We start from the raw sequence: 55,091 nt of genomic DNA on the forward strand, positions 1-55,091 counted from the left end.
GGGAGCTGGCGACCACTCTGGTGACGCTCTTCGAGGCCCGTGGCTATCCCGACCTGTGGCAGCGCACACATCAAGTAGCGCTGACCGCGGTACAAGAAGCCGGCAACGAACGGGGCCAGGCGGCCGTACTCGGCTCCTTGGGGACCCTGCACCTGTACCGGGGCGAGCATGAAGCAGCAGGCCCCTACCTCAGCACCGCTCTGGAAATGTTCGAGCGGGTCGGTGAGGTGCGTGGCCAGGCACTGTGTCTGCGTGACCTGGCGCGCATCGAGCGGCACCAGGGCGACGACGATCGGGCACTGGCCCTCTACGAGAGCGCCGAGCACCATTTCGTGCGGGTGCACGACATCATCGGCCGGGCGTACGTGCTCGGAGAGATGGCGCACATCACGATGCGGCGAGCAGACTTCACGCGAAGCCGTTCGTATCTCGACGAGGCTCTCGGGATCTGCCGGTCGGCCGGCTTCGACCGGGGCCAAGCCCTCGTGCTGCGGCGGCTGGGCCAGATGCTGATGTACCAGCAGCAGTACGAGAGGGCCGAACGGACCCTGCTTGAGGTCCTCGCCATGGTCAGGGCGCGCGGCGACCTGGTCGGAGAAGGCTACGTGCTGCACGACCTCGGCCGGGTCAATGTCGATCTGCGTCGCCTGGAACAAGCTCTCCAGTACTACTCGCAAGCAGCCAGAATTCGGGAACGGATCCTCGACCACAGCGGAGCCGCCGCAGTACGGGCCGACATCGTTGCCATCCTGGGCAGGCCCGTAACATCGGTCAGCTGACACCAGGAGACATGCTGGCCCGTCACGTCCACGGCGTGTTGTCGGCGGGTGTTTCGCCGGCCGGCGTCATGGCGACCGGGCCCTGCTCCACGCCGTGCTGATGTCCTACAGCGCCCAGGACCAGCACGACGACGGTCTCCGCGGCAGTCGGCAACTTCTTGATGGCCATTCAGTTCTCCGCCCTTCGCAACCCGTTACACAATCCGTCCGGGCGTTGCTGAAACCAGCGTCAACCAGGTGCCCATCGCGACCGCATGCTCGCGCTATCACCGCCTTATCACGGCCCCGTCCCGTCGTAGATGCGCCGTGATGCCGGGCCGATAGGGCGACACCGGAGATTGGGTCCTGCCGACCTCGGCGCCCCTTCAGGGGACGGCCTCAAGGAGTGGTCCGAATGACCGTAGTGACCCGGGACGCGGTGACGCCCGCCGCGTTCGGCGTCCCGGAAACCGAATCGCAGCGCAGCACAAAGACCCCCTCGACAGCAGCGGTAGACCCTGTCAGGGAGTTCCCATGGAAGAGGAAGGAACCGGTGCGTGCGCACCAGGGCCTCTCTTTGACCGTGGCTCAGGGGAAGGTGCACGGCCGATGACGATGGACGCGGAGTTCTACTCCCGGGTGGCCGAGCGGTTCGGCGGCTACAGGAGCGATGCGCAGAGCACCGACGTATTCCCCGACGGCCGCCCGGACGCCGTCTTCGATGAACTGGCGACTGCACTGGGAGCGCCGCACGCCCGACTGCTGGATGTCGGCTGCGCCGACGGGCGTAGCTTGTTGCGCATCTCTCGTACGTACGGCGCCGTAACCGGGATAGATCTGTCGACGTCGATGCTGGAATGCGCCGCGCGGTATCGAGCGGAGGCAGGTCTGTCGCACGTCACGTTTGAGCTGTGCGACGCGGCACACACGGGGCTGCCCGATGGGTACGCCGATGTGGTCACTTCCCGCCGCGGTCCGCTGATGGCCCGTGAATTCGAGCGGGTGCTGCGCCCCGGTGGGGTCGTGATGTACATGGGGATCGGGGAGCAGGACGCACGCGAGCTGAAGGAAGCGTTCGGCCGCGGCCAGGACTTCGACAGCTGGAACGGCAGGCCCTTGTCGGAGGGGATTGCTCAAGAACTGTCCGACTCAGGCTTCGTTGTGACAAGAAACCAGGAGTTCCGGTTCGAGGAGTTCTACCACTCGGCGGGCGATCTGGATACTTTTCTGCACCAAGTGCCGATCGTCGAAAATTACGATTCCGCGGCGGACAAAGAGGTGTTCGATCGATATGTCGCCGCGGTGACCGTCGATCAGGGCGTCCGGCTGAGTCGGCATTGGTTCATAGTGCAGGCGCAGAAGCCGGCGGCCGTCGAGCCGTCCCACTCATAGGAAACGGTGCGCCATGGAGCAGGATCTCGTAGTTAACGAAATCTTCGGTCCGACCGTCCAGGGCGAGGGTCGGTCCCTGGGACGCAGGTGCGCGTTTCTGCGACTCGGCGGGTGCAACCTGTCGTGCTCGTGGTGCGATACGCCATACACGTGGGACTGGACCGGAGCCGGTGAGAGCGGGGTCGCCCACGATCCGCGTAAGGAGCTGCACCGCCGCCCGGTCGAAGAGGTCGTCGCGGAATTGCTCGGATTCGAAACCGAGCTGATCGTGATCTCCGGCGGTGAGCCCCTGGGTCAGCAAGAGCGACTGATTCCTCTGGTGGCAGAACTGACCGGACGCGGTAAAGAGATCGAGATCGAGACCAATGGGACGCACGCCGCGCACCCCGAACTCATCGCCGCCGGCGTCAGGTTCAACGTCTCGCCGAAGCTGTCGCACTCGGGCGACCCCCTGCAGCGCAGGATCGTCCCTGCCGCACTCACCAGCCTTTCGGCACTTCCGGGAAGCACGTTCAAGTTCGTCTGCCAGAACACCGGCGATCTCGACGAAGTGGCCCAGCTGGTTGCCACCTTCGACCTGCCCTCGGTATGGATCATGCCGATCGGCCGTACCGCCGACGATGTCACAAAACACATGAGTGAGTTGGCCGACGCGGTGGTGAAGCGCGGCTGGAACCTGACGACCAGACTGCACACCTTGTTGTGGGACGAAAAACGCGGCGTGTGAGCAACGGCACACGCAAAGGAGAAGGGAACTCGGATCGATGGCTTTTCGAATCACGAAGAAATTTGAATTCTCGGCCAGTCATCAGCTCGCCGGCCTTGCTCCTGAACACCAGTGTGCCCGGATGCACGGGCACAACTATGTGATCGAGTTGGAGCTCGGAGCCGACGATACGGATCTGTTGCCCGTGGGCTTCGTTCGAGACTACGGAGAACTGTCCGCATTCAAGGTCTGGCTCGACAATCATCTTGATCATCGGCATCTGAACGATGTGATGGACGAAAATCCGACGGCAGAGAATATGGCAGCCTGGGTTTACAAGACATGGTCAGTGGAGTTTCCCGAGTTGACCTGCGTGCGTATCTCAGAAACCCCCAAGACTTGGGCCGAGTACCGGCCGTGAGGTCAGTAACGCCGAAGCCCGAACGAAAGGTGACCGCATGTCGGTGACAGAATTGGACCTCGATGGTGACCCGTCAGCGCCGAGGACGACCGAGGACCCACTGGTCGAGATCGCCCGCCGACTGCTGGAGGAGATCGGCGAGGACCCGAATCGCGACGGACTGCGCGACACGCCTGCGCGGTTCGCCCGCTGGTGGCGAGAGTTCATCAACTACGACCCGGGTTCGCTGGGCACTCTTTTCGAGTCCATCGGCACGAGCCAGCTCGTAGTCGTCTCGGACATTCAGGTCTGGTCGCTGTGCGAGCACCACCTCCTGCCGTTCAACTGCTCCGTGACGATCGCGTACCGCCCGACGGGGCAACTGCTCGGTCTGTCGAAGTTTGCCAGGGTCGCCCATCAGTACGCGCACAAGCTGCAGGTCCAGGAGCGCCTCGTGGACCAGATCGCGCTTGAGATCAGCACCCTGAGCGGCACCCCGGACGTCGCGGTCATAGCCAAGGGCGAGCACCTTTGCATGTCGATGCGCGGCATCAAGGCTGCCGCGCAGATGACATCGACCGCATATCGCGGGGAGTTCAGCACGGACCCCGGGCTCCGGGGCGAGCTGTTCGACTTGCTCCGGGCGTGACGAGCATCCGACTCCGAAAGTGAAAGCAGTGAGCGATCCAGGTGGTGCGGCGACGGGATCGCACGGCTCGGGAGCGCTGCAGGGCTATCGCGAACTGATGGCCCTGCCAGGTGTCCGCGGGACCGTCGTGGTCTCACTGCTGTCGAAGTACCCCGCGGCGATGTTCTCGATCGCGGTCCTCCTGTTCGCGTCGCGCGAGTACGCCGCGTCCGGCGCGGCGCTCGGGGACGGACGCGATGCTGCTCATGAGCGCGGTCTCCGGACCGCTGCGGGGCGGACTGGTGGATCGCGGCCGGCGGGGTCCAGTCCCCGTCGGCTTCGCCATCGGGACATCCTCCGGCGCGTCGATCGCCTCCGCACCGGGCCCACCTGCATTCGTCTTGCTCGCCCAGCCGGTGAGCGTGACAGCTATTGGCTGCATCCGCATCGGAGAGCTACGAACCGAGGCCGTTCTCTTCGGCACACCTGCGAATCCGGTCCGGTCGACATGAAAGGACAACGATGAACGAAAATGGCTCTTCGACGCCTGCGGGAGCGGCTCGCCTGCTCCCCGAGCTGGACGCCGACCGGCTGGTGGCCGACCTCATGACTGCGCGCGACCACCTGTGGGATGAGCAGAGCTCGTACGAGAACGGGCGAGTGTCCAGGTGGGCCGAGCAGGACTGGCGCTGCCTCCCGGTGCGCAGCCCCGGTGGTGACAAGACACGTACCGACGCAGGGGGCGCCGGCAGCGTGGAGTTCGCCGACACCGAGTGGCTGGACCACATGCCGTACGTGCGGGAGGTCCTGCGCTCGATTCCCGGACCCCTCTACGCAGCCCGATTCTTGGATCTTGGACCTGGCGTCGTCGGATACCTCCATTGCGATTCCAAGTTCGCCCCGGACTGGGGGGTGGCCCGGCTGCACATCCCGGTCATCACCCACGAGGAAGCCTCGCTGGACCTAGACGGAGAGATCTATCGCTGGCAGCCCGGTGAGTTCTGGTTCGGCGACTTCAGCCGCAAGCACCAGATCCAGAACCTCGGTCCCGAGCATCGGGTGCATCTCGTCGTGGACGTGCTCGTCACACCGGAGCTTGCACAGCTGTTCCCGGCTGACTGGGCCGACTACTTCAACGGCTCGGATGTGCTCTACAACCGTCCGGCCGTGGCCACGACCGACCGAGAGCGGGAAGCTGCGCGGTGTTCGTTCGACGCGCCGGCGCACCTGCTGGAGGTGGAGGAGTTCGGGTCGCTCACCGGCTCGCAGCCGCAGGCCACCTTCAGCATCGTCGACACCGGCACGGGCCTTGCCATTCGATCTCCCCAGGACCACCTCTTCCCGCTGGTGGCCCTCGGCGGACACGAGTACCGCTTGGTCGGGTGGAGCGAGGAGCGAACCGTCACCACGAGGCTGGACGGTCCGCGGCCCGAAGTCGAACTGACCTACCGCAGAGGCAACCAAGCGACCCGGCTGCTCGTCCCGGCCACGCCGGCGCCGTGACGGACGCCCGCACGTCCGCCGCTGTTTCGGTGCACAGCACACCGCTGCTCTGATCCTTACGTACTGACCCTCCCTCCATTTCCGTCTGCCGGAAGGCGACGCATGCCGAAAACTGTCGCAATCGTGTCCGGCGGCCTGGACTCGGTCACCATGGCCTACCACCTCCAGGCGCAAGGACACACACTCCACCTGCTGTCCGTGAACTACGGCCAGCGTCATCTCGTCGAGCACGAGTTCGCGGCGAAGGCGGCTCGATCGCTCGGGGTGCCGCACAACGTGGTCGATCTCAGCCCCGTCGGCAAGCTCCTGAGCGGCTCCTCGCTCACCGATCCGACCGTCGACGTGCCGGATCACAAGAGTGGGTCGTCCGGCGGGAGCCCGAACGTCGTACCCAACCGCAATGCCCTTCTGCTGTCCGTCGCCTTCGCGGTCGCCGTCGCCGAGAAGGCGGAAGCGGTGGCCGTCGGGGTGGTCGACGACCTGCAGGCGGCGCCCGACAGCAATTCCGCGTTCATCGATTCCTTCCTCGCCATGGAGCGGATCGCGACCCGCGGATACGCGCACCCTGACCTGACCCTGACGGCGCCGCTGGTCAGGCTGCGCAAGAGCGACGTGGTGTCGCTCGGTGAGGAACTCGGCGTCCCCTGGACCGAGACCTGGAGCTGCTTCCGTGGCGACGCGCTGCAGTGCGGACGGTGCGCCGCCTGCAGGGAGCGGCAGGAAGCGTTCCGGGACGCCGGCGTGACCGACCCGACGACCTACCAGACCAGCCATTCGAAGGAGCTGCCATGACCGACCCCGTTCCCGTGCTCGACCTGCGTGACGCCGCCGGTTCGGAAGAAGCCCGGGCAGAGTTCCTGAACCGGTTGCGCGAGGCCATCCACGAGGTCGGCTTCTTCCAGCTTGTCGGTCACGGTGTCGAGGACGCCGACGACATGCTGGAGCTGTCCCGCCGGTTCTTCGCCCTGCCCGAGGCCGATCGGCTCGCGCTGAACATCCTCGACTCGCCGCTGTTCCGCGGCTACTCCGAACTCGGCCGCGAACACACCAAGGGTATTCCCGACCAGCGCCAGCAGCTGGACATCGGGCCGGAGCAGCCCGCGAGGACGTCCGCGCCCGGCGATCCCGCCTACCAGTGCCTGATCGGCCCGAACGAGTGGCCCGAGGCGATGCCCCAGCTGCGACCGGCCATCGAGTCATGGATCGCCCGGCTGACCGATCTGTCACATCAACTGCTACGGCTGATGCTCGAGTCGCTCGACGCCCCCGCCGGGTTCCTGGACGATGTGGTCGATCCGGATCCGCAGATCCACCTCAAACTCCTGCACTACCCCGGTCCCGCGCAGGCGGACGAGAACGCGGGCTCCGGCCAGGGGACCGGCATCCACAACGACCTCGGGCTGCTCACCCTGCTCGTCCAGGACGGCAACGGCGGCCTCCAGGTCGCGGTCGAGGAGGACCAGTTCGTCGACGTGCCGGTGATCCCGGGGGCGTTCGTGGTCAACCTGGGAGAGCTGCTGGAGGTGGCGACGAGGGGCTATGTGCGTGCCACCCTCCACCGGGTGATCCGGCCCGCCCCGGGCGTCAACCGCTACTCCATTCCCTTCTTCTACAACCCTCGGCTGGACGCCACGATGCAGCCACTGCCCAGCCCCTATGTCGAGGGCGCCGGCGGAGTCATCGACGTCGCCGGCAACCCGTTGTTCGCCCTCTACGGCGACAACGTCATGAAGGGGCTGATCCGCTCCTTCCCCGACATCGTTGCCCGACACCACCCGACCCTGGCCGCGGTAGCCGGGTCCAGGAGTTCCTGACACCGGGCGGCCGAGCACATCCTCACCGCCCGGCCCGAGTGGTCGGGCCTGGCGGTGGCGTCGCCGGCCGGTCCGACGGGGACCGAACGAACATGAGGCAGGGCGAATTTCATGAGAATCAACCTTCTCGGGCCGCTCCAGGCCTACGGGGACGATGACCGCGTCGACATGGCGCCGGCCGCCCAGAAAGTACGTCAGACACTGGCAATGCTCGTGCTGAACGCGGGCCGGGTGGTGCCCTTCGAGCAACTCATGGACGAGCTGTGGAACGACAACCCGCCGGCCAGCGCGCACACCGCGCTGCAGACGTATGTGTACCAGCTCAGGAAGCGGTTCTCCCTCGGCAACCCGAGGAGCGGCGGCGCGGTACGGGCGGCCGGGCCGCTGCTGGGCACGGTCGACGGCGGCTACCAGCTGTCGCTGCCCGCCGACCACGTGGACGTCTTCCGGTGCGAGCCGTTGCTCGCCCGTGCCCGAGCGGAGTTCGGTGACGAGGACTTCGCCCGGGCCCGTGACACGGCCGCCGCGGCGCTGCAGCTGTGGCGGGACGATGCCCTGGTGGACGTACGCAAGGGGCCCACGCTGAAGGCCGAGGCGGTCCGCCTGAGGGAGTTGCGTACCAGCGCACACCACCTGCGGATCGAATCCGATCTGCACCTCGGCCGGCACCACGAGGTGCTCGGCGAACTCACCTCGATGGCCGGGCGGGAACCGACGGACGAGCGGGCCCAGGGCAATCTGATGACGGCTCTCTACCGCATGGACCGGCGGGCGGAAGCGCTCCAGGTCTACCGGCGGGCCCGCGAGCGGATCGCCACCGAGCTGGGTCTCGACCCTTCGCCCCAACTCCAGGCCCTGCACACGGCCGTGCTCGCGTCGGACGAGGCGCTGCTGCGTCCCGCCGGGCGGCTTACGGCCGTGACCGCCGCCACCCGGGCGCCCTGCCATCTGCCCGCCCCGCGCGAGCGTCTGACCGGACGCGCCGACCAGCTGGCGCGCCTCACCGCGGTGCTGGCTGGCCGGGCGCGGGAGGACCGGCCGCTCGTGGTCGTGGGGGGCGCCCCCGGCACGGGGAAGAGCGAGCTGTGCCTGCACGCCGCCCATCAGGTGAGCGGTCACTACCCGGACGGACGGCTCTACGCGCGTCTCCGTGACGGCGCCGGCCGGCGGGTGCGGCCCGCCGAGATCCTCCGCTCGTTCCTGCGTGGACTCGGCGCGACGGAGGAGCAGTTGCGACTGGGCACGACCGATCTGAGCCTGCTGTTCCGTACCTGGACCGCGGACCTCCGCGTCCTGGTGGTGCTCGACGACGTGTGCGACGTACGGGACTTGACGCCGCTGCTGCCGTCCGGCGTCGGCTGCGGCGTGGTGATCGGCAGCCGTCGGCGGCTGTTCGTGTCCTCGTCGGCGGTCCACGTCGAACTGGACGGGCTGCCCTTCGACGACTGTCTGCACCTGCTGGCATCCTCCGTGCCGAGACACCGGATCACCATGGACCCGGAGGGGCTGCGACGGCTGGCCCGGTTGTGCCGGGGGCTGCCGGGCGTGCTCTTCGCGATCGCTTCGCAGTTGCGCCGCCGCCCGCACTGGACGGCCCGGCAGGCCACTGCCTGGGTCCTCGCGTCCGGGGGCGCCGACAGCGATCTGCCGGAGGTGCGGGCCGGATTCGACCGTACGCTCGCGACGCTGCCCGCCGAGTTACTGCCCCTGGCGTACGCGCTGTTGTCTCCCGGCATCCCCGATCGGCTCACGCCGGCGCTTGTTGCAGCGGCCCTGGGGATCAGCGACCAGCAGGCCGAGGACCTGCTGGAGGAGCTGACGGAGAGCTACCTGCTGCGCGCGCAGCACCCGTGCGTGAACGGCCGGTTCTCCTACGAATGGGAGCCCGGGATACGCCCGTTCGCGGCGCGGCCGAGCAGCGCGCCGGTCATGTGCTCCGCCTGACGGCCACGGCTCCAGTACCACCTTGCCCGTCGTAACCCGCGTCTCCAGCGCGTGGTGCGCGGCGGCCGCTTCAGCGAATCGAGGCCGAATGTATGCCGGGCTCAGAAGCGAAGCTTTCAGCAGTGGAATCACCGTAGCGTGAGGATCTTTGTCAGCAGCGTCCGCAAAGGCTTGGAAGAGGAGCGTGACTCTCTTTCCGCGGGCTGATCAGCGCGCTGGGCCACACCCCGGTGCAGTTCGAGGAATGCACACGAAGCGTGGAGACGTACGCCACCGGTGCGTTCCGCGGCTCCGTTGCCCGGACCCGCCCACGCAGCCGAACCTTGGAGAACCGCCATGTCAAAACGCCCGAAGCTCGTCCTCGTCGGTCAGCTGTCCATGTACCCCTGGGTGTTCGAAGCCGCCAAGCGCGCCGACATCGACTTGATCCTCGTCCCCAGGGGGGACGACACGGAGGAGTCCGCCGGGCGGGCCGCCGCGGTGGTCGAATTGCTGCCGCTGGACATCGAAGGAAACCCGGAAGCCGCGCTGTCCGCGCTCGCCGACCGTTACCGGCGGGAGCCCTTCGACGGGATCATGGCGGGCAACGAGCAGGCCGTGCCGTTCGTGGCGCGCGCCGCCGGGGAGTTGGGCCTCACCGGCCTGACCGAGGAGGCGGCGACCGTGGTGCGCGACAAGCGCAGCATGCGCCATCACCTGCTGGAGGCGGGTCTGAGCGCGCCCGGCTTCGTGGTCATCGAGGATCCGGACGGCTGGACCGACGCGCTGACCTTGCGCTTCCCCGTCGTGATCAAGCCAGTGAACGGCCACTCCAGCTTCGGTGTGATCCGTGTGGATGACAAGGACAGCCTCGAGCAGGCCGTGGCCCGCACCTGGAAGCTCGTCGAAGACCACCTGGGCGCCGACGACGGATTGGCCGCGGAAGCAGGCGTGTTGGTCGAGGAGTACCTGGACGGTCCGGAGATCTCCGCCGAATCCCTCGTGTACCACGGGCAGGTACGGGTCTGTGCCATCAGCTGGAAGGGAGAGCTGACGGGGCCCTACTTCCAGGAGACCACGTTGCGGGCCCCCGCCCAACTGCCCGCCGAGATACTCGCCGCGGTCGAGGCGGAGGTGATCGGTGCCCACCACGCCTTCGGTGTCACGGAAGGCACCACGCACACCGAACTGCGGCTGGTCGGCGGGGTGCGCCCGGTACTGCTGGAGATGGGCGCGCGCATCGGCGGCGGGGGCTACATGGCCCACCTCGCCCACGTCAGCAGCGGGATCGACCTGGCCGCCGACGCGCTGCGCATCCACCTCGGCCGGGAACCGCTGTGCTGGCGTGCGGAGCCGGTGCCGGCCGGTCACGTGGCGGCCTATCAAGTGCCGGTCGGAAGCGGCGGACGGATCAAGCACATACACGGCGTGGACTCGGTGCGTACCGACCCGCGGGTGGACTACGTGGTTGAGACCATGGGCCCCGGCGCGCTGTTGAACCCCTACCCGGACTTCTCGGGATATCCGGTGATCGTGCTCTCCCGCCACGGGTCGGACGCCGAGGCCGAGTCGTACCGCGACCACCTCGCCCGGACGCTGTACGTCGAGTATGAGGAGCAGGGTTGAGCACGCGCCACGGCGCGCCACACCGTGGCGGACGACGTCTCGTGACCCTCCTCTGGAGCACCGCAAGTTCCGCTCTTTTCCCCGACAGGCTTTCTTGCATCGCACTTGAGTCGCGGTTGAGCCGCCTCGACCGATCCCGTGCCACACTCGGCGCATGCTTCACAGGCATGCTGATAAATCCCTGCTCGGGGCAAAGGGAATCCGCAAGGGCCTCTCGGGAACCCCACTGATTACCCTGGCGGACGAGCAGTGCGACATCGTCGCCGAGCTGGAATTCCGCAATCCCGCCGGAAGCAGCAAAGACCGCTCGGCACTGTGGACTCTGGAACAGGCGATCGGTCGCGGGGCGGTGGCGCACGACACCACGGTGGTCGAGTCGTGGTCCGGCAATTTCGCGTTGGCCCTGGCTTTCCACGGTGAAGAATCGACCGTCCCGAATGCAGAAACTGCTGGTCGAGCTCGACTCGGTCCATCAGCCCGACCAGTACGCCAATCCGGACGCCCGGGACGCGCATTACCGCTTCACAGCGGGCGAGTTGAGCGCGCGGGCCGGCCCGCTGTGCCGTACTCCGCTGAACTACTCGGGCCGTGACCTTATCTACCGCACCAGCCGCCTCATCCGCCACGGCGAGCAGCATGACCTGAACGGTTACGTGGTGGGGGTGACCTTCGTGACCCGGCGGGTCCGGGGGCTTTTGAGCCGCTGGCTTTCTCCCAACCCCGGCTCCGTGAGAGCAGTGGTGTACAAGTGAAAGAGAGAGAACAGATGCAGCAGAGCAAGATGCGGCTGAGCGGACAGCAGGCCGATCCGGAATTCTTCCGCTTCGAGGAGCGCGGCGAACTCGACTACGAGCTCGTTCTGGACGTCCTTCACGGCCGCAGGCTGGGAGTGATCTTCCGGGACGTCATACCACCGGCGGCGCGCAAGGACCTGACCGAACGATTCTGGGCCAGCCCCGCCCGGCAGCATCGCGAGGGCGAGCCCTCGCACTTCGTCGGCGCCTACCACTGGAACAAGGATGTCGACACCTATCTCGACGAGTCCGCCGAGGTCGCCGAGCACGTCGGGCGGGTGATCGACGCCCCGGACTCGCCCTGGCACGTATTCCGCCAAGGCGTGGACGAGGCCCTGCGGCACGAGGGCGCGTCCCTGCGGGTGGCGCAGATGAACGGCCGCTCGGCGTGCGCCGCGCTGATCCGCGCGTGGGACAAGGAGGGCGACTTCTCCCTCGACCCGCACGAGGACGAAGCGCAGTGCAAGGACCCGCGACAAGACGGCTTCGAGATCCAACGGGTCCTGGACCACCAGATCTGCGCGGTAAACATGTGCACCGAACACACCGCCGGAGGACGGCTGGTGATGTGGAACATCCGCCCCGACGACGCGACCCGGCGCTCGCTCGGCATCGAGCTGACGGGGCTGCCCTACCAGGCCGAGGCCCTGGCGGACTTCGAGGAACTGCGCCTGGACATCCGGGAGGGTGACGTCTACGCCTTCAACGGTGCTTTTGTGCACGCGGTGGACGCCAACGCCGGCAACCGCACGACGGTGTCCTTCATCATGGGGTTCACCGATCCCCGGACGGTCGTGAGCTGGACCTGAAGCCGACCGGGCCGGCGGGGTGACCGACCGCCGCAGACGTCCAGGGCCCGCCTCTCCCCGAGCGTTCGCCGACCCCGTGCGAGCCCGTCGATGCCCCGACGCGGGAGGCGGGCCCTGGCAACGTGCCCGGTTCCAGGAGTGGGGTCTCGGGCGAGCCTGGACACCCTCATGGCGAAGCAGCACATTGCCCATCTCGCCTTCGCGTGCGTCATCGAGGGCGAGTTCCCGGCCATGATGGGTGGGTCGGCTCTGGAGGCTTCGCTCGCCCAGGCCATGGTGGACGAGCCGCACCACACGCTGATGCACCTCAACGGCAACGCGATGCCCGGCATCTCGCTGACCGACACCGTGCTGCCGCGCCCGTATCGCGCAGTGGCACGAGGAACTGCGGGCCGCCTGTCAACGCCGCCACCGAAGCGCTCCCGGACGCGGTGACAGTCATGGATCCGTTCCACGTCGTCGCCACGGCAGGCCACAAGCTGGACCTCTGACGCCAACGCGTCCAGCACGACGCCCTCGGCCACCGCGGCCGCAGCGGTGACCCGGTCTACGGGGTGCGCCGGGCGCTGCGCACCCGCGACGGGCCGCTCATCGCCCGCCAGTGGGCGTGGATCGGGGCGGTGTTCGCCGACGACGCCCACGCCGCAGCGTGATCAACTACCGGATCAGACATCTGCTGGACTGCGGGCAGCTCGCACTCCAGATTCGGAAGAGTCGGCCAACTCCTCTTACCGCGACGGTAGTTGGCCTTAGCAGTACGGCTCCCAGAGCTCGCAATCCAGGGCGTCGGAAATCGCGGGCGAGGAGTCGCGCAGGCCGGCGAGCAGGGCGCGGTTGTGCTCGCGGATCTCCTCGTCGTACCCGGCCAGCGGGCTGTCCTCGGAGAGGTCCAGCAGCCACAGCGGCCGGAGCGTCGCGCCGCGCAGTGCCTTTCCTTCCGCGGTCCCGGCGCCCGCGTGCAGCCAGCGCACTCCCGGGAGCCGCGCCGCCATGTAGTAGGTGATGTTGAAGTACTCGGCGGCCGAGGCGAGTTGGTCGTGGTCGAGGCCGTGCGCCCGCAGGTACACGATGTCACCACAACGGTAGTACAGGCAGAAGCCGACGGGCGGTTCGCCGGGGCGCGAACACAGCGCCACTTCGGCGCGCGAACCGGCGAGTTCACCCTGCTTGCGGAAGGACTCGGCCATCGGGGCCACGTCGACAGTTCTGCCGTAGCGCAGTAGCGAACGGGCCAGCAGCCGGGCGACGTCCTGCCAGGACTCGGCGAGCGTCCGGTGCTCCACCTCGTATCCGGCCTTCTCGAACTTCCGTATCTCGCCGCGGATACTGCGGGCCCGGCGCGACGACAGCGATTCCAGCCAGGCGGGGTAGCCGCCGGGCGGGATCTCGATCCAGGCGTCGGTCGTCAGCGCGACCGGGGCGGTCCGCACCCCCGCCGCGCGCAGCGCCCCCACGTCCTCGGTGGTCAGGTACATCGCCACGCGGGCGATCTTTGACTCCTCGTGCAGGGGTGAGCGCAGCGCGCGGATCGCGTCGAGCACCTCGGCGGCGGCCTCGGTCCGATCGGTTCCCTCACCGGTCAGCAGGTGCGCCAGGTAGCCGCGGCGCTGGCCGATGAGCAGGCCGCCCGGCTCGGGCGCCGGCAGGCCGCGCGCGGCAAGCAGGTCGTGCCACCGCAGGTCTGGGGTGGGCTCGTCGGTCACCGCCGCCACGGGGATCGCGGCCCGGCCGCCGCCCGGGGTCTCCACGTGTAGTCCGCCGGAGACCGCCCCGGGGTCGAGGGCGCACACCCGCAGCCACATCGCCGACGAGTAGAACCGGCCGTCGGCGAGCCGGTCCCACTCGGTGTCCCCGAGCCCGCCGATGGCGTCGCTGAAAGTGTCCGTCGTGGCGGTCATGGCGCCTCCCATAGTCTCGGCCTGACCGTGCCCGCGAGTTCGCTGCGCGATCGGACGCTGAGTGTGCCGAACATCTTGCGTAGGTGATAAATGGCCGTGTGCGGCGAGTGGTTGATGCGGGTGGCGATCTGGCTGTTGGTGAGGCCGTCGTTCCTTCCACGGCGGCGGCGAGCGCCGCGAGCGTGGGTGAGGGCGGAGCGCCGAGCGGGTCGGCGGTGAGTTCGCACCGTGTTTTCGGACAGCGGGCGAGGGCCACCGGTGCCGCCTTCCCCCATCGACAGGATGCGTTCCACGGGCGTTCGCCACTCTTGCGGCATGACCGGAAGTAAACGTTCCACCATGGCGGCAGAACGGTTCTTTTTCGGGTGTTCAAGCATTCTAGTCTTAACACGGATGCTCAGTGTCCACAGGGGGCGTTGTCCGAGAATTGAGCCACAATTGAGTCGCACCGGCGACCGGGGTGAAACAGTGACTCCTGCGGGCCGAGGGTCCAGTCATCATCGAGCAGGAGCGGAGACTTCATGTCGGCGGAGCGGGTAACGGCCCAGTACAACGAGGAGTTCCGTATACCGGGCAGCGAATTGCCCACGGTCGCCCGGCACGTCAAGGACTTCCCGACGCTCGCATCTTGGCATAGCGAGTATTTGGCCAGGCCCCTCTTCGTCGGCGAGCGTGAGATTCGTGAGTTCGCCGATGACCTGCAGCACCTCGGCGAAACACTCCTTTCCTTGCCGGACCGGATGTTCGGCGGCGATCTGGAAGCATTCCGGTCGGTGCTCGGCATCAGCGACGGCCGCTGGGAAACGATACGGAAGTTCGGTGACCTAGTGCCGCCTTACTTTGGCCGGGCCGACATGTACCACGACGGCACCTCATTCAAACTTCTTGAGTTCAATCTGGGGAGCGAGTCCGGCGCCTGGGGCGTCGCGGGTGAAATCTCCCGGGCGACGATGGAGGTCGACGCCTTCGCCGACTTCGCGCGCCGGAACCGGCTCGGCTATGTGGATCCCGCTCGCGCCGCGGTGGAGGTGCTGCGCCGCTTCGGCGCCCGGGTGGCACCCGGCCGCGAGCCGGTGGTGGCCATGCTGGAATGGCGTGGCGGTCTGAAGGACTACGGCGAGCAGTGGCTCAACTTCCAGTCCGCATTGCGCTCGGCGGGCCTGGACATCCTGGTGGCCGAGGTCTCCGACGTGCACGAGCGCGGCGAGGCGCTCTACCTCGGGGACACGAAGATCGACGTGGTCTACCGCGCCTTCGTCCCGGACCAGATCGCCGAGGAACCCGACGGCTGGGACCTGGTCGCACCCCTGCTGCGTGCGCACCGGGCGGGCGGGACGCTGCTGTGGACCCCGCTTTCCAGCAACATGTTCGCCAACAAGGCCTGTATGGCGCTGCTTTCGGACCCGGCGCGGCGACGCAACTTCAGCGAGGACGAATGCCGGCTCATCGACCGGGTGCTGCCCTGGACCCGACTGATCGATGCTGACGCGCTCAAGACCGACACCGACCTCGTCGACGAATGCCTGGCGCGGCGCGAGCAGTTGATCCTGAAGGTCAACGCGCGCGGCGGCGGAGCCGGCGTCGTGGTGGGCTGGGAAACGGACGACGCCACGTGGCGGCGGGCTCTGGAGAACTCTGCCGCCGAAGCATGTGTCGTACAGGAGAGAGTGATCCCCCGGCCTGAGCTCGTGGTGGACCCGGTATCCGGGGAAACCGAGGAATGGCATGCGGCCTATGGCATGTTCTACACCCCGCATGGTTGGGCAGGAGCATGGGCCAAGACGGTGCCGGCCGGTTCGGGCAGTGTCATCGGCATCATGGCGCACGCCAAGGCGCGCAGCGCGGCCGTCTTCCATCAGAGCGAGCTGCCCGTCTGGGGCGAAGTGCCTGCCAGTCCAGCGAAGTAAAGAGAAGACATGATGCCGCAGCATTCCCCCGCGCCTTCGGCGTGGCGGCGGATTCAGACGGCCTGGGGCCTGCCGGACCTCGCGGGAAAAGGCCGATTCGTCACGGCCAATCTGATCGACAGCCTGGGAAACGGGTTGGTGATGGCGTTCACCGTCGTCTTCTTCGTGAAGACGACGTCGCTGTCACTGGTCGCCGTCGGCGCCGCGCTGACCGTCGGCCAGCTGCTCGTCCTGCCCGTTCCGCTCTTTATCGGGCGCCTGTTGGACACATACGGTCCGCGCACCGTGGTCGCTGCGGGTAACTGGATTTCGGCGGCCGGATTCATCGGTTTCCTGTTCTCGCACGCGGCCTGGCAGATCGTGCTGTGGCAGTTCGTGGTGCAACTGGGTGCCACCGCCTTCTGGATGGGCAACAGCCCGCTCATCGTGCTGGTCGCCCGGGGCGTCGAGCGGGCCCGCTGGTTCGGCTTCGTCCGTGCCCTGCGCAATGTCGGCGTCGGTTTCGGCGGCGCCGCGTCCGCGGTGGCCCTGAGCATCGGAACCGTCGCCGGGCTGCAGGCGGTCATGGTGATCAACGTGGTGACCTTCGCCGTCGCAGGCTGGCTCATGATCACCTTGCGGGGCGCGGACACGAGCGAGGCGGCCGGCGCCGGGCCCGCGGAGCCGAAGCCCGCCCAGTCGGAGCAGGCGGCGGGCGAAACCACCGGACAGCCCTCGAGCGGCTATCGCACCGTGCTGAAGGACACTCGGTATCTGCGACTGGTCGCGACGAACATCTCCTTCGTCTTCGCCTCCACGGTGATCTCGGTGCTGCTCGCCGTCTACGCGGTGGACAACCTCGATGTCGGCGCCTGGATCGTCGGCGTGGTCGTCGTGCTGAACGCGGTCATGGTCGCGCTGCTCCAGACGCTCGCCAGCCGGTGGATCGAGGCCCGCAGACCGGTGACGGTGCTGGTGCTGGCCCTGCTCTTCAACGCGGCGGCGTTCGTCGTCTTCGGCACGCTGCTCGTGCTGCCCGGCTGGGCGGTGATCGCCGGGCTGCTGATCGCGATGGTGCTCTACACCGTGGCCGAGATGCTCAGCTCGCCGCCGACCAGCGAACTGAGCGTGGTGATGGCGCCCGAGCATCTGCGGGGCCGCTATCTGGGCGTCTACCAGCTGTCCTGGTCGATCGGCGGTGCCCTCGCCCCGGCGCTGCTCACAGCGCTGTTGGAGGGCGGCGCGGCGCTGCCCTGGGTGTTCCTCACCGCGATCAGCGTGCTGGCCGTACCGCTCGTGATCGGGCTCGACCGGCGGCCCGCGGTCACGAGCGAGGCCGCACCGACCGGGGACGTCGCCCCCGTGCAGCAGCTCGACGGCGACCCCGTCGGCTGAGTCTGCCCGCGCCTGTGGAGCGTGCACCGCGCTTCACGCCGACCGCCGCCCGGCAGCACACCGGGCGGCGGTCGGCGTTTCCCGTGTTCGCCATGCGTCGGCCCGCGGCCCCGCGGCCCCATGCCGTCCCGGCCGGCACGAGCGCGCCGCCCGCGAGGCCGAGCGCGCCGAGCCGTTCGCCGCCGAGCGCGAGGCCGGCCGCGGCGGCCCACAGCGGTTCCGTGCCGAGCAGCAGGCTGACCCGGGACGGGGACGTACGGCGCACGGCCCACATCTGCACGAAGAGCGCGAGCAGCGTGCACAGCACGGACAGGAACAGCAGCCCCGTCCACTCCCCGGCGCCGGAGCCAGTTCTTCTCCGGGCTCTCTCCCAGCGGCGGCCGGTCTTCGGCGGAGGAAGTGAGGAACGGCCACGCCTCGTCGAGAGACCGGTGGCGCACAGAGATGGCGGGTGTCCGCCCTCGGCCAGGCAGCCGCTGGAGGGGATCGGCTCCTCGCCGGGAGGCAGCGGCAACAGCCACCCGGCCGAGTCCTTGAGCCACGGCCGAGCGCAGGCGTCAGTGCGACCGCCGACTCCTCGGGGGTGTCGCCGGACGCTCACCCCGTCGTTCACCGCGCCGCGCCGGCGGCTCGACCACGATCCGGCCGCCGGCCTCGCGAGGGAAGTCCCTCAGCGATCCGACGTACTCGACGAGCAGTTGCCGCGCGCCGCGCAGTCCCGCCGCCCTGCCTCCGCCGTGCTCTGTACGCGGACGACGGCGCAGCCGCGGTTCAGGAACGCCTACGCCGGCGCGTGACTCGACGGATAGGCGTCGACCAGGCCGACGCTCGCGCCGTTGGTGCTGCTCATCGCTGTGTGTCCGCCTCCAGGGCCTCGGCGAGCCCCGCGATGGTGGGGTTTCGGAAGACCAGGACCGGCGGGACCCGGCGCCCGAGTCGCTCGCCGAGCCGGCCCGCGACCGTGGTGATGGTCAACGAGGTGCCGCCGACGTCGAAGAAGTCGTCCTGTGGCCCGAAGTCCTCCTCGACGCCCAGGCACTCCCGCCACACTTCGGCGACGAGCAGCTGCTGCTTGGTGACGGCCCGGCGGGTGGCGGGGGCCGGGGCGGGCACCGGGCGTGGATCGGGCAGTGCGTCCCGGTCGACCTTGCCGTTCGGGGTGAGGGGGATCTCGTCGATCACGGTGTAGCTCTGCGGCAGCATGTACGGCGGCAGTTGCTGCGCCAGGTGGGCGCGCAGCTCCGCCGGGTCCGGGGCGGGTCGGTCGGGGTGCTCGGGGATCAGGTAGGCCGACAGCTGGTCCACGCCGGTGCGGGTGCGGCGCACGGCCACCACGCAGTCGGCGAGGGTGGGGTGGCTCTGGAGTGCGGACTCGATCTCGCCGAGCTCGATGCGGAAGCCGCGCACCTTGACCTGGTGGTCGTTGCGGCCCAGGAAGACCAGATTTCCGTCGGGCAGCAGCCGGACCACGTCGCCCGTGGCGTACATACGGGCGCCGGGCTCCGCGGCGTACGGGTCGGGCAGGTACGCCCCGGCCGTGCGGGCCGGCCGGCCGAGATAGCCGCGGCCGACCGCGCCGCCGCCGACGTACAGCTCGCCGCGACAGCCCGGGGCGACCGGGCGCAGCTGCGGGTCCAGCACGTAGAGGTGCGCGTTGTCGGTCGCCCGGCCGAACGGGACGCTCGGGCGATGGCTGTGCCGGTCGAGCAGCTCCTCGGTGATCGGGCAGAACGCCGAGGTGACGGTCGCTTCGGTGGGCCCGTACTCGTTGAAGACCTGGCATCCCGGCGCGGTGGAGGACAGGATGCGGCGGGCCACATCGTGCGGCACGGCCTCGGCGCCGGTGAACACCAGGCGTACGGAGGCGAGTCGCGGAGCGGGATCCGTACCGGACTCCAGCAGGATCCGCATCTGCGAGGGCGTCGCGTTGAGCGTGGTGATCCCGCGCTCGGCGACCTCTCGCAGGAACTCCTCGGGGTCGTAGGCGGCGGTGGGGCTCGCCAGGTGCAGTTCGGCGCCGGACACCAGGCACTGGAAGATCTCCCAGACCGAGTTGTCGAACGCCACCGAGTGGTTGAGCAGGGCCCGGTCCCGCCCGGTGAGCCGGCACAGCCGCTGGTTCCACTCCAGGAACCCGGTGATGTTGGCGTGGGTGATCGCGACGCCCTTGGGGTTGCCGGTCGAGCCGGACGTGTAGATCACGTAGGCGAGGTGGTGCGGTTGTGCCTCCTCGGCCGGCCCGGGGTCCGCCCCGGGTTCCTGGTCCACCGCCACGAGCCGCACGCCGTCGCCGAACAGGGCCGAGGTGGGGTGCGCCGGGTCCGCGACGACCAGGCGTACGCCCGAGTCGGCCAGCAGATACTGCAGCCGGTCCGTCGGGTAGCCGGGGTCGAGCGGGACGTAGGCGCCGCCCGCCTTCAGTACGCCCAGCAGGGCGACCACCAGCTCCACCGAGCGTTCCAGGCAGACGCCGACCAGGCTTTCGGGGCGCACGCCCCCGGCCCGCAGTTCCCGGGCCAGGGCCGAGGCCCGCGCGTCGGTCTCGGCGAACGTCAGCGACCGGCCGTCGCCCACGACGCAGATCGCGTCCGGGGTGGTCCGCACCTGGCGGTCCCACAGGCGGACCAGGGTGGTCGGCTCGGGCAGCGGCCCGGTCCGGTTGCCGATGGAGAGGGCGCGCAGCTCGTCGGCCGAGACGATCTCCAGCTCGGACAGGTGGGCCGTGGCGCCGGACACCATCTGCTCGATCACCCGCAGGAAGTGCCGGCCGAGGCCCCGGACGAAGTCCGCGTCGAACAGGTCGGTGGCGTACTCGACGGAGATGCTGAGGTCACCGGTCCCGGCGGCGTGGTCCGTCACGTCGAGGGCGAGGTCGAAGCGGGCGGTGCCGAGCCGTCCCTCCAGCTCCTTGCGGTCGTACAGCTCGGTGAGGTGACCGGCCCTCGGCTCCTCGTGCAGGGCGAACAGCACCTGGAAGAGCGGGTTGCGGCTCAGGTCGCGCTCCGGGCTCAGCTCCGCCACCAGCTTCTCGAAGGGCAACTCCTGGTGCGCGTACGCCTGCCGCGCGACCTCGCGGACCCGGCCCAGCAGCTCGCGCCAGGTCGGGTCGCCGGACAGGTCGGTGCGCAGGACGATGGTGTTCACGAAGTAGCCGACCACCTCGTCCAGTTCGGGGCGCGGCCGGCCGCCTGCCAGGGTGCCGACGGCGACATCGCTCTCGTCGGCGTACCGGCCGAGCAGCACCTGCAACGGGGCCAGCAGGCCCATGAACAGGGTGATGCCCTCGGCCCGGCACAGCGTGCGCAGCCGGTGCGCCAAGTCGGCAGGAATGCGCAGCAGTTCGCGGCGGCCGCGGTGGCTCGCGACGGCCGGCCGGGGTCGGCTGGTCGGCAGCTCCAGGACGGGCACGCCGGACAGCCGGGTGCGCCAGTGGTCGAGCAGCCGCGCCAGCTCGGCGCCGGTGAGTCGCTCGCGCTGCCAGGCCGCGTAGTCGGCGTACGTCACGGGCAGCGGCGCCGGGGCGGGGCGGCGGCCGGCGGCGAGCTCCGTGTAGAGCTCGCCCAGTTCCCGCACCATCAGGTCCACCGATGCGCCGTCACACGCTATGTGATGAATCGTCAGCAACGTGATGTCACGGGTCGGGGTGCGCAGCACGTCCGCGCGCAGCAGCGGTGGTCGGTCGAGGGCGAAGGGGGCACGGATGCGCTCGGTCACCAGCGCGTCCAGGTCCTCCTCGGCGACCTCGGTGCAGCGTAGCGGCACCGGTCCCGGCTCGCGCAGTTCGGGTCGGACCCGGCCGTCGACGGCGGCGAGGGCCGTGCGCAGCACCGGGTGCCGGTGCAGCAGCGCGGACAGGCAGTCCGTCAGCAGCGTCAGGTCGACGCGCCCGCCGGGCAGGCCCAGGGCGACCGGCAGGTGGTAGGCGGGCACTGCGCCGTTCAGCTGCTCGAAGAACCAGATCCGCTCCTGGCCGAAGGAGAGTTCGGCGGTCGCGGCCGCGGGGATCGGCTCGTCGTCCGAGGGCGCCACGCCGTCCAGGGCGGCGGCGAGCGTGGCGGGCGTCGGATGGGCGAAGACCGACTGGGCGTCGACCGGCACGCCGAGCTCCGCACGCAGCCGGGCCACGACCCGTACCGCGGTGAGCGACTGGCCGCCCAGGCCGAAGAAGTCGTCGTACGGGGACACGTCGTCGAGCCCGAGCACCTCGGCCCACACCCGGCGCACCGCCGCGGTGTGCGGCGGCAGCGGGGCGTCGTCGGGCATCGGCCCGCTACCCCGGACCGGGCCGTGCGGGATCCGCCGCACGGCGCCGCGGTCGGCCTTGCCCGCTGGGGTGCGGGGCAGGGCGTCGAGCACTGCGTAGCCCTGGGCCACCATGTGGGCGGGCAGCCGCTGCGCGAGGTGGTCACGGACCTGGCGGGGCAGGTCCTCGGATACGTTCCGCGCGTCGTGCGCGGGCACGAGGTACGCCACCAACTGGTCGCCGCCGGCTGCCTCGCGGTCGACGACGACCACCGCGTCCGTGACGAGGGGGTGGCTGCGCACACAGGCCTCGATCTCGCCGAGCTCGATGCGGAAGCCGCGCACCTTGACCTGGTGGTCGTTGCGTCCCAGCACCTCCAGCATGCCGTCGGCGGACCACCGGGCGAGGTCGCCGGTCCGGTACAGGCGCCCGGAGGCGTCCCCGAACGGGTCGGGCACGAACCGGTCGGCGGTCAGCGCGGGCCGGTTGAGGTAGCCGCGCGCCACGCCCGCGCCGCCGATCCACAGCTCGCCGGTGACTCCTGGGCCGGCCTCCCGCCCACCCTCGTCGACGACGTGCAGCCGGGTGTTGGACAGGGCCGTGCCGACCGTGACCCGGTCGGCCACGGTGTCGATGCGGGCGGCGGTGGCCCACACCGTCGCCTCGGTCGGCCCGTACAGGTTCCACAGGGTGCCGCCGGTGGCGATCAGGTCGCCGGCCAGCTGCGGATCGAGCGGCTCACCGCCCGACAGCAGTACCCGGCCGTGCCCGTCCGTCCAGCCGGACGCCAGCAGCATCCGCCAGGTGGTGGGGGTCGCCTGGACGACGCTCACACCCGCCTCGGCGATGGTGGCGGCCAGCAGCTCGGGGTCGGTGTTGGCGGCGCGCGGGGCCATCACCACCGTCGCTCCCCGGGTCAGCGGCAGGAACAGCTCCAGTATCGAGATGTCGAACGACAGCGGGGTCAGCGCGAGGACCCGGTCGTCCGCCCCGAGGCCGGGGCGTTCGGCCACACTCCGCAGGAACGAGGCGATCGCCGCGTGGTCGACGGCCACGCCCTTGGGCAGGCCGGTCGAACCGGAGGTGTAGAGGACGTAAGCCAGGTGGTGCGGGTGTACCACCGGGGCCACCGGTGCGGCAGGTTCCGCGGGGAAATCCTCGACCAGCAGGACGTCGGCCACGCCGGACGCCAGGGCCTGCCCGCGCTGGTCCGCGTCGCACAGCCACAGCCCGGCCCTTGAGTCGGTGGTCATGTGCCGCAGCCGGTCGGCCGGGTAGCTCGGGTCGAGGGGGAGGTATGCGGCGCCCGACTTCAGGACGCCGAGCAGGGCCACGACCATCTCGACCGAGCGGCCGAGACAGACGCCGACCAGGTCTTCCGGTCCGATGCCGCGTGCCTGCAGCTCGGCGGCGAGTGCCGTGGCCCGGCGGTCCACGTCGGCGTAGGTGGCGCGGTGTGCTCCCGCGACGACGGCGACCGCGTCGGGTGTCGCGGCTGCCTGCTGCTCCCACAGTGCGACCAGGGTGGTCGGCGCCATGAACGATCCTTTCTCAGCCCCGTGCGGGGAAGGTGCGCGTGATCGTCTCTGCCAGCTGTCGTTCCGCGCCGCGCACATACAGGTGGGGGGCACCCGGGAACAGGTGCAGTTCGAAGTCGGCCGAGGTGTGCTTGCGCCAGTCGGCGAGCTCCGTCCCGTCGACGCTGTCGTCGTCCGAGCCGGCCAGAACGGTCAGGGGACAGGGCAGGGGTGCCTCGGCCCGGGGCGTGTACGTCTCGCACAGCGTCAGGTCAGCGCGCAGCAGCGGCAGCAGCAGCTCCTGCAACTCGGCATCCACGCCGTCGAATTCGGCTGTGGCGAGCAGCTTGTCGTCCGGCAGCGTGTGCCGCGGGTCGCGGTCCGGGAGGCCGGGGGCGCGCATGCCCGACAGGAACAGCCGGTCGGGTAGGCGCGTGCCGAGTGCACGTAGCCGCCGGGCCGCCTCGAAGGCGATCAGAGATCCCATGCTGTGCCCGAAGAAGGCGTACGGCAGGTCCGTGTGGTCCGCGATGAGCGGCGCGAGCGCGGCCACGGCCTCGTCCAGGGACGTCAGGGCCGGTTCGGCGAACCGGGCCTCCCGGCCGGGCAACCGGACCGTACAGACTTCGACGGTGTCCGGCAGGTACGCCGCCAGCTGGTAGGCGGAGGCGCCGGCTCCGGCGTGCGGGAAGACGAACAGGCGCCGCTGCGCGGTGAGTTCACGGCTGCCGAGCCCGCGCAGCCAGGCCGCTGCGAGGTCAGCGGCCGTCATCGTGACGCTCGCACGGAGCGCGGGGTCAGGTCGGTCCACACCTGCTCGATGTGGTCCAGGCACTCCTGGCGGGTGCCCTGCGCGCCGGTGGCAGTCCAGCCGGCGGGCAGGGCACGTTCGGCGAACCAGACCGAGTACTGCTCCTCGTGGTTCACCACGACGACGTACTGGTCCTCGGCGGGGCGCGGGGCGGGTGAGGTGCTCATGCGTCAGCCCCCCACCCCGGTGAAGAAGTCGCTCTCGCGGCGGCCCCGGCCCGCGGCGACGACCCGATCGTGCACCCACTTGCCGACGGCGAGGTCGAGTACGCCGAGTCCGAACGGCGAGAAGATCGCCGGGCGTCCGTGGTCCCGGCGCAGCCGCTCGCGCAGCAGGTCGCCGAGGGTGCCGTCGACGAAGTCCCGGTTGCCGGTGCGCTGTTCGGTCAGGTGCAGCGAGGTGCGCTCGCGTACGGCGTGGTCGACGTCGTCGGTGAAGTTCTGGGCGGCGAGGATCATCTCGGGGGCGAGGTCGCGCAGGGACAGGTGCAGGACCACCGGGTTGTGGGCCAGCAGCCGGGGGTCGTGCAGGTGCGGTTCGCCGGCCACGGTGGTCAGCACCACCAGGTCGCAGTCGGTGAACGCGTCCTCCACCGTGTCGGCCACCACGATCTCGGCCTCGGTGTGCTCGGCCATGACGACGCCGAAGCGGCTCGCCGCCGCCGGGTCGAGGTCGAAGAGCCGGAAGCCGTCGATCTCCCAGTCGAGATCACGCAGGAACCGCCATACGTGCTGGGCGATCAGACCCGTGCCCACGATGCCGACTCGGCGGGCACGGCGCGCGCCGAGCAGCGTCTGCGCGCCGAGCACCGCGGAGGCCGCGGTCCGCGTCGCCGAGACGATCGAGGACTCCATGCAGGCGAACGGGTAGCCGGTGACGCAGTCGTTGAGGATCAGCGTGGCCGAGGCGCGGGGGATTCCGTGCTGCGTGTTGTCCGGAAAGCTGGCGATCCACTTGTTGCCGGCGACCTCGAACTCGCCGCCCAGATAGGCGGGCAGGGAGATGATGCGCGACCGGTTCTGGTGCGGGAAGCGCAGGAACGAGCTGTGCGGGTTCGAGCTCTGTCCGGCGTCGTGCGCGAGGTAGGCGGCTCGGACGACCTCGATGAGCTCCGGACGGTGACGGTCCGTCTCGGCGGCGATATCGCCCGCGCCGATCACGGTCATGGGCGGTGGGGCCAGGGTGGACACGGGGTGGTTCTCCTTCAGCTGACGGACAGGGCTTCGACGCCGGCGGGCTGTACCTCTTCCGCGCGCAGCTGCTGGACCCACGTGGGGTCGTAGACGGTCTGGGCGTAGGCATGGCCGCGGTCGGCGGCGATGAAGGCGACCCGGGGACGGTGTGCGCCGGGACGGTGCCGAGCGAAGTAGTCCTGGACGGCGGCAAAGGTGCTGCCGGTCGAACCTCCGGCGTACAAGCCGTACTTGGCGACCAGGGCGCCGCAGGCCTCGACGGCGCGCACTTCGGAGACGATCTCGACCTGGTCGATCAGCGCCTGACCGCACAGCGGCGGCACGATGCTGGAGCCGATGCCGGGGATCCGCCGCTTCTTCGGCGGGCCACCGAAGATCACCGAGCCTTCGGTGTCAACAGCGACGACCACGCAGCCCGGGTACGTTTCCTTGACCCGGTGGGAGAGCCCGGCGATCGTGCCGCCCGTGCCCACGCCGACGAAGAGGTAATCGAGCGGGCCGGCCTGCGCGATCAACTCGTGCGCGGTGAAGCGGTAATGCGCGTCGCGGGCATCCGGATTGGCGTACTGGTTGGGCCAATAGGCCGAGTCGAGTTCGACCAGCAGTTCCTGCACCCGGGACAGCCGGGTCTTCAGGTAGCTGCCCGCCGCATCACGGACGGCAACCTTCTCGACCCGCCCGCACAGCAGCCGGAGTTGAGCCTCGGTGGCCTCGTTGCAGTTCGGATCGATGACCGGGACGAACGAAATGCCTAGCATTCGGCAGTAGAAAGCCAGGGCCAGCGCGAAATTGCCGGACGACGACTCGACCACCGTGGTGTCGTGCGCTATCTCCCCGCGACCGATTGCCTGTTCCAAAATCCACAGTGCCGAACGGTCTTTGGTACTTCCGGCGGGATTGCAGAATTCCAGCTTGGCGACGATGTCGAACCGCTCGTCCGCCAGGGGAATCAGCGGGGTTCCCGTGAGACCCCTGCGGATTTGCTTTGTCCGTTCGATCAGCAATTGATCAGCACGCCTGTGGAGCATGCGCCGAGTGTGGCACGGGGTCGATCGAGGTGGCTCAATCGCGACTCAAGCGCGGTGCGACAAAAGCCTGTCGGGGATAAGAGAGGGGCTGTTCAACCGTTCAACCGTCCACGACGGACGGGGCAGACGGCGGATCTCGGCCGGGGTGAGGTCCACGAGGTCGGGCTCGTCGCCTCCAGCTCCCCCTTGAGGAAGTAGGCGGACGCATCGGGCTTGGCGATACTCCGGCGGGCCTCCTGGTACACGGCTGCGTCCTTGCCGGCAGTACCTGATCGGCCCAGCTCGGTAGCATGCGACGCATGGCCATCAAACTTGAGAACGTCGGTATCGCTGTTCGCGACCTCGAAGCAACGATCTCCTTTTTCACCGACCTCGGCCTCACGGTCGTCGGCCGTGACACGGTCAGTGGTGAGTGGACCGACACTGCCGTCGGCCTTGATGGCAATCACGCCAAAATTGCGATGCTCCAGACTCCAGACGGTCACGGTCGCCTTGAGCTCTTCGAGTACATCCACCCCGAAGCGATCGAGTCGAAGCCCACTCGTCCCAATGAGATTGGCATGCATCGCGTCGCCTTCTCGGTCGACGACATCGATGAAGCCCTTGAGGTAGCCGCAAAGCACGGTTGCCGTCCGCTTCGCGGTGTGGCGACCTATGAGGACATCTACAAGCTCACGTACCTCCGCGGTCCCAGCGGCATCCTTGTGATGCTCGCCGAGGAGCTGAAGAAGAACTGACGGCCGATCGGGTCAATCAGCCTCGCGCCTACACGAGGCGAGCCCCCGTGGTGGTAGCCCCGAGCTATACACGATCCCGGCAAGGTCCTCCTGGACGGCGCCCTGGCGGTCGCACTCGGCGGTGACTGCCTCGCGGATGTCACGATGCTGCGGTGCGAGCCGGCCGTCTTCGGCCCGGTCGTCTCCGCCCCGACGGTCTTCCGCCTGATCGACGTCCTTACCGCCTCCCGCGAGAAGGCCCTGCAGGCCATCCGGTCCGCACGGTCCGAGGTACGTAACCGGGTCTGGTCGCCGGCGGGCAAACACGCTCCGCACGCCGGGGGACAGGTCGCGGTCGACCTCGACGGTGTCCTGGTGATCGCGCACTCCGACAAGGAGGACGCGGCCGCGACCTGGAAGATGACCTATGGCCATCGCCCCAGTGTGCTCGCGACCACTGACACCGCCCGCGGCGGCCCAGTAACGCCCATCTGGACCTGCCCCGGGCGGGCGGTGACCACCGGCGGGTGCTGGCGGTGCTGAGATTCCCGGAAGGAAACGGCTGACCCCGGGCGCTCGCCGAAGGCCCGGCCGACGCCGGGGCGGCGAAAAGGTTGGTGTGCGGGGCCGACGGAACCGGGTAATCTCTTTGTCATGTTCTTCCAGACACCGATTTACGAGTGAGAGCGTGACGGGCCCCTGCTGACGTCCTTCGACGTCGCCGCCCGTCCCCCACCGATGAATCCGTAGATCACTTCACATCATTACCGGGAGAACCCGTGACCGTGAGCAAGAACATCAACAACCCCGTGGGCATGGGCGGCGGCCAGCGCAAGAAGCTGTCCCGCGCCGAACGGCAGAACAACGGCCCGCACCGCAACCTCGACCGCCAGGGTGCAGCCGACCAGAAGGCGGAGCTGGTGCGCAAGATGCGCGAGAAGGCAGCCGCAGCTGAGGGCGCCGGGCAGGCGGGCGACGACACCGCACAGAGCTGACGCACCGCCGCCGCAGGGCGGCACCGCATGGGGCAGGGCCCGGACCGCGACGCGCGGTCCGGGCTCTGCTGCCGTACCGGGTGCGGCCGGTCCCGCTCAGCTCTCGGCCGACCAGCCGGGGCAGCCGCAGATCAGCAGCCCCGTCACCGTGTGGTCGCGGGTGGGCACCAGGGTGCCGTCCACGATGAGCACGGTGTCTTTGCGGAACCGCTTGCGGGGCTGGAGCGCGAGCAGAGGGCCGCGGTGGTTGATGACGCGGTCTGCTGCCGACTTCGACACCGCGAACAAGGGCCTCGGGTTCCCCCTGCGCGAACGCGGTGCGGCAGCGTTCAACCTGGTCGGCCACCTGCTCCATGAACCAGTGCGTGATCGCGTAGGGGATGACGTGCTCGTCGTGGCTGTGAAGGTGGATCGTCGGTTCCAGGTCTGGATCCTCGTCGGGGATGTATGCCGAAAGGAAGGCCCTGCCCGCCCGGTAGGTGACGGGGTTCGGGGGTTCGGCCTGCACGAGGACGGCTTCGCTCAGCTCCAGGCACCATGCGTCGTCGGACAAGGCGTAGTGGTGCTGGACACGTAGTGACGTCCGTCGTGTTCTCGCAGCTCAGGCATCACCGCAGGCTGCCACAGCTGTTCAGGCCGGAGTCGCGCCGATAGCGATCCGGGCCCCCAGGGCTGTACCCGTGCACTTCAACTCCGGTTACGGGACGACCCTTAGCCAAGGCCGGCATCATCCCGCCGCGCCCCAGGGGGCGAAGCAGTGGCAGTGTCCGGCGGCGCCAGAGGATGGTTTTTACGCGCTGCGGCACACCTGTGCCTCGATCATGCTGGAGGCGGGGGAGTCCGTGGTGGCTTCGGCGCGGTGGCTCGGTCACTCCTCGCCGGCTGTCACGCTCGGTTACTATGCCCACTTTATGCCGGAGGCAGTGAGTAAGGGGCGCACGGCCATCGACGGGCTGCTTGGAGGGGGACGGGGGAGCAGCGTGTCAGTCGGAACTCCCCAGATTCTCCCCAGGGTTGGTCGCCACGGTTCCCTGGGTTGCACCTAAATGAGGTTGGCTGTGGATCGTAAGGTAAGAGAGTCCTGGAGCCTTGGATAATGCTTAATGAAGTCGTGGCGACCCGCTATGTCACGCCCTTGCGTGAGGGTGGATCGCTCCCGGGGATCGTCGAGGCCGACGACCTCGGTACCTACATCATGAAATTCACCGGTGCCGGGCAGGGGCGGAAAACGCTCGTTGCCGAGGTCATCTGCGGAGAACTGGGTCGGCGGCTCGGGCTGCGGGTGCCGGATCTGGTGCAGATGCAGCTCGATCCCGTCATCGGGCTGGGCGAGCCGGACCAGGAGGTCCAGGAGCTGCTGAAGGCCAGCGGTGGGCTCAATCTGGGCATGGACTACCTCCCCGGGTCGCTGGGCTTCGATCCGCTCGCCTTCGAGGTGAGTGCCCGCGAGGCGGGCCGTGTGGTGTGGTTCGATGCGCTGATCAACAACGTCGACCGTTCCTGGCGCAATCCCAATCTGCTGGTCTGGCACGGCGAACTGTGGCTGATCGACCATGGCGCGGCGATGATCTGGCACCACAACTGGCCGAGTGCGGAGAAGGCTTCGGTCCGGCCGTACAACGCTTCCGACCATGTGCTGGCCACCTTCGGGCCGGATATCGCGGCGGCGGCCGAGGAGTTCGCGCCACAGGTCACCGAGGAGCTGCTGACCGGGATCGCGGCCGATGTGCCGGACGAATGGCTGGCCGACGAGCCCGGCTTCGACTCCCCGGACGCGCTGCGCCAGGCGTATGTCAGCACCCTGCTGGCCCGCGCCCGGACGATCAGCGATCAGATCACTCTTGGGGAGCCCACCGAGGACAAGCCCTCGCAGGCGCCGGAATGGCTGGCCGCCAGGCTGGTACGGAGGGCAGTGAAATGACCGGTCTGCACAATGGGCGCGATGTTTTCGAGTACGCCCTGCTGAAGGTCGTACCCCGGGTCGAGCGCGGCGAGATGATCAATGCCGGTGTGGTCGTGTACTGCCACGCCCGGCGCTTCGTCGAGGCCAGGACCTATCTGGACGAGGCCCGGCTGCTGGCCCTGGACCCCACGACCGACGTGGCCGGCGTGCGGGCCGCGCTCGGTGCCGTCGAGGGCATCTGCCAGGGCGGCGAGCGGGCCGGACAGGCGGCGGGGGAGGACCCGGGACGCCGTTTCCGCTGGCTGATGGCGCCGCGCAGCACCATCGTCCAGCCGGGACCGGTACACACCGGCCTGACCGCCGACCCCGCCGCCGAGGCCGAACGGCTGCTGGAGTTGCTGGTGCGCTGAGGTTCCGCGGGAGCGCCGTTCGGAGCGCCCGGTCCGCCTGGGGGCGGTCCGGGCGCTCTGGCGTGGGGCGCGATCACGCCGGGCTCCGGCCCGTCTCGCCGGTGAGGTGGGCAACGGCGCAGTGGTGGGGCGTTGACAGCGCGTTGCCGGGCTTCTAGCGTCAGCCCTGCTCAGGCTACTAAGCGGTTGCTCACCCACGGGATCGGTGCGGCGGACCGCTTGTCGAGGTTTCGAGGGTGAGGAGAACCCGCATGTCCACCACCGAGCAGCGCGTTGCCATCGTGACGGGCGCGGCCCGCGGTATCGGCGCGGCCACCGCCGTCCGCCTGGCCGCCGAGGGCCGCGCCGTCGCCGTACTCGACCTCGACGAGGCGGCCTGCAAGGACACCGTCGAGAAGATCACCAAGGCCGGGGGCAAGGCCATCGCGGTCGGCTGTGACGTCTCCGACGCCGAGCAGGTCGACGCGGCGGTCGCACGCGTCGCGTCCGAGCTCGGTGCGCCGACGGTCCTCGTCAACAACGCCGGTGTGCTCCGCGACAACCTGCTGTTCAAGATGAGCGAGCTCGACTGGGACACGGTCATGAACGTGCATCTGCGCGGTGCGTTCCTGATGTCCCGCGCCTGCCAGAAGCACATGGTGGACGCCAAGTTCGGCCGGATCGTGAACCTCTCCTCCAGCTCGGCGCTCGGCAACCGCGGCCAGGTCAACTACTCGGCGGCCAAGGCCGGTCTGCAGGGTTTCACCAAGACCCTCGCCATCGAGCTCGGCAAGTTCGGCGTCACCGCCAATGCCGTCGCCCCCGGCTTCATCGTCACTGACATGACCGCCTCCACCGCCGAGCGCGTCGGCATGGGCTTCGAGGAGTTCCAGGCCGCGGCCGCCACCCAGATCCCGGTGCAGCGCGTCGGGCGCCCCGAGGACATCGCCAACGCCATCGCCTTCTTCACCGGCGAGGCGGCCGGCTTCGTCTCCGGCCAGGTCATGTACGTCGCCGGCGGCCCGCTCAACTGACCGCCCCACCGACTCCAGGAGCACAGAACATGACCGAGCAGGACAGCGGACTCCCCGAGCTCACCGGCAAGGTGGCGCTGATCACCGGCGCCAGCCGCGGCATCGGCTACGGCATCGCCGAGGCCCTGGTGGCCCGCGGCGACCGGGTCGTCATCACCGGCCGCAACGAGGACGCCCTCAAGGAGGCCGCCGAGAAGCTGGGCGCCGACCGCGTGCTCGGCGTCGCCGGCAAGGCGCATGACGAGGCCCACCAGGCCGTCGCCGTCGAGCGCGCGATGGAGGCCTTCGGCCGCGTCGACTACCTCGTCAACAACGCCGGAACGAACCCGGTGTTCGGCCCCATCGCCGACCTCGACCTGGGGGTCGCGCGCAAGGTCTTCGAGACCAATGTCGTCTCGGCACTGGGCTTTGCGCAGCGCACCTGGCACGCATGGCAGAAGGACAACGGCGGCGCGATCGTCAACATCGCCTCGATCGCCGGCCTCGCGCCCTCGCCCTTCATCGGTGCGTACGGCATGAGCAAGGCCGCCATGGTGAACCTGACGCTGCAGCTGGCCCACGAGTTCGCGCCGGGTGTGCGGGTCAACTCCATCGCACCCGCGGTGGTCAAGACCAAGTTCGCGGCCGCGCTGTATGAGAACCGTGAGGAGGAGGCGGCGGCCGGCTACCCGATGGCGCGGCTCGGCGTCCCGGAGGACATCGGCGGGGCCGCGGCCTTCCTGCTGTCCGACGCCTCGGGCTGGATCACCGGCCAGACGCTGGTCGTGGACGGCGGTCTGTTCCTCAACGCCGGGGTCTGACGGCGCCGGGCGGGGCCCCGGGGGCCTTGCCTTGGTGTGCGCTCCAAGAGGCAGAGTCCGTGGTGCCGGTCCTCTCCAGGGCCGGCACCACGCGCGTCAGCGGACCTGCCAGGGAGACATGCCATGCACTACCGCACGCTCGGCGGTGATCAAGGGCCCCGCATCAGCGCCGTCTGCCTTGGGACGCTGCCCTTCGGCACCACCGTCGACGCACCGGCCTCGTTCGCCGTACTGGACCGCTTCGCCGACGCCGGCGGCACCTTCGTCGACACCGCGAACAACTACGCCTGCTGGGTCCCCGGCGCGAGCGGCGACGAGAGCGAACTGCTGGTCGGCCGCTGGCTGCGCAGCCGGGGCGCGGCCGGCCGCACCGTCCTGGCCACCAAGGTGGGCGCCCGCCCGGACCCGGCGCGGGGCGCCGAGTGGCCCGCCAATGCCGAAGGCCTGGGCGCCGGGGCCGTACGCGCCGGGATCGAGGGCAGCCTGCGCCGCCTGGGCACCGACCGGGTGGATCTCTACTACGCGCACCTCGACGACCGCGGCGTCCGGCTGGACGACACCGTCGAGGCGCTGGCCGGCCTCGTACGGGACGGCACCGTGGGCACCCTCGGGGCCAGCAATTACCGGACCTGGCGGCTCGCCGGGGCCCGGCAGACCGCCGCCGGGCGCGGACTGCCCGGCTTCCGCGCCGTACAACAGCGGCACACCTATCTGCGGCCACGCCGCGGCCTGCCCCAGGACCTACAGGTGGAGACCGACGAGGAGCTCCTCGACTACGCGGCGGCGCACCCCGATCTGACGCCGGTCGGCTATGGGACGCTGATGGCAGGTGCCTACTCCCGTGCGGACCGGCCGCTGCCGGAGCGCTACGACCATCCCGGTTCGGTGGCGCGGCTGCGGGTGCTGGCGGAGGTCGCGGCGGAGTGCGGGGCCACCGTGAACCAGGTGGTGCTCGCCTGGCTGATGGGCGGGCCGGTGCCGGTCGTGCCGGTGCTCGGTGTGAGTTCCGTGGCGCAGCTGGACGAAAGCCTGGCGGCGCTCGACCTGCGGCTGGACCCCGTCCAGCGTGCCCGGCTCGACACCGCCTGAGGCGGGCCGGCCGCCGGGTCAGGGCCGGGCCCTCGGCCCGCGGACGGCGTTGTCAGTGGTCGCCGGTAGGTTCTGTGAGTGAGAACGCAACGCACACCGGAGGTTGTTGACGTGGTGACCGACATGCTGCCCGAGTCCTGGCGCGGGGTCCTCGGCGAGGAGTTGGAGAAGCCCTATTTCAAGGAGCTCACCGACTTCGTCGAGCAGGAGCGGGCCGACGGGCCGGTCTATCCGCCCCGCGAGCAGGTCTTCGCGGCGCTGGAGGCGACGCCTTACGACCAGGTGAAGGTGCTCGTCCTGGGCCAGGACCCGTACCACGGTGCCGGCCAGGGCCACGGCCTGTGCTTCTCCGTGCAGCCCGGCGTCAAGACACCGCCGTCGCTGCGGAACATCTACAAGGAGATGAAGGAGGAGCTGGGCCACCCGATTCCGGACAACGGCTATCTGATGCCCTGGGCCCAGCAGGGTGTGCTGCTGCTGAACGCAGTCCTCACCGTCCGCGAGGCCGAGGCCAATTCGCACAAGGGCAAGGGATGGGAGAAGGTCACCGACGCGGTGATCCGTGCCGTGGCCTCCCGGCCCGACCCGGCGGTCTTCGTGCTGTGGGGGAATTACGCCAAGAAGAAGCTGCCGCTGATCGACGAGGAGCGGCATGCGGTGGTGCAGGGCGCGCACCCCTCCCCGCTGTCGGCGAAGAAGTTCTTCGGCTCCCGCCCCTTCACCCAGATCAACGCGGCGGTCGCCGCACAGGGCCATGCCCCGATCGACTGGCGCATCCCTGACCTGGGCTGAGCCGACGGGCCTGCCCGGCTGACCGGCGGAGCGCCCCCACCACCCGGTGCGTCGCGCACACCGCGCGCAGGTCCCGTCCGGCGGTTAGCGTCGGGGGAGCGGCAGTGGCCGTGGTGAGCGAAAACGGAGTGCGCGGTGGTGGACAAGCGGCGGGAGGCGACGTCCGAGGACGGGGTGCTGACCCGGATCGGCCAGGCGATCATGTTGCATCGCGCCGGCGACCGGGAAGAGGCACGCAACCGTCTCTCGGCGCTGTGGCACGAGATCGGGCCGCAGGGAGACGCCTTCCACCGCTGCACTCTCGCCCACTACATGGCCGACACCCAGGACGACCCCAGGGATGAACTCGACTGGGACCTCAGGGCCCTGGAGGCGGCCGAGGGCTTCGTCACCGAACGGCCCGGGAACACCGCCGTGCCGAAGGTCGCCGATGGCCCCGGCCCCCGCCACCCCCTCGTCGCCCTCCGGGCGTTCTTCCCCTCGCTGCATCTCAATATCGCGGCCGACTACGCCGCCCTGGACCGCACCGCCGATGCGCGGGCCCAGCTGCGGCGCGCACGGGTCTCGGTCAACGCCCTGGCCGACGGCGAATACCGCCAGGGGCTCCGGGACGCCATCGACCGGCTGCAGCTGCGGATCGACGGCGTCGCGGGCCACACCCCGTAGGCCGGCGCGCGGCCGAGGTCAGCCCCGCAGCATCCCGTCGAGCAGCTCCGTGCAGGACGTGCGCAGCGCGTCGCGGTCGGGGACGGCCGCATGGAACTGTCCCGCGGTACAGGAGAAGAGCACCCCGTCGCACCACGCGACCATGCTGAGCGCATGCCGCTCGGGCTCGGCGGAGCCGGCCGCCGCCAGCATCGCCACCATCGGCTCCCGGAAGGCCTGCCCCGCCCGGTCGTAGACCGCCCGCAGCTCGGGCCTGCGGGTGGCTTCCAGGGCCAGTTCGTAACGGGCGATGAGCAGATGGCGGTGCCGGGACAGATAGCGGTGCAGCGCCAGGGAGAGCGCCTCGGCGACCGCCGCCACGGCATCGTCCGGCCGTGGCGCGGCCCCTGCCACCGGGGCCCTGGGCATCTCACGCGGTGTCAGCACCGCCGCCTCCCGCTCGGCCAGCCGCCGTACCGCCGTCTCCAGCAGGGCCGCCCGGGTGCGGGCGAGATTCGACGTGGAGCCCTGCGGCAGCCCGGCCGCCTCGTCCACCGCCCGGTGGGTCAGCCCGCGCATCCCGCGCTCGGCGAGCAGGGTCAGCGCCGCATCGGCGATCAGTTCACGGCGAGGGGCGGGCGCCGGGGCGCGGCCGCTGCGGGGGTTCATGCAGGGAGCCTAACGCGGCGACTACAGGTGTAGTGTGAGCAAGGGTAACTACATCTGTAGTCACACCGGGGCCGGGGAGACATGATGAGGCAGCGCACCGCGCTCGTGATCGGCGGCGGCATCGGCGGGCTCACCGCGGCGGCGGCACTGGACCGCCGCGGCTGGTCGGTCACCGTCCTGGAACGCGCCACCGCACCGGCGCCGGACTCCTCATCCGGACACCCGGCAAGGAGCGGCGCGGGCATCGCCCTTGCCCCCAACGCGCAGCGCGCCCTGGACACCCTGGACGCGGGCGACGCCGTACGGGCCATGGCCGCCTGTCAGACCACCGGAGAGATCCGCCTTCCCGGCGGCCGCCGACTGGCCCGTACGGACAATGCCGCGGCCGTCCGGCGCTTCGGCGGCCCGGTCGCGGTCGCCCACCGCGCCGAGGTGATGGCCCTGCTCGCGGCCCGGCTGCCCGACGGCGCGGTTCGCACCGGAACCACGGCCGTGCTCGTCGACCCGGGCGACCCGGGAGCGGAGGACCGCCCGGCGCGCGTACGGATCGAAGCAACGGCGGAGGGCGAAGGAACGGCGGAAGTGGGCGAGGAGCTCACCGCGGACCTCGTCGTCGCCGCCGACGGCATCCACTCCGCCGTCCGCCGCGCGCTCTTCCCCGGCCACCCCGCACCCCGCTACGCCGGCTTCACCGCCTGGCGCCTGGTCGTACCCGCCCCCGAAGGCCTCCACGGGGCGCACGAGACCTGGGGTCCCGGCAGCCTGTGGGGCACCGTGCCGCTGCCCGGCGGGCGGATCTACGCCTATGCCACCGCGGCCGTGCCGCCGGGCGGCCGGGCCGCCGACGACGAACGGGCCGAACTGCTGCGCCGCTTCGGCAATTGGCACCACCCCGTTCCCGCCCTCCTCGCCGCGGCGGACCCGGCCGCGGTGCTCCGTAACGACGTGTACACCGCTGCCGCCCCGCCGCCCGCCTTCCACCGGGGCCGGGTCGCCCTGCTCGGCGACGCCGTCCACCCGATGACGCCGAACCTCGGACAGGGCGGCTGCCAGGCCATCGAGGACGCCGTGGTGCTGGCGCATCTGGCCGCACCGGATGCCGGTCTGTCCGCCGCGCTCACCGCGTACACCCGGGAGCGGCTGCCGCACACCATGGACGTGGTGCGCCGTGCCGAGCGGATCGGCCGGCTCACCACCTGGCGCTCCCGGCCGGCCTGCGCGCTGCGCGCCGCCCTGATGGCCGTCACCGCCCGCCTCGCACCGGATCTGGTGCTGCGGCCCTTGGACGGGATCGCCGACTGGCGGCCGCCGACCGGCACGTATGCTTCCGGCACGCGAGACACCAGGGCCGCGGTACAACCCAAGGAGCACGAGTGAAGGTCGGCTGCATCGGACTCGGCGACATCGCCCAGAAGGCGTATCTCCCCGTACTGGGCACACAACCCGGACTCGAACTGCATCTGCACACCCGCACCCCGGCCACCCTCGAACGCGTCGGCGCCACCCACCGGCTGACCGGGGCACAGCTCCACACGGACCTGGACTCGCTGCTCGCCACCGGCCTGGACGCCGCGTTCGTGCACGCCGCCACCGCCGCCCACCCCGAGATCGTGACCCGGCTGATCGAGGCCGGCGTACCGACCTATGTCGACAAGCCGCTCTCCTACGAACTCGCCACCTCCCAGCGCATCGTCGCGCTCGCCGAGGACCGCGGAGTGGGCCTCACCGTCGGCTTCAACCGCCGCTACGCGCCCGCCTACACCCAGTGCCGTGAGCACGCCCGCGATCTGATCCTGATGCAGAAGAACCGCATCGGACTGCCCGAGGACCCGCGCACGCTCGTGCTGGACGACTTCATCCACATCGTGGACACCCTGCGGTTCCTCGCCCCCGGCGAGATCGACCACATCGATGTGCGCGCCAGGATCCGCGACGGGCTGATGCAGCATGTGGTGCTGCAGCTCTCCGGCGACGGCTTCACCGCCCTCGGCACCATGAACCGCCTGAGCGGCTCCACGGAGGAGATCCTCGACGTCTCCGGTCAGGACACCAAGCGCCAGGTCGTCAATCTCGCCGAGGTCATCGACCACAAGGGGCAGCCGAGCATCCGGCGTCGCGGCGACTGGGTGCCGGTCGCCCGGCAGCGCGGCATCGAGCAGATCGTCCTGGCGTTCCTGGACGACGTACGGGCCGGCCGGCAGCCGTCCGCCGAGGACGCACTGCGCACCCATGAACTGTGCGAACGGGTGGTCACCGACGCGCTCGCGCAGGCCGACCGCTGACCGCCCGCAGCCCCGCGTACCCGCCGGCGAGTGCCAGCGCGGCCATCGCCCCGTACACCGCCCAGTCACCGAACCGGGTGTACGGGCTGGTGCCCTCGGTCAGCGGCAGGTCGTAGACGGCCGCCGCGCTGCGGTCGGTGCCGAGCCGCTCGCCGATCTGCTCACCCCGTGGGCCGTACACCGCACTGATACCGGTGAGCGTGGCATGCACCATGGGCCGCCAGGTCTCCGCGGCGCGCAGCGCGGCCAGCGACGCATGCTGCGCCGGCGCCCAGCTGTCCTGGAAGGTCGAGGTCGAGGACTGGGCGACCAGCACCCGCGCACCGTCGCGCGCCAGATGGCGGCTCATGTCGGGGAAGGCGGTCTCGAAGCACACCAGCGGCCCGATGCGCAGTCCGCCCGCGGCGGCGACCGGCATCACCACCTGGCCGGTGCCGCGCACCCGGTCGCTCGTGGCCGCCTTGCCCACCCGCGTCGCCCAGCCCAGCACGGACCGGAACGGTATGTATTCGCCGAAGGGCACCAGCCGCATCTTGGCGTAGCGGTCCCCGGTCGGTCCGTCCGGCCCGATCAGCACCGCGCTCTTGGAGATGCCCGGCTGTTCGGCGTGCGCGGAGTCGGCGTTGACCAGCAGCTCGGCGCCGGTCTGCCGGGAGAGGGCGGCGAGGCGGGCGGCGAGCGCCGGGTGGTCCGCCGGATCCTTGTAGAGGCTGCTCTCGCCCCAGACGATCAGGCGCACCCCACGGCCCGCCAGCGACCGGGTGAGGACCTCGCTGCGGGCCAGGCGTGCTGAGGGGGTGCCGGTCGGGCCCGGCTGGACGACGGCGACCCGCACCGTACCGGTGGTGCGGGGGAGTGGTGCCCAGAACCAGGCCGCGGTGCCCGCCAAGGCGCACACCAGCAGCCCGGCGACGGCGGGCAGCCGTGCCGCCGGGCGGGTGATCAGCTCGGCCACCGCGGTGTTCACCGCCACAATCAGCAGGCTCAGCAGCCACACCCCGCCGACCGATGCCAGCCGCAGTGCGGGCGGCAGCTGCCACTGGCTGGCCCCGAGCAGCCCCCAGGGGCCGCCCAAGTACTCCCAGGAACGGACCAGTTCGACCATCAGCCAGCCCGACGGCACCAGCACCAGCGCGGCGGCGTACCGCCCGCCCGTCGCCCGCCACCGCCCTTCGCCGGCGTCCTCCCCGGGCTTCGTCCGGGGGGACCCCTCTCGCACCGCCGTGCTCGCCGTGGGCGCGCCCCCCAGCAGCGCACGCACCAGCACCCCCCAGGGCGCCCACAGCGCACCGAGCAGCAGGGCGAGCACGAGGATGAAGACATGCAGGTTCGGCAGCAGCCACTGGTGGACGGCCAGGATGAAGCCGGTGCCGCCCAGCCAGCCGTCCAGCGCCGCCCGCCGGCAGGTCGGCGCGGACCGCACCAGCAGCAGCCACGGCACCAGGGCGACATACGCCAGCCACCACCACGACGGCGCGGGAAAGGTGAGGGCCGGCACCGCGCCGGCGAGCACGGCGGCCACGCCCCGTGCCCAGGGGGAGCCGAGCCACTGCGCCCGACGGCCGGGCGGTCTGTCCATGCGGCCTCCCTGATGCCGGTTTCGGCCGGTCGGAGGGCCAGTGTGCGCGGCTGGGCCGATCAAGGAAAGGGGGGTCGCCGCAACAGCCGAACCGGGCGGCGACGGGCGGCGGGGGCGGTCAGTCACCGGCGGACCGCACCTCGCGCCACTTCTCGTGGACGACGACCCCGGTCAGCCGCCAGCCGTCGGCGGTGCGCCGGGCGGCGAACTCATAGCGCCCGGCGCAGGTGTAGTTGGGGGCGGTCGGGCCGCCGTCGGCATCGGTCGCGGTGCCGGCGAGCCGCATCGGGTTGAGGTAGTCGGCCTGGACCGTGGCCGTGTCGCCGGGGGCACCGTCGTGGCGGGCGAGGGTGATACGGCGGTTGACGATCAGATGCTGCCGTATGGCGAAGTGCCGCAGCGTCCCGGCGAGCCAGGCCGCGATCTCCTCCGTGCCGCCCTCGATGCCGCCGGCGGAGCGGTAGTCGGCCCGGCCGTCCGGGGCGAACAGGTCCCGGTAGCCGGGCCAGTCGCCGTCGTCCACGGCGATGGCGTACTCGGTGATCAGATCGTCGAGGGCGAGGCGGTCCATGACAGTGGAGTGTTCCGCGCGCTGCGTCATCGCATCAGTTTTCGGCATCCGGAAGGCCCCCGCCAAGAGGCAGGGGCCTTCCGGCGCGGCGTCAGTTCACCAGCGCCGACTCCGGCACGGTATCCGGGCCGGCATCCGTGCTCCGGGCCTCCTGCGCGGCTTGCCGCCGCTCCTCCGAGTCGGTGAACTGCGTCCGGTACAGCTCCGCGTAGCGCCCGTCGGCGGCCAGCAGCGTCTCGTGCGTCCCGCGCTCCGCGATCTGTCCGCCCTCGACGACCAGGATCAGATCAGCGGCCCTCACGGTCGACAGCCGGTGGGCGATGACCAGTGCGGTACGGCCGTCCAGCGCCTCGGTGAGCGCCTCCTGCACCGCCGCCTCGGACGTGTTGTCCAGATGGGCGGTGGCCTCGTCCAGGATCACCACCCGGGGGTGGGCGAGCAGCAGCCGGGCGATGGTCAGCCGCTGCCGTTCGCCGCCCGAAAGGCGGTAGCCCCGCTCGCCGACGACGGTGTCCAGACCGTCGGGGAGCCCGGCGATCAGGTCTTCCAGACGCGCCCGGCGCAGCGCGTCCCACAGCTCCTCCTCGGTCGCCTCCGGCTTGGCCAGCAGCAGGTTCTCGCGGATCGACTCATGGAAGAGGTGTCCGTCCTGGGTGACCATCCCGAGGACGTCGCGCAGCGAGGCGGCGGTCAGATCCCGGACATCCACCCCGGACAGCCGGACCGCACCGGCGTCGGTGTCGTACAGCCGCGGCAGCAGCTGGGCCACGGTCGACTTGCCGGCGCCCGAGGAGCCGACCAGGGCGACCATCTGGCCCGGTTCGGCACGGAAGGAGATGCCGTGCAGGACCTCTTCGCCGCCCCGGGTGTCGAGGGTGGCGACCTCCTCCAGGGACGCCAGCGAGACCTTGTCGGCGGACGGGTAGCCGAAGCGGACGGAGTCGAACTCCACGGACACCGGGCCCTCGGGGACGGCGCGGGCATCCGGCTTCTCGGTGATCAACGGCTTGAGGTCGAGCACCTCGAAGACCCGCTCAAAGCTGACCAGCGCGCTCATCACCTCGATGTGGGCGCCCGACAGCGCGGTCAGCGGGGCGTAGAGCCGGGTGAGCAGCAGGGCCAGCGAGACGATCGCGCCGGGCTCCAGCTGTCCGCGCAGGGCGAGGAACCCGCCCAGGCCGTAGACGACGGCCAGCGCCAGGGCGGAGACCAGCGTGAGGGCGGTGACGAAGTACGTCTGGACCATGGCCGAACGGACCCCGATGTCGCGCACCCGGCGGGCCCGGGCGGCGAATTCGGCGGACTCCCGCACCGGGCGGCCCATCAGCTTGACGAGGGTGGCGCCCGGCGCGGAGAACCGCTCGGTCATCTGGGTGCCCATCGCCGCGTTGTGGTCGGCGCCCTCCCGGCGCAGATCCGCCAGCCGCCGGCCGACCCGGCGGGCGGGCAGCACGAACACCGGCAGCAGTACCAGTGCGATCAGGGTGATCTGCCAGGACAGACTGAGCATCACCACGAGGGTGAGCAGCAGCGTCACGATATTGCTGACGACCCCGGACAGGGTGTCGCTGAAGGCCCGCTGGGCGCCGATCACATCGTTGTTCAGCCGGCTGACCAGCGCTCCGGTGCGGGTGCGGGTGAAGAAGGCGATCGGCATCCGCTGGACGTGGTCGTACACGGTCGTCCGCAGATCCAGGATCAGCCCCTCCCCGATGCTCGCCGACAGCCAGCGGGTCAGCAGCCCCAGCCCCGCCTCGGCGACCGCGATCACGGCGATCAGCCCGGACAGTTCGATGACGATGGACGCCGAGTCGCCGCCCACGATCGCGTCCACCACCCGGCCGGCGAGCAGCGGGGTGGCCACCGCCAGCATCGCGGTCACCGTGCTCAGCACGAGGAACCACACCAGGTGGCGGCGGTGCGGGCGGGCAAATGCCGTGATGCGGCGCAGGGTGCCGCGGGAGAAGCGGCGCCTGCCCTGCTGAGCGGTCATGCTGCTGTGCAGCGCATGCCAGGCGGTGACTTCCATGTCCATCGTGGCCTCCTGTGTGCCGGGGTCGTCACGGGATCGCCGTGAGTGCCCGGCGACATACAAGGAACGTAGGACCTCAACCAATGTTGAGGTCAAGCGATTCCGGCGCGATCACCCGCCCGGGCGTGCGGGGCACCGTCCGCACCACCCGTCGCGCGACGAAGACCGGGCGGCGGAGAGGCCATGGCTGTGGCGAGGAAGGGGCGCACCGATCTCCCGCCGTACGGCCGTATCGGCGGCATCCTGGCGGTCGTCGAGGCCAACGCGGCCCGGACGGGCGGACGTTACCCGAGCGGCCCGGGACCCGCCCTGGAGGCCGTGCTGCGCGCCGACGGCCGCGTGGCGTGTCCGGCGGCCCGGGATCTGCCGTTCGTCCGACCGGCGACCGGCGACCGGCGACCGGTCACCGGCCCGGCCGGTGACCGCGGCCTACGGCCCGGGTCGTACGGCGCTCAGGCTCCGGGCTCGTCCTGGAGCGGACGCTCCCAGGTCACGGGCCGCTCAGCGCTGCCCGGGCAGGCCACGGTCAGCCGTATCACCGGCCGACGCCCGGGGAGTGGGGCGGTGAGGTCCACGGCGATCTCCACGCGGGTCGGCTGCGGCTGTGCCGACGCCGAGGCGGTCACTGCCGCCAGCGCCTCGCCGAGCGCGGCCAGCAGCTCGCGGGCGCTGATGTCGTCGACCCGGGTATCGACCGGGCCGGTGAACTGGACCGACGGGCGGGTGCCGAGCGCCGCGGTGGCCGTGCCGGCCTTCCGCAGCACGCGGGTGCGCAGCCCGGCCGGCGCCTCGGGCGGTCCCTGCTGCAGCGCGATGATCGCCGTTCTGATCTCCTGGATCGTGGCGTCCAGCTCGTCGACCGCCCGGCCCACCCCTTCCTGTACCTCCGGTACCAGGGCCTTGCGCCGGGCGGTCTCCAGCAGCATCCCGGTGGCGAACAGCCGCTGAATGACCAGATCGTGCAGATCGCGGGCGATGCGGTCGCGGTCCTCGAAGACGGCCAGCCGCTCGCGGTCACGGTGTCGGTCGGCCAGGACGAGCGCCACCGCGGCCTGGGCGGCGAACTGTGTCCCCAGGGTCCGTTCGGTGTGGCTGAAGCGGCGGTCGTCGGACATCCGGCACAGCGCCAGGGCGCCCAGCACCCGCCCGTTGCTGCGCAGCGGCAGCAGCATCGTCGGGCCGTAGTGGCGCGATATCGGGGAGATCGAGCGGGGGTCGTCGGCGAAGTCGTCGGAGAAGACCGCGAGCCCGGCGTATATCTGGTGGACGACCGGGCTCTCCGGCGGGATTCTGCCGCGGTGCGCCTCGGTCCGTACGGCCTCGGACAGCACGGTGGAGATCGCCACGACCTCCATACCGCCCCCGGCGTGCGGCAGCAGGACCGCTCCGGTCGCCGCCTCGGCCAGCTCCCGGCCCTTCTCAGCGACGACGGTGAGGGCGTTCGTGGTCGTCGAGCCGGTCTCGGGTCCGGCCAGCAGCGCCGTGGTGACGGATGCCGCCCCGTCGATCCAGCGTCTGCGCTGCCGGGCGGCGGAGTGCATCCGGGCGTTGCTCAGGGCGATGCCGGCCTCGGTGGCCAGCACCCGCACCAACTGCAGATCCGCGTCGCTGAACTCCTCGCCGTCGCCGTCACCCTTCCCCGTGACGTACAGCGTGCCGAACACCTCCCCCTGCACCCGGACCGGCACCTCAAGAGAGCCCCCGGCGGGCGGCTCACCCGCGGGGGAGGAGCCGTGGGTGATCGGCTCGCCGGGGCCGTCGCCGTCCTCGTGGCGGAGGCTGACGACGGCGTGGCGCGCACCGGTGAGGGAGGCGGCGGTCTCGGCGATACGTCCCAGCGCGCGGGGCAGATCGTGGTCGGAGCCGACCGCCACCATCGCCTCCAGCAGCTGCGGAAGCCGGGCGATCGGCCCACCGGCCAGCTCGCGCAGGCTCTGCGCGGTGCGCTCGGGGAGATCTCCTGCAGGGTCCGACGGCTTCAGGGCACACCTCACACTTTCGGGCGGTCCGGACAGTCTAATTCGCCCGAAAGGGTGTTATTGGGCGCCCCCCCGGGTGGGGTCCGACCGAGGTATCCGGGAGGCGGTCGGCGGGCCGGGCACTCCAGGGCACCCCGGCGCGCCGCAGCGGCCGACTCGCCGACGACGACATCGAGGCCGTGGTCGGCTGTGCGCCGGCCCGCCGGGGAGCAAGCCCGCGGCTACCTATCTCGGCCACGCGCGCAAGGGGCGACTTTGAGACAACCTGAAGCTCTGGCGTGCGCCGGGACTTTGAGGGCGCGGGCTGCGGGTAAGCCGTAGGCAACTACGGGTACAGCAGCAGAAACACAGGGGCACAGACGACACACCACGGCACTACCGACGACCCGGAAACGGGCCGACCCGCCCGGATCGCGCCGGGCGCCCCCCACACCTTCCGAACATCTCCGCCGCAGACGCGTGGCCATATCCCGCGCCTCGGCACGAAAGTGGGCCGGGTCGATGGATGAAGGTCAGTACTACCCGAGACTCGTGGGGCCCAGCCGCGCGGCGGGCGGCACGACCGTACTGGAACTCCGCGGTGAGCTGGACATTCTCGCCGTGTCGGTGCTGTCCGACCAGCTGGACGAAATCACCGGCACCCAGGGCACCGACCTCGTGGTCGACGTGCGGGCGGTCACGTTCATCGACTGCGCCGGACTGTCCCTGCTCAGCCGCGCCCGCTACCGGACGCGGCAGCGGGGCGGCCGGCTGCGGCTGACCGGTGTCTCCGGCGGCGGGAGCGTCGCGCGACTGCTGCGGATGACCGGGCTGACCGGCACCTTCGAGATCGTGTCCGACGAGACCGGCGGCGACGACGCGGACGGCGCCGCCGGATCGGCCGGGCTCACGGACACCGCCGGCACCGCCGTCGCCTGACCGGCGCTCCCGCGCCGCCTGCCGCGCGCCTCGCAGGCGCCGCACGACTGCACCCCGCCCACCGGCCCGGCGGCAGGGCGCCGGGGCTCAGGCCGGCAGGGCCGCCTCGATGGCGGTGACCAGTTCCTCGGCCTCCGGCTCGGTGCGCGGCCGGAAGCGGCCCGCGACCTGGCCCTGGGGGTCGATCAGGAACTTCTCGAAGTTCCACTGGACGTCACCGGCCGCCCCTTCGGCGTCTTCGGTGCCGGTCAGTGCCGCATACAGCGGGTGCCGGTCCTCGCCGTTGACGTCGGCCTTCTCGAACAGCGGAAAGCTCACGCCGTACGTCGCCGAGCAGAAGGTGGCGATCTCCTCGGCGGTGCCGGGCTCCTGGCCCGCGAACTGGTTGCTGGGGAAGCCCAGCACACTGAAGCCACGGTCCGCGAAGCGCTGCTGAAGCCGCTCCAGACCCGAATACTGCGGGGTCAGCCCGCATTTGGACGCCACATTCACCACCAGCAGGGCCTTGCCCCGGTAGTCGGCGAGTGAAGCGGGCTCACCGGTCAGGGTGCGCAGTGGGATGTCGTACAGGCTCACGGTCATGCTCCTCGTCACGGGTCCGCGGATACGGACGGCCATCATCCGTCCCAACAGCGGTACCCGCCCTGATCTTCCCCGGATCGTCGACCGGCCAGGACACCACCGGCCGGATCTCCCCCGAGCGCCACTCCTTGAGCAGCTGGTCGAAGATCGGTGTCTCCTCCTCGGCCGGGCGGCGCGCCTGCGGGGCGGGAGGCGGCAGCGCCGGCGGCTGGTGGGGGAGGGAGATGCGCTGAAAGGGGTGTGAGGCGGGCTTCTTGGCGTCCATGCCCGGACTCAACCGGAAATCGGTCCCCGAGTTGCGGGACGCGGCCGGGGCGGTCCCGAGATGCCCCTGCGGTGGTGACGGGCAGAAGATACGTTCGCGCGCCGGAGGGACCGGCGGATGTCCCACCGGTCCCTCCGTAATCAGCAGCCCCGTGCGTCTCTCACCCGGTCCCGGCCGTTCGAACGGCCGGGGGCGGTCCGGACGGCGTCAGCTCCGGCACAGCAGCGCTTCGAGGACCTCCCGGAGCGCCGCCTCGGGGTCGGCCACCCGTCCCTCGGCCCGCCACGCCACGAATCCGTCGGGGCGCACCAGCACCGCGCCCTCGGACGTCGTCCCGTGCTTCTCCGCCCAGTCGGCGCCGTCCTCCGGAGCCAGATCGTCGTCCGGCCCGGTGCCGATCAGGTAGCAGTCCAGCCCGAGGGAGAACTGCTCGTTGGCGCCCTTGGCCGCGGTGCGCCACATCTCGCCCTCGGAGCCGGTCAGCAGGACGAAGGACTTCTCGTACAGATCGAGGGTCGAGCGCCGTTCACCGCCGGCCTGCAGCCACATGTGCGGGGCCCGGGTGCCCGGTTCGCCGGTCAGCCGCATCTGGTCGGGCACCACCGGCAGCTCCGGGTCGGCGCCGACGACGGCGCCCTGCGGATAGCAGTACCCCAGGGCGACGGTGAGCACCCCGCGCTGCTTGCCGCCGCCCGCGCCGGGAGTCGGCGCATACCCCGGGTGGCTGTGCTCGGCCGAGCGCGCCGAGGCGCGGGCGCTGGTCTCCCGCGCCACCGGCTGCCGTTCCGCCTCGTACGTCGCCAGCAGCTCCGGGCCCGCCGAGCCGTTCAGCACCGCGGCGAGCTTCCAGGCGAGGTTGTGGGCGTCCTGGATACCGGTGTTGGAGCCGAACGCACCGGTGGGGGACATCTCGTGGGCCGCGTCGCCGGCGAGGAAGACCCGGCCGGCCGCGTACCGCTCCACGACCCGCTCGGCGGCGTGCCACGGGGCCTTGCCGGTGATCTCAACGTCCATATCCGGTACGCCTGTTGCCCGGCGGATGTGGTCGATGCAGCGCTCGTCGGTGAAGTCCTCCAGGGTCTCGCCCCGGTCGGGGTGCCAGGGGGCGTGGAAGACCCAGTCCGCCTGGTTGTCCACCGGCAGCAGGGCGCCGTCGGCCTCGGGGTTGGTCAAGTAGCAGGCGATGAAGCGGCGGTCGCCCACGACGTCCGCGAGCTGCGGCGCGCGGAAGGTGATGCTCACGTTGTGGAACAGGTCGCCGGGACCGGTCTGCCCGAAGCCCAGCCGCTCCCGGACCGGGCTGCGGGGGCCGTCGGCGGCGATGAGGTAGTCCGCGTGCACGGTGGTGAGCTCGCCGGTCTCCCGGTTCTTGAGGGTCGCCCGGACCCCCTGCGCATCCTGTTCGAAGGAGCTCAGCTCGGTGGAGAACCGCAGGTCACCGCCGTGCTCGCGGGCACAGCGCACCAGCACCGGCTCCAGGTCGTTCTGGCTGCACAGACACCAGGCGGACGGGCTGATACGGGCCAGCCCGCCGCCCGGGTCGATCTCCTTGAACAGCCACTCCTGGTCGTCGCCGGTGAGCGAACGGGCCTGCAGGATGCCGTGGTTGTCGGCCAGCACCGACGCGGCCTCGCGGATCCGCTGCTCCGCACCGGCCACCCGGAACAGCTCCATCGTGCGGACGTTGTTCCCCCGCCCGCGCGGGTGGCGGGAGGTGTCCGAGTGCTTCTCTACCAGCAGATGTCTGACACCCAGGCGTCCCAGGAACAGCGACGCGGACAGGCCGACCAGGGACCCGCCCACGACGAGTACCGGAACCCGGTCTTCGGCGGTGGGATTCATTGCGTGCTCCAGCTCCAGGGACGCTTACGGCAGATGGAGCACGAATGCCCGGCTGAGGACGTGTTCGATCACGGTTCACCTGCATGGCTCACAGATCTCGCGCCACCCGTGGGTCCCGGCCACGATCGAATCCGGGACGCCCCCCGCGACACCGGGCAGGCCGCCCCCACCATCCGGCTCAGTCCCCCGGATCGCACCGGAACTGACGACGCACCACTGGGGCCATCGGGCCCCGAAGGAGATGCGTAGACGATGACAACGCTGTCGGAACGAATATCCCAGTCGGCCTTCGACGGCTCCCGGCTGCGGGTCGTGCTGCTTCTGGACCTCCATGACGGGGCCCAGCAGGACTTCCTCGAAGCCTACGAGCACCTGCGCAACCAGGTCGCGTCCGTTCCCGGACACATCACCGACCAGCTGTGCCAGTCCATCGAGAACCCCTCCCAGTGGCTCATCACCAGCGAATGGGAGAGCGCACCGCCGTTCCTGGCCTGGGTCAACAGCGAGGAACACGTGAAGATGGTCCAGCCGCTGCACGGCTGTGTCCGTGACACCCGGTCGCTGCGCTTCAGCGTCCTTCGCGAGACCTCGAACATCGCCAGCCTCGCGCCCGAGCCTCCCAAGGGCCGCCTGCAGGCCAACCCCCGCGTCGGCGACGGGGTGGTCCGGCACGCGCTGACCTTCACCGTGAAGCCGGGCAGCGAATCGATGGTCGCGGACATCCTCGCCGGCTACACCTCCCCGGAGGCCCGGGTCGACGACACCACCCGGCTCCGCCGCACCTCTCTCTTCATGCACGGCAACCGCGTCGTGCGTGCGGTCGAGGTGCAGGGCGACCTCGTCGCGGCGCTGCGGCACATCTCCCAGCAGCCCGAGGTCCGGGCCGTCGAGGAAGCCATCAACCCGTATCTGGAGCAGGACCGCGACCTCAGCGATCCGAACTCCGCCCGGGTGTTCTTCACCCGGGCCGCACTGCCCGCGGTGCACCACGTCGCGGCGGGCGGCGAGCAGCCCGACGGCATCAGGCGGCATGCGCTGTTCTACCCGGCCAAGGAAGGGTGCGGCATGACGCTGGCCCAGATGCTCGCCCGCCAGGACGAGCTGGCCGCGGACGATCCGGCCTGCCCCATCGCCGGCAGCACCGTCTTCCAGCGCGACGACGTGGTCGTGCGACTCATCGATCTCCGGATCCCGATCGACAGCGATCCCATGCTGGCGCTCGGCGTACGCGGCTCCCGTAAGACGGCCGTGCTGCGGCGGCTGCTCGACACCGAACTGGCCGGCGGGCTGTCCAACGACCGAGAGCTCGCACATTTCCTGGAGCGCGCCGACATGGCCCTCATCACCGATCGCCGGGCACCGGGCGTCTGACTGCGCCCGGTCGCAGCAGGTCTCTCACCCTCATTCAACCCCGGCCTCACGCCCCTGGAGGAAGCAGCCATGACCACGCACCGCCCACGCATCGTGGACCTCAGTGAGACCCAGCCCAACCGCCGGCGCGGAGGTGATCTGCGCGCCATGCTGACACCCAGCGCGGTGGGCGCCACGAGCGGCTTCATGGGCATGGCACTCGTGCAGCCCGGCGAGCGCATCGGCGAGCACTACCACCCGTACTCCGAGGAGTTCGTGTACGTCGTCCAAGGCGCGCTCGAAGTGGACCTCGACGGGGAACCGCACCCGCTGCGCCCGGACCAGGGGCTGCTGATCCCCCCGTACATGCGGCACCGCTTCCGCAATGTCGGAGACGTGGAGGCCCGTATGGTCTTCCACCTCGGCCCGCTGGCCCCGCGCCCGGAGCTCGGGCACGTCGACACCGAGGGCACGGAAGAGAGCACACCGGTCGCACCACCGGAACGCACGGAGCCCGTGTCATGAACCGCCGTGTGGCGGTCACCGGCGTCGGGATCGTCGCTCCGGGCGGTGTGGGCGTGGCCGCCTTCTGGGACCTGCTGTCCGCAGGCCGCACGGCGACCCGTGGCATCACCCTCTTCGACCCGGAGGGGTTCCGCTCACGTATCGCTGCCGAGTGCGACTTCGATCCCGCGGCCCACGGGCTGAGCGAGGAGCAGGTGGCCCGCTCGGACCGGTACATCCAGTTCGCGCTGGTCGCCGCGGACGAGGCGCTGCGCAACGCAGGCTTGGACACGGAGACCCAGGACCCCTGGCGTATCGGGGTGTCCCTGGGCACCGCGGTCGGCGGCACCACGCGCCTGGAGCACGACTATGTCGCCGTCAGCAACCACGGTGAACGGTGGGACGTCGACCACCGGCCGGCCGGCCGCCATCTGGAGCGGGCGTTCTCCCCGAGTTCGCTCGCCTCCGCGGTGGCGGAGCAGATCGGCGCCCACGGCCCGGTGCAGACCGTCTCCACGGGCTGCACCTCCGGCCTCGACGCCATCGGTTACGCCTTCCACTCCATCGAGGAGGGGCGGGTCGATGTGTGCATCGCCGGCGCGTCCGACTCACCGATCTCCCCGATCACCGTGGCCTGCTTCGACGCGATCAAGGCCACGTCCGCGAACAATGACGATCCCGCTCACGCCTCCAAGCCGTTCGACGCCCATCGCGACGGATTCGTGATGGGCGAGGGCGGCGCCGTACTCGTCCTGGAAGAGCTGGAACACGCCCGCGCCCGCGGCGCGACGGTCCACTGTGAGATCCGTGGCTACGCCACCTTCGGCAACGCGTACCACATGACCGGTCTCACCCAGGAAGGCCTGGAGATGGCCGAGGCGATCAACCGCGCACTCGGCCACGCCAGGATCGACGCCACCCAGGTGGACTACGTCAACGCGCACGGCTCGGGCACCCAGCAGAACGACCGGCACGAGACGGCCGCGGTCAAGCGGTCGCTCGGCGCACACGCCCGCAAGGTGCCGATGAGTTCCATCAAATCCATGGTGGGCCATTCGCTCGGGGCCATCGGCGCGATCGAGATCGTGGCCTGTGTGCTGGCACTCACCCACCAAGTGGTGCCGCCCACGGCCAACTACGAGACTCCGGACCCGGAGTGCGACCTCGACTATGTGCCCAAGACGGCACGGGAGCTGCCGCTGCGTTCGGTGCTCTCGGTCGGCAGCGGCTTCGGTGGATTCCAGTCAGCGGTAGTACTGACCCGACAGGGTGGGAGGGCATCATGAGCTCCCCGAAGGAACGTCGTTCCGTCGTCACCGGTATCGGTGTCATCGCCCCCAACGGGGTGAGCACCGAGACCTTCTGGAAGGCGACCGTGGAGGGCATCAGTGTCCTCGACCACGTCACCCGTGACGGGTGTGAGCATCTTCCGCTCAAGGTCGCCGGCGAGGTCCGCGGGTTCGACCCGGCGGATCTGATCGAGGAGCGCTACCTCGTCCAGACCGACCGGTTCACCCACTTCGCCATGGCGGCGGCCAACCTCGCGCTGGACGACGCCCGTCTCGGCCGTGCCGACTACAACGACTCACCGTTCGCGGTGGGAGTCGTCACGGCCGCCGGATCGGGCGGCGGTGAGTTCGGCCAGCGGGAGCTGCAACGGCTCTGGGGTCAGGGCTCGCGCCATGTCGGCCCGTACCAGTCGATCGCCTGGTTCTACGCGGCGAGCACCGGACAGATCTCCATCCGCGGCGGCTTCAAGGGGCCGTGCGGAGTCGTGGCCAGCGACGAGGCGGGCGGTCTGGACGCCCTGGCGCATGCCTGCCGCACCATCCGGCGCGGCACCGATGCCGTCGTCGTGGGTGCCGCCGAGGCGCCTTTGGCCCCCTACTCGGTCGTCTGCCAGCTCGGCTACGACGATCTGAGCAAGCTCGACGATCCGGTCCGCGCGTACCGCCCGTTCACCAGCGGCGCATGCGGATTCGTGCCCGCCGAGGGCGGCGCGATGCTGATCGTCGAGGAAGAGGCGGCGGCCGTGAACCGTGGGGCGAGCGTCCGGGCCGAGTTGTCCGGGCACGCCGCGACCTTCACCGGAGCCTCCCTGTGGGAGGAGTCCCGGGAGGGGCTCGCGCATGCGATCCGCGGCGCACTGGAGGATGCGCGGTGCGCCCCGGAGGAGATCGATGTGGTGTTCGCGGATGCGCTCGGCGTCCCTGCGGCCGACCGGGCCGAGGCGCTGGCGATCGCGGACGCCCTGGGCCGGCACGCCTCGCAGGTCCCGGTGACCGCACCCAAGACCGGCACCGGCCGGGCGTACTGCGGCGCCCCCGTCCTGGACACCGCGGCTGCGGTGCTCTCCATGGAGCAGGGCGTCGTGCCGCCCACCCCCAACGTCGTCGACGTCTGCCACGACCTTGACGTGGTGACCGGCAGGGCCCGCCCCGCCGAGTTGCGGACGGCGCTGGTGCTGAGCCGGGGACTGATGGGCTCGAACGCGGCGCTGGTGCTGCGGAAGGGCTCCCCGTCCCCCTCGTGAGAAGGAGAACCGCACATGAACGCTCAACTGACGCTCAATGAGCTGGCCGCGCTGATGAAGTCTGCCGCCGGGCTCACCGTCGACCCGAAGGAGTTGGCGAACCGGCCCGACGCGACCTTCACCGAGTTCGGTCTGGACTCGCTGGGCCTCCTCGGCATCGTGGGTGAGCTGGAGAACCGGCAGGGCCGGCCGATGCCGACCGACGCGGAGCGCTGCAAGACGCCGCGCGACTTCCTCGCCCTCGTCAACACCGCTCAAATCGCCCAAACAGCCCAAGATAACGTGTCTACGACAGGAGCCTGACATGCCTGGCCACACCGAGAACGACATCACCATCGCGGCGCCCCTCGACCTCGTCTGGGACATCACCAACGACATCGAGAACTGGCCGCAGCTGTTCAGCGAGTACGCCTCGGTCGAGGTGCTGTCCAGGGAAGGCGACAAGACCACCTTCCGGCTGACGATGCACCCGGACGACAACGGCACGGTCTGGAGCTGGGTCTCCGAGCGGGTCGTCGACCGCCGGAACCGCACCGTCCGCGCCCGCCGGGTCGAGACCGGCCCCTTCGCGCACATGGACATCCACTGGAAGTACGCCGAGATCCCGGGCGGCACCTCCATGCACTGGACCCAGGACTTCGCGATGAAGCCCGAGGCCCCGGTCGACGACAAGGGCATGACCGAGCTCATCAACCGCAACTCCCGGATCCAGATGGAGCTCATCCGGGACCGGATCGAACAGCGTGACCGCGAGCTCCGGTCCGCCGCCGTCAACTGACGGCCCGCCAGGTCGCGTTCGGACCGCCGCTCGGCGGCAACGAAGGGATCCCCCCGATGCATCATGCTCTGATCGTCGCTCGTATGGCGCCCGGTTCGGCTCCGGACATCGCCGAGGTCTTCAAGGCCTCCGACCGTACGGAACTGCCGCATCTGGTCGGCGTCTCGCGACGGACCCTCTTCCAGTTCGGTGAGGTGTATCTGCACCTCATCGAATCCGACCGGCCGCCCGGCCCGGAGATCGCCAAGGTGACGGAACACCCCGAGTTCCGCGCCGTCAGCGACAAGCTGTCCACCTTCGTCAGCGCGTACGACCCGGAGACCTGGCGAAGCCCCAAGGATGCGATGGCCCAGCAGTTCTACAGCTGGCAGCGCGACGGCAGCGGCTGACGCGTACGCGGAGCCGAGGTGATCCCCTGGCTCCCGCGCCGTCCCGGACAAGGGCAAGGTCGCCCGGTGAGGAACAGTCTCCTCACCGGGCGACCTGCCGTGCCGGGTCCTTCTCATTCGGGGACAGTGCACTCGAACGCGTGCAGATACGGATTGACGACCAGGAGCTCGCCGACCTTCAGACCGGCTTCCGCCATGCGGCTGACCAGGCTCGCCTTGGTGTGCTTCGCGCCTCCGACGTTGAGGAGCAGCAGCAGGTCCATGGCGGTGGTGAACTTCATCGAGGGACTGTCGTCGACGAGATTCTCGATGATCACGACGCGGGCGCCCGGCCGGGCGGCCCTGACGACGTTGTGCAGCGTTCTGCGGGTGCTCTCGTCGTCCCATTCCAGGATGTTCTTGATGATGTAGACATCGGCCTGGACGGGGATGTCCTCTCGGCAGTCGCCGGGCACGATCCGTACCCGCGGGGCGAGCGGGCCGCCGTCGCGCAGCCGGGGATCCGAGTTCGCCACGACGGTGGGCAGATCGAGCAGCGTGCCTTCGAGAGCGGGGTACTTCTCCAGCAGGCTGGCCAGCACATGCCCCTGGCCGCCGCCGATGTCCGCCACCGACGACGCACCGGTCAGATCGAGCAGCTGCGCGATGTCCTGCGCCGACTGCTTGCTGGAGGTGGTCATCGCCCGGTTGAAGACCTCGGCCGAGTCCCCTGCGTCCTGGTGCAGGTACTCGAAGAACCCCTTGCCGTACAGGTCGTCGAAGACGCTGCGGCCGGAGCGGACCGCATCGTCGAGCCGCGGCCAGGCTTCCCAGGTCCACGGCTCCGTGCACCACAGCGAGATGTACCGCAGGCTGTTCGGGGTGTCCTCCCGCAGCAGCCGCGACATGTCCGTGTGGACGTACTTCCCGTCGTCGGTCTCCTCGAAGATCCCGTAGCAGGACAGGGCGCGCAGCAGCCGTTCCAGCGGCCGCGGCTCGCTCCCCACCGCGGAGGCCAGTTCCTCCGCGGTGGTGGGCCGGTCGCCGAGTGCGTCGGCGACGCCGAGGCGCGCCGCCGCCCGTACGGCCGCCGCACAGGCAGCTCCGAAGACGAGCTCCCGGAGCCGCATGGCCGGCTGGGGGGTGGAGCTTACGGTGGTCATTCCGCCTCTATTCTCCGGTTGAAGGGTGCACCCCGTGCACCTCGTACCGTCGGCACAGACCGGCCGGCTTCGAGGTCCGGCACACGTTGTGGACGAATCGGTTTCCCTTGCCCTTGGGGTCCCGGTTGGCCAGGTCCACCGGCTTGTTGTGCAGCACGACGTTGTCGATGACGAGATTGCGCTCGCTGAGCGCCTTCACGAAGCTGGGGAAGAGGACGACGCCTCCGGAGAGCGGGGATTTGCCGACGTTGTCGCGGATCAGATTGCGTCGCACCAGCGTCTTCTCGGCGCCGGTGAGGACGATGCCGGACCCTTGGATGAACGGCAGGCGGCTGTTTCCGGCGCAGTACTTGTTGTTCTTGACGATGGTGTTGTTCCGGACCGTCAGCGCTCCCGCCCGGGGGCGGGATTCGTCGCCGACGATGAACACTCCGCCGCAGTTCCCGGTGATGGTGTTGTTGGCGATGGTCAGGTTTCTGACGCGCCGTACGGTGATGCCGATCCGGTTCTTCGCGAGATGGTTCTCGGTGACCGTGGCCCCGCGGGTGTTGGTGGCCCCGCCCTCCTCCTTGACCGTGTTCGCCAGGAAGATGCCCGAGTCGCCGTTGCCGGTGACGACATTGTCCCGGATCAGCGCGCGGGTGGACCTCTCCTGGGCGATGCCCCACACGCCGTTGTGCCGGGCCGCCACGTGGTGCACGGTCAGCCGGTCGGTGCCGGAAGCCCAGATGCCGGTCTTCTTGAAGCCCCGGACGGTCAGCGAACGGATACTGACGTCCCGCAGCGGCCTGCCCGCCGTGCCGGTGACGCAGATGCCGTTGCCGCTGTGCCCGCAGGCGTTCTCGGCCCGCTTGCCGGACGGACTGATCACCGTCTTCCGGCCCGCACCGACGAGGTGCAGCCGCGACTTGCGGATCAGTACGCTCTCCCGGTAGTGGCCGGGCCGGATGATGACGGTGTCGCCCGGCCTCGCTCTGTCCACCGCCTGT

General features: G+C 70.2%; 52 protein-coding genes and 6 pseudogenes (1 of these 58 running past the window's edge). 37 read left to right on the plus strand and 21 right to left on the minus strand.

The window, feature by feature from the left end; translation table 11 throughout:
• A partial coding sequence (locus ACGFWI_RS28350; protein ID WP_393908878.1) for a tetratricopeptide repeat protein occupies positions 1-779 on the plus strand: 779 nt, incomplete at its 5' end.
• Positions 780-801: 22 nt separating this feature from the next.
• On the opposite strand, the gene ACGFWI_RS28355 is transcribed toward ACGFWI_RS28350, so the two are convergent.
• Entirely contained in the window at positions 802-948 is a 147-nt protein-coding gene (locus tag ACGFWI_RS28355) for a hypothetical protein (RefSeq protein ID WP_393908879.1), read from the minus strand.
• A gap of 419 nt (positions 949-1,367) precedes the next feature.
• Here ACGFWI_RS28355 and ACGFWI_RS28360 point away from each other — a divergent pair, with 419 nt between their 5' ends.
• The 8 genes from ACGFWI_RS28360 (at position 1,368) to ACGFWI_RS28395 (ending at position 9,145) form a co-directional block, all read left to right on the plus strand.
• Complete coding sequence (locus ACGFWI_RS28360; protein WP_393908880.1) at positions 1,368-2,150, plus strand: class I SAM-dependent methyltransferase; 783 nt, start codon at positions 1,368-1,370, stop codon at positions 2,148-2,150.
• 13 nt (positions 2,151-2,163) lie between these two features.
• A complete protein-coding gene (locus ACGFWI_RS28365; RefSeq protein WP_393908881.1) occupies positions 2,164-2,877 on the plus strand; it encodes a 7-carboxy-7-deazaguanine synthase QueE in 714 nt (237 codons plus the stop codon).
• A gap of 37 nt (positions 2,878-2,914) precedes the next feature.
• Positions 2,915-3,277, plus strand: coding sequence for a 6-pyruvoyl tetrahydropterin synthase family protein (locus ACGFWI_RS28370; protein ID WP_393908882.1), 363 nt, complete (start codon positions 2,915-2,917; stop codon positions 3,275-3,277).
• Between the two features lie 37 nt (positions 3,278-3,314).
• Positions 3,315-3,905: a GTP cyclohydrolase I gene (gene folE, locus ACGFWI_RS28375; RefSeq protein ID WP_393908883.1), complete on the plus strand. Its 591-nt coding sequence runs from the start codon at positions 3,315-3,317 to the stop codon at positions 3,903-3,905.
• 501 nt (positions 3,906-4,406) lie between these two features.
• Entirely contained in the window at positions 4,407-5,387 is a 981-nt protein-coding gene (locus ACGFWI_RS28380; protein WP_393908884.1) for an aspartyl/asparaginyl beta-hydroxylase domain-containing protein, read from the plus strand.
• A 102-nt stretch (positions 5,388-5,489) separates the two neighbouring features.
• Positions 5,490-6,179, plus strand: a complete 690-nt coding sequence (locus ACGFWI_RS28385) for a 7-cyano-7-deazaguanine synthase (protein ID WP_393908885.1) — start codon at positions 5,490-5,492, stop codon at positions 6,177-6,179.
• Complete coding sequence (locus tag ACGFWI_RS28390) at positions 6,176-7,201, plus strand: isopenicillin N synthase family dioxygenase (RefSeq protein ID WP_393908886.1); 1,026 nt, start codon at positions 6,176-6,178, stop codon at positions 7,199-7,201. The genes ACGFWI_RS28385 and ACGFWI_RS28390 overlap by 4 nt, the downstream gene beginning before the upstream one ends.
• A 111-nt stretch (positions 7,202-7,312) precedes the next feature.
• Positions 7,313-9,145: a BTAD domain-containing putative transcriptional regulator gene (locus tag ACGFWI_RS28395; RefSeq protein ID WP_393908887.1), complete on the plus strand. Its 1,833-nt coding sequence runs from the start codon at positions 7,313-7,315 to the stop codon at positions 9,143-9,145.
• A 6-nt stretch (positions 9,146-9,151) separates the two neighbouring features.
• On the opposite strand, the pseudogene ACGFWI_RS28400 reads toward ACGFWI_RS28395, so the two are convergent.
• Positions 9,152-9,259, minus strand: a pseudogene (locus tag ACGFWI_RS28400) (oxidoreductase); the annotation flags it as partial.
• A 222-nt stretch (positions 9,260-9,481) separates the two neighbouring features.
• Here ACGFWI_RS28400 and ACGFWI_RS28405 point away from each other — a divergent pair.
• The 6 genes and pseudogenes from ACGFWI_RS28405 to ACGFWI_RS28430 all read left to right on the plus strand — a co-directional run.
• Positions 9,482-10,750: an ATP-grasp domain-containing protein gene (locus ACGFWI_RS28405; RefSeq protein WP_393908888.1), complete on the plus strand. Its 1,269-nt coding sequence runs from the start codon at positions 9,482-9,484 to the stop codon at positions 10,748-10,750.
• A 154-nt stretch (positions 10,751-10,904) separates the two neighbouring features.
• A pseudogene (locus tag ACGFWI_RS28410) lies at positions 10,905-11,156 on the plus strand (pyridoxal-phosphate dependent enzyme); the annotation flags it as partial.
• A gap of 31 nt (positions 11,157-11,187) precedes the next feature.
• Positions 11,188-11,502 (plus strand): hypothetical protein, encoded by a 315-nt coding sequence (locus ACGFWI_RS28415; RefSeq protein ID WP_393909013.1) that lies wholly within the window; start codon positions 11,188-11,190, stop codon positions 11,500-11,502.
• Positions 11,503-11,516: 14 nt separating this feature from the next.
• Positions 11,517-12,353 (plus strand): hypothetical protein, encoded by an 837-nt coding sequence (locus ACGFWI_RS28420; protein WP_393908889.1) that lies wholly within the window; start codon positions 11,517-11,519, stop codon positions 12,351-12,353.
• 168 nt (positions 12,354-12,521) lie between these two features.
• Positions 12,522-12,788, plus strand: coding sequence for a hypothetical protein (locus ACGFWI_RS28425; protein ID WP_393909014.1), 267 nt, complete (start codon positions 12,522-12,524; stop codon positions 12,786-12,788).
• Positions 12,758-12,994, plus strand: a pseudogene (locus ACGFWI_RS28430) (transposase); the annotation flags it as partial. The gene ACGFWI_RS28425 and the pseudogene ACGFWI_RS28430, both read left to right, overlap by 31 nt.
• Positions 12,995-13,102: 108 nt before the next feature.
• Here ACGFWI_RS28430 and ACGFWI_RS28435 read toward each other — a convergent pair.
• On the minus strand, positions 13,103-14,251 hold the full coding sequence (locus ACGFWI_RS28435; protein ID WP_393908890.1) for a GNAT family N-acetyltransferase: 1,149 nt from the start codon (positions 14,249-14,251) through the stop codon (positions 13,103-13,105).
• Positions 14,248-14,628 (minus strand): hypothetical protein, encoded by a 381-nt coding sequence (locus tag ACGFWI_RS28440; protein WP_393908891.1) that lies wholly within the window; start codon positions 14,626-14,628, stop codon positions 14,248-14,250. Before ACGFWI_RS28440 ends, ACGFWI_RS28435 begins: the two co-directional genes overlap by 4 nt.
• A gap of 144 nt (positions 14,629-14,772) precedes the next feature.
• Here ACGFWI_RS28440 and ACGFWI_RS28445 point away from each other — a divergent pair, with 144 nt between their 5' ends.
• Both ACGFWI_RS28445 and ACGFWI_RS28450 read left to right on the plus strand, forming a co-directional pair.
• The gene (locus ACGFWI_RS28445) at positions 14,773-16,158 is read left to right on the plus strand and encodes a hypothetical protein (protein WP_393908892.1); all 1,386 of its coding nucleotides are present in this window, start codon (positions 14,773-14,775) and stop codon (positions 16,156-16,158) included.
• A gap of 9 nt (positions 16,159-16,167) precedes the next feature.
• Positions 16,168-17,532, plus strand: coding sequence for an MFS transporter (locus ACGFWI_RS28450; RefSeq protein WP_393908893.1), 1,365 nt, complete (start codon positions 16,168-16,170; stop codon positions 17,530-17,532).
• 103 nt (positions 17,533-17,635) lie between these two features.
• On the opposite strand, the pseudogene ACGFWI_RS28455 reads toward ACGFWI_RS28450, so the two are convergent.
• The 6 genes and pseudogenes from ACGFWI_RS28455 to sbnA form a co-directional block, all read right to left on the minus strand.
• Positions 17,636-17,881: pseudogene (locus tag ACGFWI_RS28455) on the minus strand (EamA family transporter); the annotation flags it as partial.
• A 497-nt stretch (positions 17,882-18,378) separates the two neighbouring features.
• Complete coding sequence (locus tag ACGFWI_RS28460) at positions 18,379-23,313, minus strand: amino acid adenylation domain-containing protein (RefSeq protein ID WP_393908894.1); 4,935 nt, start codon at positions 23,311-23,313, stop codon at positions 18,379-18,381.
• Positions 23,314-23,326: 13 nt separating this feature from the next.
• On the minus strand, positions 23,327-24,064 hold the full coding sequence (locus ACGFWI_RS28465; protein WP_393908895.1) for a thioesterase II family protein: 738 nt from the start codon (positions 24,062-24,064) through the stop codon (positions 23,327-23,329).
• Entirely contained in the window at positions 24,061-24,270 is a 210-nt protein-coding gene (locus tag ACGFWI_RS28470; protein WP_393908896.1) for an MbtH family protein, read from the minus strand. The genes ACGFWI_RS28465 and ACGFWI_RS28470 overlap by 4 nt, the downstream gene beginning before the upstream one ends.
• A gap of 3 nt (positions 24,271-24,273) precedes the next feature.
• Entirely contained in the window at positions 24,274-25,269 is a 996-nt protein-coding gene (sbnB, locus tag ACGFWI_RS28475) for a 2,3-diaminopropionate biosynthesis protein SbnB (protein WP_393909006.1), read from the minus strand.
• A gap of 38 nt (positions 25,270-25,307) precedes the next feature.
• Positions 25,308-26,324: a 2,3-diaminopropionate biosynthesis protein SbnA gene (sbnA, locus tag ACGFWI_RS28480; protein ID WP_393908897.1), complete on the minus strand. Its 1,017-nt coding sequence runs from the start codon at positions 26,322-26,324 to the stop codon at positions 25,308-25,310.
• A 299-nt stretch (positions 26,325-26,623) separates the two neighbouring features.
• On the opposite strand from sbnA, the gene ACGFWI_RS28485 reads away from it, so the two are divergent.
• From ACGFWI_RS28485 to ACGFWI_RS28495, 3 genes and pseudogenes are all read left to right on the plus strand, one after another.
• On the plus strand, positions 26,624-27,061 hold the full coding sequence (locus ACGFWI_RS28485; protein WP_393908898.1) for a VOC family protein: 438 nt from the start codon (positions 26,624-26,626) through the stop codon (positions 27,059-27,061).
• Between the two features lie 57 nt (positions 27,062-27,118).
• Positions 27,119-27,532: pseudogene (locus tag ACGFWI_RS28490) on the plus strand (transposase); the annotation flags it as partial.
• A 287-nt stretch (positions 27,533-27,819) separates the two neighbouring features.
• A complete protein-coding gene (locus ACGFWI_RS28495; RefSeq protein ID WP_393908899.1) occupies positions 27,820-28,035 on the plus strand; it encodes a DUF6243 family protein in 216 nt (71 codons plus the stop codon).
• Between the two features lie 144 nt (positions 28,036-28,179).
• Here the strand turns inward: ACGFWI_RS28495 and ACGFWI_RS28500 are convergent.
• Positions 28,180-28,326 (minus strand): annotated as a pseudogene (locus ACGFWI_RS28500) (IS5/IS1182 family transposase); the annotation flags it as partial.
• 805 nt (positions 28,327-29,131) lie between these two features.
• On the opposite strand from ACGFWI_RS28500, the gene ACGFWI_RS28505 reads away from it, so the two are divergent.
• The 7 genes from ACGFWI_RS28505 to ACGFWI_RS28535 all read left to right on the plus strand — a co-directional run bounded on the left by ACGFWI_RS28505 (position 29,132) and on the right by ACGFWI_RS28535 (position 34,708).
• The gene (locus tag ACGFWI_RS28505; protein WP_393908900.1) at positions 29,132-29,956 is read left to right on the plus strand and encodes a HipA family kinase; all 825 of its coding nucleotides are present in this window, start codon (positions 29,132-29,134) and stop codon (positions 29,954-29,956) included.
• Entirely contained in the window at positions 29,953-30,348 is a 396-nt protein-coding gene (locus ACGFWI_RS28510) for a DUF3037 domain-containing protein (RefSeq protein ID WP_393908901.1), read from the plus strand. The genes ACGFWI_RS28505 and ACGFWI_RS28510 overlap by 4 nt, the downstream gene beginning before the upstream one ends.
• 251 nt (positions 30,349-30,599) lie before the next feature.
• Complete coding sequence (gene fabG, locus ACGFWI_RS28515; RefSeq protein ID WP_393908902.1) at positions 30,600-31,361, plus strand: 3-oxoacyl-ACP reductase FabG; 762 nt, start codon at positions 30,600-30,602, stop codon at positions 31,359-31,361.
• A gap of 29 nt (positions 31,362-31,390) precedes the next feature.
• Complete coding sequence (locus ACGFWI_RS28520) at positions 31,391-32,161, plus strand: SDR family oxidoreductase (RefSeq protein ID WP_393908903.1); 771 nt, start codon at positions 31,391-31,393, stop codon at positions 32,159-32,161.
• 123 nt (positions 32,162-32,284) lie between these two features.
• Entirely contained in the window at positions 32,285-33,250 is a 966-nt protein-coding gene (locus tag ACGFWI_RS28525; RefSeq protein ID WP_393908904.1) for an aldo/keto reductase, read from the plus strand.
• 123 nt (positions 33,251-33,373) lie between these two features.
• Positions 33,374-34,042 (plus strand): uracil-DNA glycosylase, encoded by a 669-nt coding sequence (locus tag ACGFWI_RS28530; protein WP_393909007.1) that lies wholly within the window; start codon positions 33,374-33,376, stop codon positions 34,040-34,042.
• Between the two features lie 138 nt (positions 34,043-34,180).
• Positions 34,181-34,708 (plus strand): hypothetical protein, encoded by a 528-nt coding sequence (locus ACGFWI_RS28535; RefSeq protein WP_393909008.1) that lies wholly within the window; start codon positions 34,181-34,183, stop codon positions 34,706-34,708.
• Positions 34,709-34,726: 18 nt separating this feature from the next.
• Here the strand turns inward: ACGFWI_RS28535 and ACGFWI_RS28540 are convergent, their stop codons facing one another.
• The gene (locus ACGFWI_RS28540; RefSeq protein ID WP_393908905.1) at positions 34,727-35,356 is read right to left on the minus strand and encodes a TetR/AcrR family transcriptional regulator; all 630 of its coding nucleotides are present in this window, start codon (positions 35,354-35,356) and stop codon (positions 34,727-34,729) included.
• Between the two features lie 84 nt (positions 35,357-35,440).
• On the opposite strand from ACGFWI_RS28540, the gene ACGFWI_RS28545 reads away from it, so the two are divergent.
• Entirely contained in the window at positions 35,441-36,733 is a 1,293-nt protein-coding gene (locus ACGFWI_RS28545) for an FAD-dependent oxidoreductase (protein ID WP_393908906.1), read from the plus strand.
• Positions 36,730-37,638 (plus strand): Gfo/Idh/MocA family protein, encoded by a 909-nt coding sequence (locus tag ACGFWI_RS28550; RefSeq protein WP_393908907.1) that lies wholly within the window; start codon positions 36,730-36,732, stop codon positions 37,636-37,638. The genes ACGFWI_RS28545 and ACGFWI_RS28550 overlap by 4 nt, the downstream gene beginning before the upstream one ends.
• Here the strand turns inward: ACGFWI_RS28550 and lnt are convergent.
• From lnt to ACGFWI_RS28570, 4 genes are all read right to left on the minus strand, one after another.
• Positions 37,607-39,217, minus strand: coding sequence for an apolipoprotein N-acyltransferase (lnt, locus tag ACGFWI_RS28555; protein ID WP_393908908.1), 1,611 nt, complete (start codon positions 39,215-39,217; stop codon positions 37,607-37,609). The two genes, ACGFWI_RS28550 and lnt, sit on opposite strands and share 32 nt — an antisense overlap.
• Before the next feature lie 118 nt (positions 39,218-39,335).
• Positions 39,336-39,818, minus strand: a complete 483-nt coding sequence (locus ACGFWI_RS28560) for a nuclear transport factor 2 family protein (protein ID WP_393908909.1) — start codon at positions 39,816-39,818, stop codon at positions 39,336-39,338.
• Between the two features lie 61 nt (positions 39,819-39,879).
• On the minus strand, positions 39,880-41,823 hold the full coding sequence (locus ACGFWI_RS28565) for an ABC transporter ATP-binding protein (protein ID WP_393908910.1): 1,944 nt from the start codon (positions 41,821-41,823) through the stop codon (positions 39,880-39,882).
• Between the two features lie 449 nt (positions 41,824-42,272).
• Complete coding sequence (locus ACGFWI_RS28570; protein ID WP_393908911.1) at positions 42,273-43,814, minus strand: GAF domain-containing protein; 1,542 nt, start codon at positions 43,812-43,814, stop codon at positions 42,273-42,275.
• A gap of 486 nt (positions 43,815-44,300) precedes the next feature.
• Here ACGFWI_RS28570 and ACGFWI_RS28575 point away from each other — a divergent pair, with 486 nt between their 5' ends.
• Entirely contained in the window at positions 44,301-44,717 is a 417-nt protein-coding gene (locus ACGFWI_RS28575; protein ID WP_393908912.1) for an STAS domain-containing protein, read from the plus strand.
• Between the two features lie 87 nt (positions 44,718-44,804).
• Here the strand turns inward: ACGFWI_RS28575 and ACGFWI_RS28580 are convergent, their stop codons facing one another.
• The 3 genes from ACGFWI_RS28580 to ACGFWI_RS28590 all read right to left on the minus strand — a co-directional run bounded on the left by ACGFWI_RS28580 (position 44,805) and on the right by ACGFWI_RS28590 (position 47,406).
• Entirely contained in the window at positions 44,805-45,293 is a 489-nt protein-coding gene (locus ACGFWI_RS28580; protein ID WP_393908913.1) for a glutathione peroxidase, read from the minus strand.
• Positions 45,253-45,564, minus strand: a complete 312-nt coding sequence (locus ACGFWI_RS28585) for a hypothetical protein (protein WP_393908914.1) — start codon at positions 45,562-45,564, stop codon at positions 45,253-45,255. Before ACGFWI_RS28585 ends, ACGFWI_RS28580 begins: the two co-directional genes overlap by 41 nt.
• Positions 45,565-45,771: 207 nt before the next feature.
• Complete coding sequence (locus ACGFWI_RS28590) at positions 45,772-47,406, minus strand: FAD-dependent oxidoreductase (RefSeq protein ID WP_393908915.1); 1,635 nt, start codon at positions 47,404-47,406, stop codon at positions 45,772-45,774.
• 252 nt (positions 47,407-47,658) lie between these two features.
• Here ACGFWI_RS28590 and ACGFWI_RS28595 point away from each other — a divergent pair, with 252 nt between their 5' ends.
• The 7 genes from ACGFWI_RS28595 (at position 47,659) to ACGFWI_RS28625 (ending at position 52,960) form a co-directional block, all read left to right on the plus strand.
• Positions 47,659-48,777: a SchA/CurD-like domain-containing protein gene (locus tag ACGFWI_RS28595; RefSeq protein ID WP_393908916.1), complete on the plus strand. Its 1,119-nt coding sequence runs from the start codon at positions 47,659-47,661 to the stop codon at positions 48,775-48,777.
• Positions 48,778-48,846: 69 nt separating this feature from the next.
• A complete protein-coding gene (locus ACGFWI_RS28600) occupies positions 48,847-49,281 on the plus strand; it encodes a cupin domain-containing protein (protein WP_393908917.1) in 435 nt (144 codons plus the stop codon).
• A complete protein-coding gene (locus ACGFWI_RS28605) occupies positions 49,278-50,546 on the plus strand; it encodes a beta-ketoacyl-[acyl-carrier-protein] synthase family protein (RefSeq protein ID WP_393908918.1) in 1,269 nt (422 codons plus the stop codon). Before ACGFWI_RS28600 ends, ACGFWI_RS28605 begins: the two co-directional genes overlap by 4 nt.
• Entirely contained in the window at positions 50,543-51,793 is a 1,251-nt protein-coding gene (locus ACGFWI_RS28610) for a ketosynthase chain-length factor (protein WP_393908919.1), read from the plus strand. Before ACGFWI_RS28605 ends, ACGFWI_RS28610 begins: the two co-directional genes overlap by 4 nt.
• A gap of 15 nt (positions 51,794-51,808) precedes the next feature.
• Entirely contained in the window at positions 51,809-52,096 is a 288-nt protein-coding gene (locus tag ACGFWI_RS28615; protein WP_393908920.1) for an acyl carrier protein, read from the plus strand.
• Between the two features lies 1 nt (position 52,097).
• The gene (locus ACGFWI_RS28620; protein WP_393908921.1) at positions 52,098-52,571 is read left to right on the plus strand and encodes an SRPBCC family protein; all 474 of its coding nucleotides are present in this window, start codon (positions 52,098-52,100) and stop codon (positions 52,569-52,571) included.
• A 56-nt stretch (positions 52,572-52,627) separates the two neighbouring features.
• Positions 52,628-52,960, plus strand: coding sequence for a TcmI family type II polyketide cyclase (locus ACGFWI_RS28625; RefSeq protein WP_393908922.1), 333 nt, complete (start codon positions 52,628-52,630; stop codon positions 52,958-52,960).
• Between the two features lie 113 nt (positions 52,961-53,073).
• Here ACGFWI_RS28625 and ACGFWI_RS28630 read toward each other — a convergent pair whose 3' ends face one another.
• The gene (locus ACGFWI_RS28630; RefSeq protein ID WP_393908923.1) at positions 53,074-54,102 is read right to left on the minus strand and encodes a methyltransferase; all 1,029 of its coding nucleotides are present in this window, start codon (positions 54,100-54,102) and stop codon (positions 53,074-53,076) included.
• Positions 54,103-54,109: 7 nt separating this feature from the next.
• Positions 54,110-55,091, minus strand: the 3' portion of a protein-coding gene (locus ACGFWI_RS28635) for a nitrous oxide reductase family maturation protein NosD (RefSeq protein ID WP_393908924.1). The gene runs 122 nt beyond the window's last position; only the last 982 of its 1,104 coding nucleotides appear in the window; its start codon lies off the right edge, out of view — the gene reads right to left on this strand; the stop codon is at positions 54,110-54,112.

The sequence above is a fragment of the Streptomyces sp. NPDC048434 genome (genome assembly GCF_043200375.1).
In the GTDB taxonomy this organism is placed as follows: domain Bacteria; phylum Actinomycetota; class Actinomycetes; order Streptomycetales; family Streptomycetaceae; genus Streptomyces.

Coding starts and splice junctions, on each gene's coding strand:
- ACGFWI_RS28605 (WP_393908918.1), top strand. CDS start 49,278: ATGAACCGCCGTGTGGCGGTCACCGGCGTCGGGATCGTCGCTCCGGGC.
- fabG (WP_393908902.1), top strand. CDS start 30,600: ATGTCCACCACCGAGCAGCGCGTTGCCATCGTGACGGGCGCGGCCCGC.
- ACGFWI_RS28505 (WP_393908900.1), top strand. CDS start 29,132: ATGCTTAATGAAGTCGTGGCGACCCGCTATGTCACGCCCTTGCGTGAG.
- lnt (WP_393908908.1), bottom strand. CDS start 39,217: ATGGACAGACCGCCCGGCCGTCGGGCGCAGTGGCTCGGCTCCCCCTGG.
- ACGFWI_RS28370 (WP_393908882.1), top strand. CDS start 2,915: ATGGCTTTTCGAATCACGAAGAAATTTGAATTCTCGGCCAGTCATCAG.
- ACGFWI_RS28585 (WP_393908914.1), bottom strand. CDS start 45,564: ATGGACGCCAAGAAGCCCGCCTCACACCCCTTTCAGCGCATCTCCCTC.
- ACGFWI_RS28545 (WP_393908906.1), top strand. CDS start 35,441: ATGAGGCAGCGCACCGCGCTCGTGATCGGCGGCGGCATCGGCGGGCTC.
- ACGFWI_RS28575 (WP_393908912.1), top strand. CDS start 44,301: ATGGATGAAGGTCAGTACTACCCGAGACTCGTGGGGCCCAGCCGCGCG.
- ACGFWI_RS28610 (WP_393908919.1), top strand. CDS start 50,543: ATGAGCTCCCCGAAGGAACGTCGTTCCGTCGTCACCGGTATCGGTGTC.
- ACGFWI_RS28530 (WP_393909007.1), top strand. CDS start 33,374: ATGCTGCCCGAGTCCTGGCGCGGGGTCCTCGGCGAGGAGTTGGAGAAG.
- ACGFWI_RS28595 (WP_393908916.1), top strand. CDS start 47,659: ATGACAACGCTGTCGGAACGAATATCCCAGTCGGCCTTCGACGGCTCC.
- ACGFWI_RS28470 (WP_393908896.1), bottom strand. CDS start 24,270: ATGAGCACCTCACCCGCCCCGCGCCCCGCCGAGGACCAGTACGTCGTC.
- ACGFWI_RS28365 (WP_393908881.1), top strand. CDS start 2,164: ATGGAGCAGGATCTCGTAGTTAACGAAATCTTCGGTCCGACCGTCCAG.
- ACGFWI_RS28415 (WP_393909013.1), top strand. CDS start 11,188: ATGCAGAAACTGCTGGTCGAGCTCGACTCGGTCCATCAGCCCGACCAG.
- ACGFWI_RS28405 (WP_393908888.1), top strand. CDS start 9,482: ATGTCAAAACGCCCGAAGCTCGTCCTCGTCGGTCAGCTGTCCATGTAC.
- ACGFWI_RS28620 (WP_393908921.1), top strand. CDS start 52,098: ATGCCTGGCCACACCGAGAACGACATCACCATCGCGGCGCCCCTCGAC.
- ACGFWI_RS28380 (WP_393908884.1), top strand. CDS start 4,407: ATGAACGAAAATGGCTCTTCGACGCCTGCGGGAGCGGCTCGCCTGCTC.
- ACGFWI_RS28615 (WP_393908920.1), top strand. CDS start 51,809: ATGAACGCTCAACTGACGCTCAATGAGCTGGCCGCGCTGATGAAGTCT.
- sbnA (WP_393908897.1), bottom strand. CDS start 26,324: ATGCTCCACAGGCGTGCTGATCAATTGCTGATCGAACGGACAAAGCAA.
- ACGFWI_RS28420 (WP_393908889.1), top strand. CDS start 11,517: ATGCAGCAGAGCAAGATGCGGCTGAGCGGACAGCAGGCCGATCCGGAA.
- ACGFWI_RS28450 (WP_393908893.1), top strand. CDS start 16,168: ATGATGCCGCAGCATTCCCCCGCGCCTTCGGCGTGGCGGCGGATTCAG.
- ACGFWI_RS28435 (WP_393908890.1), bottom strand. CDS start 14,251: ATGACCGCCACGACGGACACTTTCAGCGACGCCATCGGCGGGCTCGGG.
- ACGFWI_RS28565 (WP_393908910.1), bottom strand. CDS start 41,823: ATGGACATGGAAGTCACCGCCTGGCATGCGCTGCACAGCAGCATGACC.
- ACGFWI_RS28600 (WP_393908917.1), top strand. CDS start 48,847: ATGACCACGCACCGCCCACGCATCGTGGACCTCAGTGAGACCCAGCCC.
- ACGFWI_RS28360 (WP_393908880.1), top strand. CDS start 1,368: ATGACGATGGACGCGGAGTTCTACTCCCGGGTGGCCGAGCGGTTCGGC.
- ACGFWI_RS28590 (WP_393908915.1), bottom strand. CDS start 47,406: ATGAATCCCACCGCCGAAGACCGGGTTCCGGTACTCGTCGTGGGCGGG.
- ACGFWI_RS28485 (WP_393908898.1), top strand. CDS start 26,624: ATGGCCATCAAACTTGAGAACGTCGGTATCGCTGTTCGCGACCTCGAA.
- ACGFWI_RS28385 (WP_393908885.1), top strand. CDS start 5,490: ATGCCGAAAACTGTCGCAATCGTGTCCGGCGGCCTGGACTCGGTCACC.
- ACGFWI_RS28510 (WP_393908901.1), top strand. CDS start 29,953: ATGACCGGTCTGCACAATGGGCGCGATGTTTTCGAGTACGCCCTGCTG.
- ACGFWI_RS28425 (WP_393909014.1), top strand. CDS start 12,522: ATGGCGAAGCAGCACATTGCCCATCTCGCCTTCGCGTGCGTCATCGAG.
- ACGFWI_RS28630 (WP_393908923.1), bottom strand. CDS start 54,102: ATGACCACCGTAAGCTCCACCCCCCAGCCGGCCATGCGGCTCCGGGAG.
- ACGFWI_RS28540 (WP_393908905.1), bottom strand. CDS start 35,356: ATGAACCCCCGCAGCGGCCGCGCCCCGGCGCCCGCCCCTCGCCGTGAA.
- ACGFWI_RS28440 (WP_393908891.1), bottom strand. CDS start 14,628: ATGCTTGAACACCCGAAAAAGAACCGTTCTGCCGCCATGGTGGAACGT.
- ACGFWI_RS28465 (WP_393908895.1), bottom strand. CDS start 24,064: ATGACGGCCGCTGACCTCGCAGCGGCCTGGCTGCGCGGGCTCGGCAGC.
- ACGFWI_RS28445 (WP_393908892.1), top strand. CDS start 14,773: ATGTCGGCGGAGCGGGTAACGGCCCAGTACAACGAGGAGTTCCGTATA.
- folE (WP_393908883.1), top strand. CDS start 3,315: ATGTCGGTGACAGAATTGGACCTCGATGGTGACCCGTCAGCGCCGAGG.
- ACGFWI_RS28525 (WP_393908904.1), top strand. CDS start 32,285: ATGCACTACCGCACGCTCGGCGGTGATCAAGGGCCCCGCATCAGCGCC.
- ACGFWI_RS28460 (WP_393908894.1), bottom strand. CDS start 23,313: ATGGCGCCGACCACCCTGGTCGCACTGTGGGAGCAGCAGGCAGCCGCG.
- ACGFWI_RS28560 (WP_393908909.1), bottom strand. CDS start 39,818: ATGACGCAGCGCGCGGAACACTCCACTGTCATGGACCGCCTCGCCCTC.
- ACGFWI_RS28520 (WP_393908903.1), top strand. CDS start 31,391: ATGACCGAGCAGGACAGCGGACTCCCCGAGCTCACCGGCAAGGTGGCG.
- ACGFWI_RS28625 (WP_393908922.1), top strand. CDS start 52,628: ATGCATCATGCTCTGATCGTCGCTCGTATGGCGCCCGGTTCGGCTCCG.
- ACGFWI_RS28395 (WP_393908887.1), top strand. CDS start 7,313: ATGAGAATCAACCTTCTCGGGCCGCTCCAGGCCTACGGGGACGATGAC.
- ACGFWI_RS28355 (WP_393908879.1), bottom strand. CDS start 948: ATGGCCATCAAGAAGTTGCCGACTGCCGCGGAGACCGTCGTCGTGCTG.
- ACGFWI_RS28390 (WP_393908886.1), top strand. CDS start 6,176: ATGACCGACCCCGTTCCCGTGCTCGACCTGCGTGACGCCGCCGGTTCG.
- sbnB (WP_393909006.1), bottom strand. CDS start 25,269: ATGACCGTGATCGGCGCGGGCGATATCGCCGCCGAGACGGACCGTCAC.